Raw genomic sequence first — 57,671 nt, 5'->3', positions numbered from 1 at the left:
AAACCTGAAACAATCAACTGGTCAAAAATGTAAATAATTATTACAAAGAAAGCTGTGTATTCCATGATAGAACGAAAATCTCTCCAGCTTTCCTTGCGAGTTGGCCATGTTGTGTCTTTAAGAAGTCTAAAAATATCTCCAATAAAACGCATCGCTCTCTCCTATCTCGTTTCTCTGTGTGTAGTGTACTTGCCACAATGCTTACAAAATTTATTTACTTCTAGTCGTGTAGGCTTGGGGTTTCCACTGATCTTGATTGAATAGTTTCTCGAACCACAAACCGCACAAGCTAGGCTTGCTTTTTTTAGTGCCATAACGCCTCCATCTTATCTATTATAACAAGAAAGCTAGACTTTGACAAGCATCTTAGCGGAATAGATTGACTACCGAATCCCATATTGTTTGAGCCTTTTCTTTAATCTTGGCATCCGAGATAGCCCGACTAGCCTCATCTACTAGACTTTGCGCACGTCCTCGAATATCAGACAAATTATCATCTGTCTGGCTATTATCATTGGTTTGTACTTGTCTTTTTGTGTTAGCTGGTGCGATTCCATTTTTCTTATATGCATTTTCAACTGTAAAGGTACTTCCTGGGGTATAAGGTAAAATGGTATTTGCAATATTTCTGAAGACATGAGCTGCACCGTTTGAAGTAGATCCTGCTAGATAGTGATTTTCATCAGTGGTCGGAAAACCAAGCCAGTGACTAATCACTACATCTGGAGTATAACCAATTACCCACTGGTCACTTGTGTATTCTGGATTGAAAACTGCTTCGGTTGTACCAGTTTTCCCTGCCATGACATAGTCTGCAGGCGATGAACTAATTCCCGTTCCGTTGGTGAATGTACCCAACATCATACTGGTCATCTTGTCAGCTACAGACTTATCAATCACCCGTTTTTGTGAATTTTTATGGCTTGCAATAACTTGTCCACTAGCATTTTCAATTCTACTAATAAAATGAGCTTCCGGCATTAACCCTTCATTTGCAAAAGCAGCATATGCTTGAGCCATTTGAAGAGGGTTGGTTTCAACACCGCTTCCCAAGGCGACGCCAAGAACACGATCGACCTTTTCCATGTTGAGTCCGAATTTTTCGCCTGCTTCAAAAGCCTTGTCAACGCCCAAATCATTAACAGTGGCAACAGCAGGTAGATTAAGCGATTCTGCCAAGGCTTGATACATAGGAACTTCTCGACTCGTTTTGATTCCTGCATAGTTATCAACCTTATAGCTATCGTACTGCATGGTATGGTTATCCAACTGCTTATTCAAAGCCCAGCCTGCTTCAACTGCTGGCGTATAAACAACTAAAGGCTTAATTGTAGAACCAGGACTACGTTTTGATTGAGTTGCATAGTTGAAATTTCGGAATCCAGTTTTATCATTGTCAGCAACTTGACCGACAACTCCACGAACTCCCCCTGTTTTCGGTTCGAGAGCGACACTTCCTGATTGAGCAAATGTTCCATCCTCTGCCCTCGGAAATAGCGCTTTATTTTCATAGACAACCTGCATATTTGCTTGGTAGTTTTGGTCCAGCTCTGTGTAAATGCGGTAACCATTATTGACAATCTCTTCCTCTGTTAGATTATACTTGGAAACAGCTTCGTTAACCACCGCATCAAAGTAAGAAGGATAGCGGTAATCTGAGATTTTTCCTTCATACTTATCGTGCAATTGTGAAGTCATATCAACTTCAGCGGCTTCGGTTTCTTGATTTTTATCAATATATCCTGCTGCAACCATATTCTGCAAGACAGTGTCGCGCCGATTGGTAGAATCTTGTACGGAATTCAAAGGATTATACAGTTCCGGTCCTTTGAGCATCCCTGCCAGAGTCGCAGCTTGATCCAAACTCACTTCTGACGCAGAAACTCCAAAGTATTTCTTACTCGCATCTTCTACACCCCACACACCATTTCCAAAATAAGCGTTGTTAAGGTACATGGTTAAGATCTGATCCTTACTATATTTTTTTGTTAATTCTAAGGCAAGGAAAAATTCTTTCGCTTTTCTCTCAACCGTTTGATCCTGCGACAAATAGGCGTTTTTAGCTAGCTGTTGGGTAATAGTAGAACCACCACCCGAACGTCCAGCAGTGACAATAGCCAAGAAGAAACGACCATAGTTAATCCCGTCATTTTTATAGAAGGAACGGTCTTCTGTCGCAATAACGGCATTCTGCAAATTTTTACTAATATCAGTCAGTTCAACATAAGTTCCTTTTTGACCAGACAAGGCACCTGCCTCTTTTTCTTCACGGTCAAAAATGAGAGTCCGAGTTTTCAAGGCATTTTGCAAATCATTAACATTGGTTGACTTGGCTACAGCAAACAAATAGGTTCCAACTAGCAAGCTTGCACTCAAACCTAGTATAAGGACAATCTTTGTTAGATGATAGCGACGCCAGAATTTTCGAATTGGACCTACTTGGGCTAATTTTTTTCGATCACTACGAGAGCGACGTAAGCTAGTAGAATCAGAATCCTCTGATTCACTTGTTTCTTTTTTAAAAAGAGAAAGAAATTTCTCGAATAATTTATCTAATTTCATGCGTTTATTTTATCATCTTCATCATAGGAAGACAAGAATTTAGCTATTTCCTATCAAAATGGGGCTTTTTTTGTTACAATATCTGTATGAAATTCACATTTACATTACCAGACTCTCTACCTCAAATGACGGTAAAGCAATTACTTGAGGAACAACTCCTCATCCCTAGAAAAATCCGTCATTTTTTGAGAATCAAGAAACATATTTTAATTAATCAGCGAGAAGTTCGCTGGAACGAGGAGGTGAATCCTGGAGATATTTGCCAGTTAACTTTTGACAAGGAAGATTATCCCGAAAAAGAAATCCCTTGGGGCAATCCTGACCTCGTTCAAGAGGTTTATCAAGATCAACACTTAGTTATTGTAAACAAACCAGAGGGTATGAAAACCCACGGTAACCAACCAAATGAAATCGCCCTTCTTAACCATATCAGTGCCTATGTTGGCCAAACTTGCTATGTCGTTCATCGTCTGGACATGGAAACCAGTGGTTTAGTTCTCTTCGCTAAAAATCCTTTTATCCTACCTATTCTCAACCGCTTATTGGAGAAAAAAGAGATTTCTAGGGAATACTGGGCACTAGTTGATGGAAATATCAGCAACAAAGAGCTTGTTTTCAGAGACAAAATCGGACGTGATCGTCATGATCGTAGAAAAAGAATAATTGATGCAAAAAATGGGCAATATGCTGAAACGCATGTAAGCAGATTAAAGCAATTTTCAAACAAAACAGCTCTTGTCCGTTGCAAACTAAAGACAGGGCGAACCCATCAAATCCGTGTCCACCTTTCTCATCATAACTTCCCTATCCTAGGTGACCCTCTCTATAACTCTAGATTAAAAACCAGCAGGCTCATGCTCCATGCCTTTCGACTTTCCTTTACCCATCCACTTACTCTAGAGAAATTAAGCTTCACTACCCTATCAGATACTTTTGAAAGAGAAATAAAAAAGAATGGATGATTGTGTCATCCATTTTTAAATATTTAAAAAGCAAGACCAGAGGCCTTGCTTTTCTATCGACTCAAGAATTATTTAGCGATCTTTGCGAAGTATTCAAGAGTACGAACAAGTTGTGCAGTGTATGACATTTCGTTGTCGTACCATGATACAACTTTAACCAATTGTTTACCGTCAACGTCAAGAACTTTAGTTTGAGTTGCGTCAAATAATGAACCGTAAGACATACCTACGATATCTGAAGATACGATTGGATCTTCTGTGTAACCGTATGATTCGTTTGAAGCTGCTTTCATAGCTGCGTTTACTTCATCAACAGTAACGTTCTTTTCAAGAACTGCTACCAATTCAGTAACTGATCCTGTTGGAGTTGGAACGCGTTGTGCAGATCCGTCAAGTTTACCGTTCAATTCTGGGATTACAAGACCGATAGCTTTCGCAGCACCAGTTGAGTTAGGAACGATGTTTGCAGCACCAGCGCGAGCACGGCGAAGGTCACCACCACGGTGTGGTCCGTCAAGGATCATTTGGTCACCAGTGTAAGCGTGGATAGTAGTCATCAATCCTTCAACAACACCAAAGTTGTCTTGAAGAGCTTTAGCCATTGGAGCCAAGCAGTTTGTAGTACATGAAGCACCTGAGATAACTGTTTCAGTACCGTCAAGAACGTCGTGGTTAGTGTTGAATACAACTGTTTTAACGTCGTTTCCACCAGGAGCAGTGATAACAACTTTTTTAGCTCCACCTTTAAGGTGTTTTTCAGCTGCTTCTTTCTTAGCAAAGAAACCAGTAGCTTCAAGAACGATTTCTACACCGTCAGTAGCCCAGTCGATTTGTTCTGGATCACGTTCAGCAGAAACTTTAACGAATTTACCGTTAACTTCGAATCCACCTTCTTTAACTTCAACAGTACCGTCGAAACGACCTTGAGTTGTGTCGTATTTCAACAAGTGTGCAAGCATAACTGGATCTGTAAGGTCGTTGATGCGTGTAACTTCAACACCTTCTACGTTTTGGATACGACGGAAAGCAAGACGACCGATACGTCCGAAACCGTTAATACCAACTTTAACTACCATTAGTGATTTCCTCCTTATGAAAATCATGAAATTTTTATTGTGAAAAGAGTAACTTGAATCACTACAAATCACCTTTCAACAAACCTATTATATAACTATTTAAGTTTAATTGCAAGTACGGGCATTGTTTTTCTATGTTAGTTTCTTTTTGAGCGACGATAATCTAGTAACGTCCTTAACTATTCATATCGTAGCGATTCTACAGGATCCATTTTACTAATTTTACGCGCTGGGAAGTAGGCTGAGACATAACCAAGCAATAGAGCGAAAACTAGAGTTCCTAAAATAGATAAAAGATTTAATTCAAAAACCTTAGTGATGGATGGGTAAAAATGATTTACAACCACATTCGCCAAACTTCCCACCCCTTGTGCAACCAAAAATGCCAGCAACAAGGCAATGCCTACAATCCAAATAGCCTCGTAAATAAAAATTCCTTTGACATCGCGATTTTGATAACCAACTGCCTTCATGACACCTATTTCCTTAGAACGCTGCATGATATTGATGTAAATAATGATACCAATCATGACTGCTGCTACCACAATAGCTTGTGATGAAAGCACAATCAACAATCCCTGAATGACACGAATAAAAGTAATCACAATATCAAGAACCTTCTGTTGAGAAAGAACAGTATACTTCTTATTTTTCTGTAATTCTTCTGTTACCGCTTTTGTCTGTGATGGATCTTTGAGTTCCAAGATAAAATAAGATACAGCTTTTGTAAATCCAGCTTCTTTCAAAATTGTTTCCATTTGATTAGAGGGCATAAAACTGTTGCTGTTCTCCATGTCATCTTCATCATTGATCACACGCACAATCTTTGTTTGAAATTGAGCAGTCTTGCTAGCTTCGGCAGCATTTTCTACAATACTTGCTGAAACTGATTTGCCAATAACATCATTAGCTGTCAGATTTTTTCCTGTCTGTTCATTCCAACTTTTTAGTAAACTACTTGGAATCGTCAACCCCTGTTCATTTGCATCACTATAGAGGGAGCCAGCTAATACTTTGTCCGCCTCATTACTACTAACAGAAATACTTGTATCCTCATAGAGACTCACTACTTGAGCATAAGAAGGCATCGTTTGACTCAGATCCATTTCTTGCCCATCTATAGTAATATTTGACATGGTCATCCCAAAAGGACTCTCCAAATATTTAATAGCTTCTTTCCCAACTGTATCCGTGATATAGTTCTTATCATCTTGGTTCAAAAAGCCTCGTCCAGCATTTTCTGTATTTAAAGCAATCTGAACTTGAGAAGGAATTTGACCTCCATTCGTATTTTCATCAATCATCGAAATCAAAGCATTTCCTAATCCAAAAGAAATTAAGACTCCTACAAAACCGATTGAGGTTGCTAGCGCAATCAATAAGTTACGCCACTTTCTTTCCATAAAGTTATTTAAAGAAAGTTTGAATTTGTTTTTCAATGATAATCCTTTATTTTTTGACTTCTTCAACGACTTCACCATCCTTCATTTTGATAATCACATCTGCATATTCAGCAACCTCTGGATTATGGGTTACAATCAATACTGTTTTCCCTGTTTGGGCTAAATTTTTAAATACTTCCAATACCATTTCTTGGGATTGAGAATCCAGCGAACCCGTTGGCTCATCTGCTACAATCATATCAGGTTGATTTACCAAGGCACGCGCGATTGCTACACGTTGCTTTTGCCCGCCAGAAAGCTGTTTAACATTTTTAGCCACAAAAGGTTCCATGCCCAAGTTACTTAATTGCTCCTTTGCAATCATTGTCATCTCCCTGTCAGATAAATCTTTGACATAGAGAGGTAGCTTGACATTGTCCAAGACAGATTGATGAGGAATGAGGTTAAAGTTTTGAAACACAAATCCAATCTTATCTTTACGAAATTGGGTTAGTTCAATCTCTGATAAGTCACGGAGAGTTTCCCCTTTAAATTCTAAAACTCCTTCGTATTGTCTATCCAGACCACTGATGATGTTTAGTAAACTGGTTTTGCCACAGCCTGACGGCCCGTAAATCGCTGTAATTTTACCTTTTTCAATCTGCAGGTTTATATTCTTTAAAGCCTGCTCTTGATGTTTACCGTCCAAGGCGTAAAACTTTGAAATACTTTTAATGGATAAAATGGACATGATTATCTCCTTTAATTACTTTTGACAACATATGTCGATATAAACTACAATAAATAATACTGATATAAACTATATTTAACAATATCAAGCCCCATAAACCAAATAGTTTAATTTGATTGAATAATAAGCAAACCATAACTGGTACGAAGCGAATAATGTACAACGTTATCCTTGTATTTATAGGAATTGAAAAAGAATCTAATTCTTTCGCATTCTTGAAATGATACTTTCTAAATATAATTATCTCTAACATTTGTATCCCTTGGCATAAAAAATATGCTAGAGAAACTCCGAAAAGAAATAGGGAAATATCTATAAAACCGTACCCCAGATAATTTAAAAAGAAATATAGTGAGATCGACGGAACTAAGATACTAATAAAATTTAAAGACCAAATTCTTTTTTTTATAAATTTATTAAGATTGACCCCCACAGCCTTCAGATAAGGGAAGTCCTTATTTAAAGTAAGAAAATAAAAATTTATCCCTTTATTGCTAAAAAATACTGTCCCTGAAAATAAAGCTGTATTCAATATCATCGCTTTATTCGAGATATCAATTCCTAAAAAATCTGGTAAAACCAACCACATGAACATAAACATAAAAGTTGAAAATACAGGTATAGTCATCGCTTTAAACACCGTCAAACCATCAACTACAGATAATAAATAGGCCATACTGAACGATTTTTTAAACCTTGGCCTAACATACCTGATTTTCGGTATAAAAAATATACTATTAAGTAAAAAAACAAGTAGGCATGCAAATATTCCTAAAGAAATATCATAGAAAAAAATAACTACTAAGATGGGGGAAACTAGAATTAAATTCTTTAAAAATACTATATTCCAAAATTCTCTCCCTGTGACATTGAAAAATATCCTCATTGTACTCTCTGTTTTAGTTTTTAAAACATAAATATTTTCATAAATTATTCCTAATAACAAAATTGCAGGAACAAGTATTTTTACTAATTCAAAGTATGATAGGATACCCCAAATTTGATTTTCACTTAATAGCTTATAAACTTCTTGTTTAGCAAAACAAAATATAAAAATCAAACTAACAGATGAAAAAAAATATTTGTAGGTCGATTGAAGCAACGATAATTCCTTGACATTATTCGAATCATTCCAGTATCCCTGTCGAGATAGGAATAATAGAGTAATAGAATAATAAAACTTTTCCATATAACTTTCCTCTACAAAGAAATAATCTGATCAACTGTCGGTAAAATTTCTTGCCTCTCGTGACTTACAATAATGAAGTGTTTGCCTAGATTTATCTTTTGCTCCATCAATTGAAGCAGATTTTCAACCGAAATTTGATCTAAACCTGATAAAGGTTCATCCATAACATACAAGTCCGAATCCAATAAAAACGCTGCTATAAGCATTACTTTTTTCTTTTCTCCTAATGACAATGATTGAATTGTTTGTGTCATTAATTTCTCATTCAAATAAAATTGTTCTCGTAATTCTCTTAACCGTTCTTCGAACAAATTTGTTTCAATAAAAAATTGTTTCTGTAAAAATCCGAATAATAAATTAGGAGATAAACCAATGAAATAGTTGTCCGAAGAATCTGGAACATAGCTAACTTTTTCTTCAGAAATCAATGAGCCAGAATATGGTTGAACAATTCCTAGTAATACTTTCAATAATGTTGACTTTCCTGAGCCATTTTTTCCAGTAATCAGTGTAAGACCTGAATTTGAAGTATCAAAAGAAATATTGTTAAACAGTATCCTACTATTTATTCTATACGAAATGTTCTCTACTTTCATTTTTTCTCCTTTTATATTATAATTAAAATAGTTGATAGTTATGTCTATAATCTTTTTGAGAATGCCCATTTTCAAACTGAGACATAACTATCAATTATTTTTTTATATTAATTTCTAATTTTACTAATATTTTATGTAAAAATCAACTCTGTTCTATTAATTTCTAAACTAGAACCACTGTTTAACCCAGCCCCAAATTGCTGTTAAAACCCAATCAATAAGAACCCATTTGATAATTTTTAATACCCAACGCCACATAATACTCCCTCCTATTTACTAAACCATTGTTGAACCCAGCTCCAAATAGCTGTCCACATTAAATTAATCAAAATCCATTTTACTATTTTCCATACCCAACGCCACATATTTTATTTCTCCTTTTTAAATTTCTATTTTAATTTTCTAAAAAAATCAAAATCTCTAAATGTTCTATTACACTCCAACGTCATATCAAGTCCCTCATTTACTTCTCGTACAATAATAAGTGCATTATTTGCTATACCGACTAATGGATAGACTTTTAATATCTGGGGTTTTATTGTAATCAAATCCAATAAATAGCCGTTAACTCTTATTTCCACTTGAAGAAGAGTTGATAGCGTTTGTCGAATGAGCAGTACATCTCCAACTTCTGACATGCTAGGCAATAAAACATTATTTATTCGTTCAAATTCTAGCATATCAAACCTCTAAACTCAGCCCCACCACCCACCAATGATAAGTAACAAAAACAACATCTTAACCATAGCAAATCCCTTTCTTATTTATTTACAAATTCATTTTAACAAAAAAGTGACATTTCTCCAATGACAGAAATGTCACTCCTATAAAGCATTTAACAATACCTTTCTAAGTCTTCGCTCCATTCATTATCTAAACTAACGATTAACTTCTCATTGCCAAACATCCTCGCCATCATTTTTGCTTCTTCATACTTTTGTTTGGCTGTATCATAATCCATCTGAATATAATATTTCCATTCTACCATCAAGACAATCGGTTGCTTTTGAAAATCTCGTGTTTTCTGCCCTATTTTATTTAAGGTCTCAACTGCTCTCTTAAAATAATGAAACAGCCCCATAATTTCTATACAAGCTAAAGAAGCTAACAAGGAATCTCTAAGCAAATCCAAACAATCGAACTCTATCTTATCAACCTGAGAACTTAGTTTGTCATGAAAACAAAGAATGGTTTCATGCTCAGATTCTTTTATCTCACCCACATTTAAACCATCCATTAACTGACAGTTGAAATACAGTCTCAATTTCAACAAGTCCTCGGCTTTATATACATCTCTGGATAGTAAGTCTTGAAGACCGTCCTCAATCACACCGCTTCCGTATAAGGAATTACTAGTCGCCCTCACTTCATCTATTGCTTGAAGACAATCCACTATCATCTTCTCATCACGTGGCAAATCATCATAAAAATTCTCAAAAATCTCATCAAAATATTCTTCCTTTTGTTCCTGCAACTCCTTGTCTCCGTAGTCAGGGTGATGTAAAAGAAAGTACTTTAATTCTTGGTAACGCTTCGGTAATTCCTTATAATCTGGCATCAAGACGTAGGACGGAATTTCTAATCGTTCTGCAATATATTCTAGTGTTTTTATTGTCGGGCGAAACTCTCCTTTTTCGATTCTCACCAACTGACGCACTGATAATTCAGACTCATCCCCACAAAAAACTGGACGACTAAGTCCTTTCTCCTCTCTTAAAAGTCGCACTTTATCCCCTAAGTCATTCATCTTGTTCATTTGCCCCTCGCATGATTATAAAAGATTTGATTTTCAAACAAATATATGCGATGATTATACCATTTTTCAAATAGAATTACAAAAAAAGAGACAGGAAATTCCTGCCTCTAGGCTGATAAACGATTATTTACGACGTCCTGGACGTTCTGCATAGCCATAGTAAGCATCTGCCATGATTTCTTCCATGTCAGCTACCATTGGCAAGCGTGGATTTGCAGGAGAACATTGGTCTTCATAAGCAAGCAAGGCAATTTCATGCAAGCTGTCTTTCCAAGCTTTTTCATCAATTCCTTGATCCTTGAAGTTCATCTTGATACCTACTGCAACACCAAGTTCGTAAACAGCTTTAGCGTATGCTTCAACTGCTTCTTCTGGAGTTGAGTGAGGCAAGCCAAGCATTTTCGCGATGTCTTGGAATTTCTCATCAGCTTTCCAATAGTTGTACTTAGGCCATGTAGTTGTCTTAGATGGACGAGTTCCGTTGTAACGGATAACGTATGGAAGCAAGATAGCATTTGTACGTCCGTGAACAGTGTGGTGAACACCACCAATCTTGTGGGCCATTGAGTGGCTCATACCAAGGAAGGCATTGGCGAAGGCCATACCAGCCATTGTAGACGCGTTGTGCATTTTCTCACGAGCTTCTGGGTCAGCTGTCTTAACAGATTTTTCCAACCATTCAAAGACAAGTTTAATTGTTTGAAGCGCAATACCATCTGTATAGTCGTTAGCAAAGTTTGAAGTGTAGGCTTCAGTCGCGTGTGTCAAGACGTCCATACCTGTATCAGCAGCGATAAAGTCTGGAACTGATTCAACCAAAGCAGGGTCAACAATCGCAATAGTTGGTGTCAATGAGTAGTCAGCCAATGGGTATTTGCGGTTGTTTTTCTTGTCAGAGATAACGGCAAATGGTGTTACTTCTGAACCAGTACCTGAAGTTGTTGGGATACCAATGTACTTCGCTTTCTTACCAAGTGATGGGAAGCGGAAGGCGCGTTTACGGATATCCATAAATTTTTGAACCAAGTCACGGAAGTCGATTTCTGGTTGTTCGTAGAAGAGCCACATTACTTTCGCCGCGTCCATTGGAGAACCACCACCAAGAGCAATGATTGTGTCTGGTTCAAATGCTTTCATCACTTCAGCACCACGTTCTACAGTTGTGATGTCTGGATCTGGTTCAACATCTGAGAAGACTTGGATAGTTACACGGTTGCTACGTGCGTTCAATTGGTCGATAACACGTTGAACGAAACCGAGTTTTTCAATAGATTTGTCTGTAACAATCAGAACACGTTCAATATCTTCACATGTTTGAAGGTATTGGATAGAATTGCGTTCGAAGTAAATTTTTGAAGGAACTTTAAACCATTGCATATTATTTCTACGTTTCCCTACTTTCTTGATGTTTAGGAGGTTAATAGCGCTCACGTTATCACCAACAGAGTTACGTCCGTATGAACCACATCCAAGTGTCAATGATGGGATGAAGGCATTGTAAACGTCACCGATACCACCGAAAGTAGATGGAGAGTTCCAGATAATACGCATAGCTTTGATTTCTGTACCAAAGCGTTTAGCAAGCTCTTCGTCTTTTGTATGGATAGCTGCTGAGTGACCAAGTCCGTTAAACTCAACCATTTGACGAGCTTTTGTAAGACCATCTTCTGTGTCTTCAGCTTTCAATACAGCGATTACTGGTGACAATTTTTCACGAGTCAATGGTTCTTTTGGTCCTACTTCTTCACATTCTGCAGCTAAGATGTTTGTTCCTTCTGGAACACTGAATCCTGCTTGTTCTGCAATCCATGCTGCTGGTTTACCAACAATGTTTGCATTTAGTTTAGCACCAGCACAGTTTTTGCTGTTTGCTTTCACACCAAAACAGAATTCTTCAAGAAGTGCTTTTTCTTTTTTGTTTACAAAGTAAGTGTGGTATGATTTGAATTCTTCTACAAATTCATCATACACTTCTTTATCAATGATAACCGCTTGCTCTGATGCACAGACCATACCATTATCAAATGATTTAGACATCACAATGTCATGGGCAGCTTGACGAAGGTCAGCTGATTTTTCTACATAAGCAGGAACGTTTCCGGCACCTACCCCAAGAGCTGGTTTCCCACATGAGTAAGCTGCTTTAACCATGGCGTTACCACCAGTTGCAAGGATAGTCGCAATACCTTCGTGGTTCATAAGCGCTCCAGTTGCTTCCATAGATGGCTCTGTAATCCATTGAACACAGTTTTCAGGCGCTCCAGCTGCGACAGCGGCATCACGAACGATTTGTGCTGCGTGAGCTGATGATTCTTGAGCTGATGGGTGGAAAGCAAACACGATTGGATTACGTGTTTTCAAAGCAATCAATGATTTGAAAATTGCTGTTGATGTTGGGTTTGTTGTTGGAGTGACACCACACACAACACCGACAGGTTCTGCAATCTTCGTCAAGCCTGTAACGGGATCATCTTCGATAACTCCGACAGTTTTAACTCCGCGCATGTTATTCACAACATGTTCACAGGCAAAAAGATTTTTTGTCGCTTTGTCTTCAAATACACCACGACCAGTTTCTTCAATTGCATGTTGTGCTAGGATACCGTGCGCATCAAGAGCTGCAACTGAAGCTTTCGCTACGATGTAGTCAACTTGTTCTTGGTTCAACTTGCGCATTTCATCAAGCGCAACCAAAGCTTTTTGTACTAGTCCGTCTACATGCTTTTCAGCAGCGAGTTGTTTTTGCTCAGGTGTTACAGTTTTTTTATCAGCCATATTTTCCTCCATAGCCTTTAAGGATTTTATCCTTTGTTAATTTTTTCACAAGTTTATTATAACTCTTTTTTTATGTTTTGTAAACAGTTTCATAAACATTTCACAAAGAATTTTTGCGATATTGTGAAATTACTCTCAAATACGTTATAGTATCAGCTTTTAACTAGATGATTGTGAAATAACAACAAAAAAATTTTTATTTCACAAACCTAACAAACGAGAGGAAAGCGCTTTCTTGTTTCTTGTAAAAAAACCTCCATGTCAGGAGGTCTTATTTTTGTTGAAAGATACCTTGTTTGAATGTTCCTTCATAAACGACTTCTTGTTCTGTTGTTAGTTTTCCTTTTCCTTCAGCCTGACCATTTACAAAATCACCTTCGTAGGTCCATCCTTCTTTAGATTGAAAGGTACCTTTTCCGTTGAAGGCTCCATTGCTGAAACCACCAGTATACTGGTCTCCATTTTGGAAGGTGATGGTGCCTTGACCATTCATTTTACCACGAACAAGACTGCCGTCATAAACAATCGTTCCATTATCCAGTTTTAAGACACCTTTTCCAGGAATATTTAGAAAAAAGACGAGTAGAGCACAGAAAATAATGGTAACTACTGCTAAAATCTCTAAACGTGGACGAGTCAGATAGACACGATACTTGTCGTAAAAATTCTTAAAATTTTCCACCTTCACTCTCCTTTTCTAAACGTTCTAGCCAAGCTTGACAACCCTCTTGAACACGCCGATAAGTTTCTTCAAAATCTCCTGTATACCAAGGATCTGGAACACTTTCAGATGCAAATGAGTGTATCTTATCTTGACAATCTACTGAACACATCTGACGTAAGTCAGAAACATTTGAAGCGTCCATTCCGATAACATAATCAAAGTCTTCAAAATCTTCCCTACTAATCTGAAGTGATGTCTTGTTCGTGTCATAAGGAATCTGATACTGTTGAAAAATCCCTTGAGTTCCCTTATGAATCGGATTACCATGTTCCCAAGAGGAAGTCGCTCGACTTTGGATTTCATAGTTATCTGTCATTGATTTCATAACAAACTCAGCCATAGGACTGCGGCAAATATTTCCCAAACAGACAAAGACTAGTTTTTTCATCCCATTTCCTTTCTTTTATAGAAAAACGGGAGTTAGTGATCCCGCCTTATTTTTCAATTGCGCCTTCGAGTGAAGCTGTTTCTTTCAGCGGCAATACGGTCTTGATAGCAGCTAGTTCAAAAGTCAAGTAGACTCCATCTACATCAAGAACAATTGTTCTCTTCTCCGTGTCTACTTCATCGACTGTTCCATAAAGTCCACCGATTGTAATTACTTCATAGCCTTTTTGCAGTTTATTTAAACTTTCCATACGTTTTTGTGCTTGTTTCTTTTGAGAACGTTGCGTAAAGAACATCAAGCCCATCATAAGGACTAGTATGATTAAAAATGTATAATTTGGATTCATTAGTTTCTCCTTTGTCTTTTACATAGGACTACTATATCAAATTTCAGCTACTTTTACAAGATTGTACCTTGCTTTTATGCCAATAAAAAACTTTGCATGTGACATTCATGATATTCAAAAACAATTAGAATTCCACATCTATCCCTCCATTGAACCCCCCTTCATCGCTTGTGATACAATAAATATGATAACAGCGCAACGATTATTGTATGCTATCGCATTGCAGATAAAAAACGGCAAAGCAGAAACTGCCTCACCGTTCTCGGGTAACATCTTATTTCTTTTTCAAATATTTAGAAAGTTCATTTATTACCCACACAAAAATAGCTATCCATTGAGCAATAGAAAAAAAGATAAAAAACATGAAAAATAATGCATCTGTGGTTAAAGTTAATACACTCAAATTTCTACACAGTATTAAAGAGATAAATGGAACTAAAATGGCCCATGTCATCTGTAAAATCATTTTTTTCATCTTTTGTCTTTCTAATAATATCTATCTCCATGATAGTACAAAGATCTCTTGTAATTTGAGGTTTGAGAAACTTGTATGTTTACACTACCTGCTTCCCCTATACCAATACTTCCTCCTGTAGAAACAGTAGTTGTGGTTGTGCTATATAGTCCCCCACTAAGAGTATAGTGAATACGATTTGCATCAGGCAATGCGTATTGGAAATTACCACTAAATACTAAATCGCCTGCATTGTATTCAGCATAAATGATTCTTTTTATTCCTCTAAACCAACCACTTTTACTTACTTCGCAATAAAAATAGACTTGCCCTGCATCTCCAGGGACATGAGCATATAATGTGTCATCTTGAAAAGAACTTGCTAGACGTACGTAAGAAACACTATCTACTCCAGCAGTATTAACTGATCTCATCCTGCTGCTAGGAAATAACAATCGAGATGCCTCTTCATAGCTTACTCCAGTATTTTTTATATAATCGTTTATTATGTCATTTTTACTCACCTCGGTTGAAGAAGAGTCATTTAAAGAAATAGCGTAGTTTTTTTGTTCGTCAGCTTGAACAGTACTATGAAAATTAATACTTATAACAAATAAACTGATGAGAAAAAGTATAGCAATATTTAAACGTTTCATAATCATTACCTCCTCATTACGAAACCAAATATAGAACACTAGCGACCGATAATCTCTACTTTAAACCTCCTTATATTATATTTAGTGCAGTTAGCTACTGCCAAAGCCCAAGTGGTATACTTGGAATAAGCCACTGTGGATTAGTTCATTTCCTCCAATCGCTTGACGATCTCTGAAAGGCTCTAACCACATTTTTTTGTTTCAATTGGTAATGAGTTTGATGACGCATAGACGTTTTATCTCCTAAAAAACGAACTACCCTTTGACGAACAAAAAGTGATGTGGCTTCTGAAATTGACACCAGATTACCTTTGAAAAATGGACTTTTTCAAAGGCTTTTTGCCGTGCTCTAAAATCATCAAATTGAATTAAGAAATATTTTAGATAAAACTATTGACTTTTCTTATAGTTTATCTTTCAGGTTATCTTCGCTTATATTTTACTACAAAACATTGTTAAAGTCAAAGAAAATGAATACGCTTTCTTTATTTCAGTTCTTAGGTTTCGGTTCTTAGCTGATATTCCTAAACTAGTATCATCGGTCATAAAAAACCAGAGCTTGCGCCCTGATTTTTAGGATTATTTCAAGTTTTGAACAACTTTTACAAGATTTTCTACAGTAAAGCCATATTCTGCCAATACTTTTGGTGCTGGGGCAGAGGCTCCGAAGGTATCAATACCTAGAACGGCACCATCAAGACCAACATATTTGTACCAGTTTTGAGTTGCACCCATTTCGACTGCAACACGACGGCGGACTGCATTTGGAAGAATTTCTTCCTTGTATGCTGCATCTTGTTTATCAAAGACATCTGTAGATGGCATGCTGACTACGCGGACTTTTGCACCTTGACTAGCCAATTCTTTGGCAGCTGAGACAGCAAGATTGACCTCTGAACCTGTTGCAATCAAGATGGTATCAAAGTCTGCTGCATTTTCATAGACAACATAGGCACCTTTTGCAACCTTGTCAAAGTCTGTTCCCTCTTCGACAGTCAAGTTTTGACGTGTCAAGACAAGGGCAGTTGGTGTTTTCTCACTTGTCACTGCAAGGTACCAAGCTGCTTGCGTTTCACGCGCATCTGCTGGACGGAAAACATTTAGATTTGGCATAGCACGAAGACCTGCTAAGTGCTCAACGGGTTCGTGCGTTGGGCCATCTTCCCCAACTGCAATAGAATCGTGGGTAAAGACATAAGTCACAGGAAGTCCTTGCAAGGCTGACAAGCGGACAGCTGCCTTCACATAGTCAGAGAAGACGAAGAAAGTTCCACCGTATACACGAAGTCCACCGTGAAGAGCCATCCCGTTTAAGATCGTTCCCATTGCAAATTCACGAACACCAAACTGAATGTTACGGTTCAAGCGATTGGCATCGTCTTGAAGTCCATCAGTCTTGATATAAGTCATGTTTGAGTGAGCAAGGTCAGCTGATCCACCTAGGAAGGTTGGCAATTTAGCAGCTACAACGTTCAAGGCATCTTGGCTTGAATTACGAGTTGCTTGAGAGAAGCCATTTTCTAAGGCTGGGAAGTCTGCTGGAGTCACTTCAACTGGATCACGCCCATCGATGATTGCTTCTACTTCTGCTGCCAGTTCTGGATGAGCTTCTTTATAATCTGCAACAAGTTTTGTCCAAGCTTGATAAGCTGATGCGCCACGGTCTGCAACATTTTCTTTGAAATCAGCATAAACTTGCTCTGGGATTTCAAATGGTTCGTAGTCCCAACCGAGTGCTTGGCGAGTTGCTGCAGTTTCATCTGCTCCAAGAGGGGCACCGTGTACAGCATTAGTTCCCTGTTTGTTTGGAGAACCGTATCCAATCACGGTCTTCACTTCAATCAAAGATGGTTTGCCTGAAGCTTTAGCTGCTTCGATAGCAGCATGGATTGCTTCCAAGTCTGTTCCATCTTCAACCAAGGCTGTATGCCAACCATAAGCATTGTAACGGTCACGAACACTTTCTGTAAAGGAATCCTTTGTCTCACCATCCAAGTTGATGTCATTTGAATCATAAAGAACAACCAACTTGTCTAGTTTTTGCAAGCCTGCGTATGAAGCTGCCTCGCTTGAGACACCTTCCATCAAGTCTCCGTCTCCACAGATAACGTATGTATAGTGATCAAAGATATTGTAGCCTTCACGGTTATATTTGGCTGCTAGGAAACGTTCTGCTTGGGCAAAACCAGTAGCAGTTGAAATCCCTTGACCTAGAGGACCTGTCGTAGCATCAATCCCTGCTGTATGGCCAAATTCTGGGTGACCAGGTGTTTTTGAACCCCATTGACGGAAGCTCTTGATCTCATCCATACTGACATCTTCAAAACCAGAAAGGTGAAGAAGGGCATAAAGGAGCATTGAACCATGACCAGCTGACAGAATAAAGCGGTCGCGGTTGATCCAGTTTGGTTGTGCTGGATTGATACGAAGTTGTTTTGTAAAGAGACTGTAAGCCATCGGAGCTGCTCCCATAACCACACCTGGGTGACCTGAGTTGGCTTTGTTGATGGCGTCAATACCTAGGAAACGAATTGCATTAACAGATAGATTTGACATAGAATTTCCTTTCTATTTTAAGGTGATTATTGAATCACACATTCTATTTTACTATTATATGAAAAAATACATAGAATAGCAATTAAACAATTCGACGCTAGATAAGTCTCCTATTTTCTACTCTCTGGTCGCCTGATAGTAGGGAAATAAGCGTTCATAAGCATCTTCTAATTTTTCTAAAATCACTTCTAATGATTGATTTTCTATAAAAGAAACATCTGCTTTAACTAACACTTTTCGGATTTCTTGACTGCCTATCTTCTCAACTAAGACCTGACGAGTTTCTTCGTTCGCCTCCCACCGTTGACTTTGACCATCAGAGTAGATTAGATAATAAACACCTTCAACAGTTGGAATTTCTAAAACTTTAGCCTGCTTGCCTAGAGTTTGCTTATCTTTCTTGCGCTCGATAAAACTAACTTCCAAAGAAATTCCAAAATCAGTAGATGTCCCGTATAAACGAAGAGCCAACATAGGTTCTGTTACTTGTCCATCTCTCTGTAGATAAACCCAAAAATGTGGTCGCAAACGCTGCGCTTGGTTCATCCACTGGCTAGTCTGTTGGAGCTGCCATTCTGGATGGCTTGCTTGAAAGACTTTGGCCAGTTCTGTAAAAGCCTTTCGTGCCTCTTGACCTTTGTGGCGGAATTCCAGCATTTTTTCTCGCTCTTCTCCCGCTTTATCAGGATTACGGTACTGGAAACCTGCAAAATCTAAATAGTCTCTTATCTTATTCAACATTAGTTTAATCTCCTCTAGCTAGCAAAAAATCAGGAGAACCCTGATTTTACTTATTCTGTATCTACGACAACATAACGATTTGGCTCATCACCTTCAGAGTAACTGGTCACACCATCCATACGTGAAATAATACGATGGATAATCTTGCGTTCACTATTTGACATAGGATCTGTCTGATGACTGCGTCCTTCTTCTAAAACACGAGTCGCCAATTTTTGCGCATAGGTCTGCAAGACTTCTGCACGGTGTTCAACATAATCATTGACATTAATAGTAATGTAGAAGGTTCTTGAATAGCGGTTGTAAAGATAATTTTGAGCCAACAGTTGCAAGGCCTTCAAAACTTTACCATGATAACCGATAATACGACCTGGTTCGTTGGTGTCAATTTGTAGATTGATGCTACGACGGTTATAATCATTTGAAAGTGTGGCCTCAACATCCATGTCATCAATAATCGTTTGAACATAAGTCGTTACTTCCGTAGCTACTTGTTCAATATCAAAGCTCGGTTCCACCTTTAAGCCCATCTCTGTCAAGTCTTGATTTTCAGTTTCTTCAGCTTGAGTCTCAACAATAGGAGTTTCTATTTCTTCTCCTAGGTCAGCTTCTTCAAGCTGTAATTCACTTAAAATATCAATATGCCCTGTTTCCTCTAAGATGGTGCTAGCATGTTTATCATTTTTCAAGATTTCAGCCTTAACTTCATCAGAAACTCCTTGGCCTTCTTCTTCAATCTTTTTAATTGCTTCTACAACATGCCCCAAATCAACGGTCGCTTCACTGACTGTTTTAACTGGTTCATTTTGTTCATTAATTTCTTTAGGAACTCCCTTTACCGCCTGTTGATTTGCTTTAATGACAGTTGTTTCACTAATAGCTTCAATGTCAACCTGGGCTGGCTTTTTACCAAATAAACCAAGAAATCCATTTTTTTCACGAGAAATGACTTTAATATGAGCCTTCATTCTTGTAATATCTAACTCTTTCAATCCTTTCTGGATTGCTTCTTCAACAGTTGAACCTGTAAATACTACCATTACCAGATCCCTCCTTATTATTTCGTTTTCTGAGCCTTTTTCTTGGCTTTTCTTTTTCTATTTTCCAAATCTTTCTGTGCCTGTACTACGGCCTCGCGTTCTGCGATAATCTTGAATGGATTGTTCAAGAAATAGGTTTGCAAGACTTGATAAGCATTGGACACTGCCCAGTAGAGCGCTACTCCGCTCGGAGCATAAACCCCAAAGACAAAGATCAAGACTGGAATCCCGTACATCATTGCAGTCGTAGCTCCATTTCGCTCAGACAAGGCTTTATTGGACAACCAAGTACTTAAAAAGGTGAATACTGCTGCTAAAATCGGAAAAACAAGGGTTGTATCCACACCACCAAGGTTAATCCATAAAAAATGACCAGTCTTCAAAAAATCAACTCTTGATAAGGCTTGGAACAAGGCCAAGATAAGCGGCATCTGAATTAAAATCGGCCAAAGAGAATCTGAATGTCTGACACCCATTTCTTTAAAGACTTTACGCATTTCCTGCTCTAGCTTGGTTCTGCTTTCCATATCTCTGCCTGGATATTGTTCTCGTAGCGCCTTAATGCGTGGTTGAGCTTCCTGTATTTTTCTAGAAGCCACTATTTGCACCTGAAAGACTGGCAAAAGCAGTGTACGAATCAAGACCGTAAAGAGAATAATCCCCACTCCGATACTGATATCAAACGATAAAAAGCGAATGATTTCCGCAAAGAAGTAAACAAATTTACTCCAAAAATCAGCCGAATCGGCTGTAATATCGCTAGTTGTCCCATTTGTTGCACAGGCTGTCATGATCAATAGAGACAGTCCTAGCAAACTAGTCAACTGTAGTTTCTTTTTCACTCCCATTTCCTTCCTGGTAAATCTTTGATAATTTTAATACGTGGAGTAGATTTTTCTCCATCTCTGCGTATCCCAAGGTTTCAACCCCTTTTCGAGCAATGACAACAAAGTCGACATCTTCTACCAGACTCCCTTTTGCATTCTGGATAATATGTCGAATTCGTCGCTTGATTTGATTTCTAGTGACGGCATTCCCCAGTTTTTTGCTGACTGATAGACCTACTCGAAAATGTTTTTTCTGGTTTTCCAATTGGTAGACAACAAATTTGCGGTTAGCAAAACTTGTTCCCTCCTTGAAAATCGCCTTAAAATCTTTCTCTCTTTTTACACGAAAGTTTTTCTTCAAAACTCAACTCCATCTATTAAATTACTACTATTATACCATATTTTTCAAAAAAGCCAATCATAGCAAGGTTTTGCACAATTCTACCAATATTTTCTTTTTTATTTTTAATCCTTTTCGTCGTTCTTTCATTCTCTTTCTTATTGTCACAATGTCTGCTGTTCCCGTAACAGTCTATACTTAAAACTTTAAAAATTTGAAGTTATTTTCCCTGTAAACACTAAGAACGACAAAGTGGTTAGAAATTTATTTTCCAACCACTTTATCACATTCATTAAAGACAGAACTATCATTTTAACATTCTTAATTACAAGTATTTAAGCATAACTAACCCCAAATAGCACATTTTCCAGCAGAGATTCCTAATTGTGCAACGATTCCTGCAACGTTGCTCTTCATGCCAAATTTAGCAAGTTTCATTGCTATATATGAAGCAGCTTTGCCCCACATTTGACCTTGAATATAACTGATAATGTCCCCTCTCATTAAATCAACAAGTTCCATACCTGGAATCATACCAATCAACTCATCACGCATACATGAAACAAAATCTCTATCTTATAAAGATGCTTGCAAATTTTGAACCAAATTAGGCTCTGTATAAACACGTTCAATGCCCATTGCAATATACGGTGCTAAAGTGCCGTAGCGTTCTGTCAATAATTCTTTATTAACATAAAAAACGTCATTCTCATAACTCGTCGCTTCTGTAAATAAGAATTTCAAATCCTTCTCTACTTCGGCAACATCAATATACTCTACAGTTGTATTTGGAACCTTTGTTTCGTTAGCTTATGCAATCCCTATAAAACTCGGTACCATAATAAGCAAAGTTGTAGCAATAACAATACATTTTGTAATTATATTTTTCATGTCATTCACTCTTTCTGAAAGAAATCGTGTTGTGCTAAATAGTCATAATGTTGTTTGTTAAATTGATACTGTCCTAAATGTTGACTGATATTACCTACATCTACTGAAAAGATGTACTGTTCACTTTGATAGTGCCATTTAATTCTGACTGTGTTCAAGACTGTGTTATAACTAAAATCTTCAACTTGACTCCAGGACATTTCAATGACTTGATTAGGACGATTTTCAGTTACATCACTAATGTCCATCAAGTAAATCCCCTTAGATGTGAATGACATAATCTTTGGCTTCACACTCGACTGAACATAGTAGGCTCCTCCTATAATGAAAAAATCAATAAAGGATTTCAGCCATGTCTTTTTCTTAAAAGCCATCAGAAAATTCCTTTGTCCCTCGATATGACAAGTTGAAAGAAATGATTCAATCTGTTTTTCTGTTGCAAATTCCATAATAGTACCCATGATGTTACCTCCATAACTATAAACCAAGAACGATACAACAGCTCTTATAACTTATTACAGTACTATTATAGCATAAATTGTAAGCGGATACAAGAAAAAAATGACATAATATAAAATATTAATCGATGACACCTGTCATTCTAAGCGAAAATTATAAATAAGTTATCTTTTATCACTTTTAACTCTTCTCAAAAGCAGCAACAGCTATCCTTTCAAAGCTAGTTAAGTTAAAAAAGAAGCTGGAAAAATCTCTTTCCCAACTCCTTGTACTAAATATTTTTTCTAGTTTTACTTATTTTTTCAAGCGTTCAACGTCACGGGCAATGACTAATTCTTCATCTGTTGGAATAACCAAGACACGGATTTTAGCTGCCTCTGTTGAAATGTCTCCTGTAACACCGAAGACATTCTTTTCATCATCAACATCACAACCAAACCAAGAAATTCCTGAGATAACATCCTTACGTACATCGGTTGCATTTTCACCTACACCAGCTGTGAAGATAATAGCATCTGCTCCATTTAGGACTGCAAGGTACTGCCCAATATGTTTTTGGATACGGTCAATATAGATTTCATATGCTAAGGTAGCATCATGGTCTCCTTCTTTTTTAGCAGCAATCACATCACGCATATCACTAGACTTGCCTGAAACTCCCATGAGTCCTGACTCACGATTGAGAATATGGCTAATAGCTTCTGGAGTATTAAAGTCCTCTGTATATTGCATTAAATAAGGAATGATAGCTGGGTCAATATCCCCTGTACGAGTTCCCATCATCACACCGCCAAGTGGAGTGAAGCCCATTGAAGTATCGACAGATTGACCACCCTTAACAGCTGTAATAGAAGCACCATTACCGATATGGCAAGTAATTAACTTCAAGTCTTCTAATGGACGTCCCAAGAGTTTTGCAGCTTCTCCTGCTACAAACTGGTGGCTTGTACCATGAGCACCGTATTTACGAACCTTGTTCTCTGTGTAATATTTTGTTGGTAGAGGGTAGCGGTAAGCTTTCTCTGGCATACTTGTGTGGAATGAAGTATCAAAAACAACTACACTGGTAATGTCTGGCAACAATTCCTTAAAGGCACGAACACCTGCTGCATTGGCTGGATTGTGGAGAGGAGCCAACAAACTCAACTCTTCAATTTTTTCTAAAACATCACCCTCAACAACTGTTGATTCTTTGAAATATTCTCCACCTGCAACAACACGGTGTCCAACACCAGTAATCTCATCATAAGCCTTGATAATATCGAAACGAATCAAGTCATCCAATAAAATTTTAACGGCTTGTGTATGATTTTCGATATCCAAAATTTGTTGTTCAGAACGGCCGTCAAATTTTACAGTTGAAATTGAATCTTTCAAACCGATACGTTCAATCAAGCCTTTGGCTAACACTTTTTCCTCTGGCATTAAGTATAATTGCCATTTCAAACTTGAACTTCCTGCGTTGATTGCAATTGTTTTTGTCATAACAAGACTCCTCTTTTAAGCGTTTTCATCTATTATAACAAAATCTATTTTATATTTCAGTACCTTGAGTCCATTTTTGAAAATTTTCTTTAAATTTCATTAAAACACTTGCATCTTGCAAGCTAGCAAGTGAATAAATAAAAGGCTCCACTGCTATTTCACTTTTCTTCTGTAGGATAAAAATAGTCTTAGATTGTTTGGCATTAGCAAAGAGATTTTCAGGTAAACTAATCATAGCAACCAGACTTGCTTCTTCTTTCAACCAGCCTTTCAACAAGTCACTTTGAGGACTGGTCAACAAATCATTCGGAGCGAGAAAAATAGCATATCCATCTGAATTGAGGTACTTAAGCCCTTGTTCCATGAGCAAGTGATGGGCGTAAGTATGTTCTTGACTAGAAGCAACTTGATGGCGCGAGGCAACAGCATCATCAGGATAATAGCCGACAGGCAAGTCGCTGATGACCACATCGCTTTCTTTGAGCATTTGTGGACGAACGGCATCTCCTTGGACAAAGCCAGCCTGCAAACCAATCACATCTGCCATGCTAGCTGCCAAATCAATCAGCAAATCATCTACTTCCATTCCCAAGTAATCCACTTTTTTAGCCAGCGAAGTCAAGAAAGTAGCACCCAGAATTCCCATCCCAGAACCCATTTCGAGGATGGTAATTTCCTCCTCTTTAAACAACTCTTCCACAATAAACACCAAAAGTAAAGCAATGGCATCTGGTGTAAACTGGTGATTGGCCTGTAGGGGCTCTGTCTGCCCAGCCTTCATCAAGAGAAACTGGTAGGTCTTGAGCCATTCTTCCTTGCGAAGTGCTAAGCGTTTAAGAGCCTGATTGTTCTCTTTGACCTGATTTAGCTCAGTCTCACCATCCAAATAGATGCTGTTTTGCTCCACCAAAGCGTCATAAAAGTTGGTCGCCAAATCACTTTGGATGACTTGGACATTCTCTAGTAAATAGGTATAAGCTTGTTCAATTTTTTCAAAATCCATATTCCTATCTTATCAAATTTCCCTTCTTTTTTCCATCCTTATAAAAAATCACTCCCTGACTAGGCGAGTGATTTTTGGGCTACTGTTAAAAAGAGGTCTGAGTAATTTCCTTGAAACAGGTCTGCAGCGCTATAGAGGACCTGACTATGCACAGATGAAAAACCGTGCTGAATTAGCTTGTTTTCCAGTTCAGCCAATTCAAATCCATGATGGTTAGCTTCTGTCTTGGTAAAATCAGCAAGTAGGAGTTGTCCATCTTCCCTCAAATGTTGATGAAACAGTGAGAGAGCCGCATCCAAATCAGGCATATGGTGAAGAACCCGACAAACAACAATGAGATCAAACTCTTTCTCCAAGGGTTTTTCCAGTAAATCTTGCTCCAAAAACTGGATATTCTTGATGTCTTGCTGCTCCGCTTTCAAGCGAGCTTGCTCCAGCATTTTCTCCGAAATGTCTACCAGAGTGACGAACTTGGCTTGTTTTGCCAGAGGCAAGGTTAACAGACCTGTTCCTCCACCGAAATCCAGAATTTCTTTGTCTGATAGACGATCAATTTCTTTCTCGACTGCTTGACATACCAAGTTTGCAAGAAAGATATTTTTAGGGGAATCGAAAGTTTCCGCTTTGTGGTTAAAATTATGTCTCATATTTTTAGTTTAGCACAAAGTAGCTGAATTGACTAGGACTTCTCTTTCTTTTCAAGCTTCTCTTCTGATTTTTTCTTCTCCGCTTTTTCACTTGAATCAGTCACTACCTTTTCCTTTTTCTCTTCTTTGATTTTGACTGAAGGGAAGATGAACTCATATTGACTCTTAGATGTACGAACCGTCGTCACCAAGCTTGCTTTATTGTTTTGATAACTCACCTGACCCAGATTAAAGGTCTGTTCCCCACTTCCTTTCTCAACCTTTTATTAAGTCCGAAAAACTCCAATTTTTCGGAAAGATGTATTCCTTTAGGAAAGTATCTGAAAAATTCCCAAAAGCCTTGGCGCTCTAGGCGTTTCAAGTGATAGATACATCACAAAAGTATCTGAAAAAGCTCCAGGATCATCATCTCAGCACCGAAAATGCGTGATTTTTGTATGATTAAAACATTTTTCGCCCTTTTTTCTTTACAACAATAATATGATATGATATAATGTAAGCGTATACAGAAGAGGCCGATTCAGTAAAGAAATTATCATGTAGTTTTCAATTTTAATTTGTTTATAGAAAGGAGAATTCTTATGAATAAACAAATAAAAACTTCAGCCCTTTTAGGGGTATGTATTGTTTCTTTAGGGGTTATTGCTCCTGTTTTAGGAGCGAATCCAGTTGTTGCTGATTCCGTCACAGAGACAACAGTGCAAGGAAATCTTAATAAGATTGATGTTGTTGAAACTCTCTCTGATAATGGCTATCTAGACGTGGATCCTGATGCTAAAAAAGTTACCATTACTGAAAAATATAAGCAGGAGGTATTAGCTAACACTGACACTGACTTATATAATGTTATTTTTACCGAAAACTCAATTACAATAGCTCCTAAATATTCTTTCAGAGACTTCTCAGGATATACTAAAATCGTTTATACTTGGAAAGGATATGATATTTATTTAGATAGCACTACTGCCAATAGAATAGCTGCTGGACTTGGTGGAGGAGCTGCTCTTGCTGCTTTAATTCCTGAACCAGGCGCATCCAAAATTGTAGCTGCTAGTTTAGGGTCTGTTGCCTCTTTAATTCTTTATAATAATGCTGCCGGACGAGGGGTTATCGTTGCTTTTGTAGGACTGTATCCAAATGGAACTCCACACTGGATAACTTCTCAATGATATATACAAAATTGGTGTTGTTTATTACCTTTCTTGTAATAAGCTTGTTACCTGATAAGATTTTTGGAAAAAATAAAAAATTTGGAAAATAGTTCTTGCAATATTGATGGCGGCGACAGCATTATCATTTATGTACTAAGTTATTTTAAGAATGTAGGGAAATAAACCCTACATTCTTTTTAGTTTTATCTGGTATCTTTATAAAGATTTATCCCGTAAGCTAACGTCCACAGATGAGCTATAACCATACTATAAAGCACATCTGTTTTATATAGACTAATGAAGAGTAACGCTATAAAACTAGTAAAGATTGCAGTTCCTGCTATCTTGAAAAACATTGTTTTGTTCATTCAGATTCCTCTTCTGTTTAAAGTTTGTTCACACGTTCTTGAAGCGATTTAGATTGGCTTTCTAACATAGCTTGCTTTTCGAGTTCTTCAGCAAGTTCTGCTTTCCCTTCAGGTGTTTTATAAATCTTTAGAATTTTTTGAGTTTCAATCAGTTTTTCAATATATTCTGGGCTTGCTTCGTTCACATAGTCAGGATTGCTCCACTTTGGCACGTTAGATTTGCTTTCTTTTGATTTTGTTTTAGCAGTGCTTGGCGCTTTTTCTGGAATATCGTTATAGTTTACTTTATAAAATTCTTCTGCTTCTTTCAAAGTCTTAACGCCATTGTCTGCCCATTCTCGTAACGTAGTAACGATAAAACCAAAAGTCTTGCCGTTCTCCCAAACCTTGATATTATCAGCTAGTTCAAGCATTCCTGAAGCTTCTGCAGGTTCGAAAGATTGAGTAATTTCCATGATTAAAGCACGATTTTTCTTGCTTAGTTTGTTGTGCTTTTTAAAGTGGTCAGCCAAAGGTGTTTCTTCTTCTGATTCATTATTGTTGGTTTCAAGAAAATCAATAAGTTCAGCAGGTTTAGTATTTTGTGATAAAACAGCCTTCTTCTCAGCTTCTTTAATTTGCTTGGTTTCGATAGCCTTTTGTAGCTTCTTGTCATTCTCTTTCAAGTCATCTTCATAAGCTTTTTTATATGCTAGTGCTTCTTCAATTAGTTTAGAAGCATTGTAGCAAGTCATTTTGCTAACTTCTCTCAACAAATCAAGTAACTCTACATTTTTAGAGCCAAGCAGAGTGATTTCAGCAATCAATTCATTAGCTATTGCAATTTGTGCTTCTGTTGCTGGTATGCAGACTTTTTCCCTTGTCCATTTAATTTTTACACCGACAATTTTTCTAGATTGTTTAATAGTTTCGAAAACTGCACCAATTCCTGATTCTTCATTGATTTTTTGAACGCCAGGTGTTAAGTGTTTGCGATTAAGTGCATCAAAACGCTCCATAGACTTTCCTTCAGCTCCAAAAATGCCACGTAACCCCTCCAGATCATAGACTAGCTCACGTTTTCCATTGTTGGTAGCCAAAAGAATTTGCTCATATAACACTTGTCCCCCAAAGCTAAGTTTTGCAAACGTAGATAGGTTGTAAACAATAGGATTGACTTCATTTCTTTTCAATACGTCTAAAATAGGTGTTATCCTTGTACCTCCCCATTTTGTTTTTGTTGTATTGAAAGAAAAGTAGTATTTTCCGTTGTCGTAGCTATAATCAGCAAAAATAAGGAACCCTTTCATTTTTCCGCTATCAGGATTGGTTAAAATCTTTTCGTCATACATTAAAATACTGTTGGTTCCTACAGCCTGAACATCTTTTAAAATTCTTGTTGCATCGCCATTTGAAAACTTCGCTTTTTCCAAAAAACGCTCTACATCATCTTTATAAAAAGTTGCGTCTGCATAATCTTCTTCAACGTTTGCATGTAGCAAAGCCAAAGAAAATAAGACGTTTTGAGTAGCAGTCATTTTTCACCTAAATTGGTAAAAAGTAGGTTTTTATTTTTCACAAGCTGACCGCTATCAATGTTAGAGCGTAGAAAGTCTGTTTTTTGAACTTCTAGTTCAAGTTTTTGTGGGTCTTTTTCTTCCATTTCCTTATCTTTGGTTCGTTTGGCCATAGCAAAAGCAAGCAACTTTTCTTTATTTAAAGCATAGTCTCGATGGTGGGCTACTTGTCGGTTCAAGTAAAATTGTAACAAAAGACTAAAGATGGCTGCTATAGTGACCGCATAGAGGAGAACACCTGCCTTAACTTTTTTCTTTTTCCACACGATAGATAAACTCTCTTTCTAAGCCTTTTTGAAACTGGAAACGAAAGCGAACCAGTTGATTGTCCTCTGTAATCTGCGCAGATTTGAGTCCATAAACCATAGGCTGATAACCCCGTCCACTGGCATCAGTTTTTCGAAAATCGTCCGATTTTGACTTACCAATAGCGATTTCCTTGCCATCCTGCTTCATATAGAGGCGATTCCCCTCCACTTTTTCGAACTGTGAACGGTCTAATTCTGCCTCCAGCTGGTCCACAAATAAGAGCCACTCTTTTTGCTCGCTTTGTTGCTGGTAGCGAACTTCTGAAATGAGGAGCTGGCTCATGGCTTGAAAGAGGAGTAAACTCCCACTGATGACAATAAGAGCAACCAGGGATTCTAACAGGGTAAAAGCCTTGATCTTATGGCTCTTTGATAGCCAACAACTGTTCTGAACCATGGTAGACCTCCAATCCCTTTTCACTAGAAAACACCTGAATCTCAACTCCGTTGATGTTTACCTGATTTTGACCTGTCTGCAGGGCCATCTTAGCTACACGCAAGACTTCTTCCTTTTGCAAGATTCTTGCCTCTTCCTGCCTATTTTTCTGAATTTGTCCCAAAAGAAGGGTCGCAATGCTGGCAAAGATAGCTAAAGCGACTACTGCTTCTAGTAAAATTACTGCCCTAATTTTTTGTTTCCTTAATGCGTTTAATTTTTCCATTTCCTAGATATAATTGATAACGAATCGCTCCTTTACTGGTCTGAAATTCAACCTTAGCCAGGGACGAATTGCCCCCAGCTCGGTCAAATGTAATACTTTGTCCTGATGGTGTCTGAATTCCTTTAGGAACTGTCAACTTTTGACTGCCATTACTAATCGTCCGCCCATCTAAGTTTAGACTAGTCTTTTGCTGACTGGCTATACTACGTTTTTGGGTTTCCCGATAGAGTTCTTCAAACTCCATAAAGAAAATTTGCTCCTCTACCGCCGCAAAAGTGGACTGTACAGAGCCTGACAAGCCCAAGGCAAGGATACTCACAAGTCCCAAAACCAAGAGGCTTTCCAGCATGGTAAAGGCCTTAATCATTGACTTTACGATTTGCTCCTCCATTTTTATCATGGTATCCTTTATAAGCTTTAGCCTGTTCTTCTGTGATGCGTCCATCGTCTTGTAACTTTCTTAGGCTAGCCTCTTCATTTTTAGCTAAGCTATAAAGCTCTGCCTGGCTTTCCACCACCTTAACAACAGCAGCTTTTCCTTTGTCATTGACCGCCTCTTTTTGCTTGGTCAAATTAGGTACAAAGAGCAAGAGAAGCACACTGATGATGAGCAAGACCACCAACATCTCCACAAGTGTGAAAGCTTTAACCTTAGCTTTTTTCAAGAATGTCATCATTTTTTTCATTTTAAAAATTTACCTCCATATTTTGATACATAGGCATTAGCATTGCCGCATAAAGTAAAACGATAATCAAAGCCACAAAGATAAAGACCAGTGGCTGCACCAGATTCATGGTGCGGTTGACTCGGGTAAAAAAGGCTTCCCAAGTTTTTTCAGCATAGATTTCCAACTCACTACCCAGCTTGGACTTGACTTCCCCATACTCGATGATGAGACTCAACTCTTTTTTAAAGAAAGGATAGGTTCCTATAGTTTGAGAAAATTCGCGGCCATTTTGTAGGGATTGAGTTAGGTTTTGACCGATTTCTTTAAAGAGCTGGGAGCCTTGTTCTTGCATGATCTGAAAAATCTGCGTCAGTTCCATCCCTTGAGAAATCATATTCCCCCATTCACGCGCATAATAGGCTGTCAGATAGGTCTGAACAAAAATTCCTAGAAAGGGAAGGCGTGCTAAAATAGAAAATATGCTCATCTTAGAACTTCTTTTATAAAAAGTGAGTGCTAAAAGGGTAAGTAAAGAAACAAACCCTACCATGCCTAGAAAGATTTGTGGCAGATTGCCAATGATTTGGGTGGCAATATTGCTACTATCCAGTTGTGGTAGCAGGTAGTTCCGTAGCCCCAGCATGATTAATAGAAGAAATCCCAGTAAAATCAAGGGATAGGTCGCTACTTCAATTAACTTTTTCTTGACCTTGGCCAGATTGTCCAGATATTCTTCTATCTTTCCCAAACTCAGGTGAAGATTCCCATGAACTTCAGCTAGGGATAACTGGGTGACAATGGCGCTTGAAAAACCTAAACTAGCCATCATTTCTGAGAATGATTTCCCCTGAGACAAGCCCATGCGCATCTGGGTCACGCACTGCTTGTCTAACAAGGCACTCCTATCCAAAAAAGAGATGGTCTCCACCAGATGAAAACCGCTGGAAAAGAGATTGTTAAACAAGGTAATGATATTTTTTTGCTTAGCTGTAGCTAATTTTTTCCGTTTCAGCCTGAAGACTTGTGATATGTCCATCTTTAAGAAGCTGGTCAATCTGTTCATTCCAGCTAGTTGGCTGGTGTTCTTGATAGTCTTTGTTTGCAAAGTCAACAATTCCTCCTCCCCCGATCAATCTCTGGTAGCAGACTCCCTGCAGAACGACTGCTAATTCCTCCTCACTCACACCCAACTCCAGCAAGCGCTCATAAACACCTCGAATACTCTTGGCATGAATGGTTGAAAAGACTGTCGCCCCTGTCAGACTGGCTCTAACCACTGCACGCGCCGTCTCGCTGTCCCGAATTTCTCCGATGATCAGGAGGTCTGGTCGATGACGCAAGGAAAGTTTGATTAGATTTTCATAGGTTAGTCCAATCGCTTCATTTAACTGCAATTGGAGCATGTCGTCCTGCTTGATTTCGACAGGATCTTCTATGGACATAACTTGCTGTCCTTTAAAGAGAGATTTAGCCAATTCATGCATCAAGGTCGTCTTACCACTTCCGACTGGACCAGCAAAGAGATAAAGACCACGTTGCCTGTACTGCTTGCCCAATTCATCAATATCCTGAAACCAAAAATGCAAATCCTGCTCCTCATCATGCAACAAACGAATAACTAAACTTTCATGCCCTCGATAATCACCTACAGTAGATAAACGTAGGGACGCCATCTTCTGGTCATATTCATAATCACAGGAACCAAGTTGACTACGTCGCTTTTCTCCAACATTCATACCAGCTACAAACTTAAAGTGACTGATGACGGCCGCAAACTTTTCAAAATCATAAGAACCGATTTTACAGCGCTCATCTCCCACCCTCATATGAAGCTCATAGGCGTCTAACTTAGGGACAAAATAAATGTCTTGCGCTCCTTTTTTCCGAGCTGAACGAATGATTTCTTGTGCAATTTCTTGAACCATACTTACCTCCTCACCTATACTATTCGCAAAGATTTGGAAAAAATAAAAAAGCAACTCCAAAAAAGTTACTTTTTCTCTATTTTAATTTCATACGGCAAGCACGGTGCCTTTCCTTACCTGTTTGTTTTTCATAGCCTGGGCGTAGTTTTTCATCTGGGATAACCTGCTCATCCTGCAAAAGAGCCAAAGAATGGTATTGTTGTAAATACTCATCACATTCATCACACCAACGTTGGTCTTCTGGATCCCAAAAAATGGTCATCAAATCACTTCTACTTTTATAAAGAGGAGATTCTTGTTCCAATCTAAACCAGCAAGTTTTGTAGTATTTGAGAGCATCATAATACTGGTCAAATTTCTTACTAGCTACAATATCTTCTTCCCAACCTTCTAAGAACCACCAGGGTTCAAAATCTCCGTACATTTCTATAACACGATACATATTCATTCATTCCTTTGTACCGTATATTATAACTAATTCCGCCAGACAAGGAAAGAAATATGCTCATCTCTTAATTTTTCGATAAAAAATCCAGCCATCTGATGGATGACTGAATTTCTATTTACTTATATGATAAAAACTTTTTATTTCTTAAGCTTCTGAGATATCGTTTTCAATAATGACCTTAATGGCATGGTGGTCTGCTGCCTTACTGAAGACTTCATAGGCTTTTTCAATTTCACTTAGTTTGAAATAATGAGTTACCAATTTTTCTGGTTCAATCTTATGAGTTTCAAGAGCTTTCAACAACTGAGGTGTTGTATTTGTAGATACTAAACCTGTAGTGATATTGATATTGCGAATCCAAAGTCTATCTAAATCGAATTCAACTGGTTTACCATGTACACCACAGTTAGCTACTGTTCCGTCTACACCGATAATCTTTTGACAGAAATCAAAGGTTGCAGGAATACCAACAGCTTCTATCGCAACATCTACACCACGACCATCTGTCAAATCATAAATTTCTTTAATGGCTTTTTCAGGGTCTGAAGAATTAACCTTATAAGTTGCACCGAATGATAAAGCAGTTTCCAAGCGGTTATCATCTAGATCCACCATAATCAATTTAGCTGGTGAGAAGAATTGAGCTGTCAAAAGGGCTGCCAATCCAACTGGTCCTGAACCAATAATCGCAACGCTACAACCTGGTTCTACTTTCCCTTTTAAAACACCAATTTCATAGCCAGTTGGTAAAATATCTGACAACATAACAAGAGCTTCATCTGATAAAGATTCTGGTGTATGATATAGAGTATTGTCCGCATGAGGAACACGTAGGTACTCAGCCTGCGTACCATCAATCAAGTGACCAAAAATCCATCCTCCCTCATCCTCACAGTGAGCATAAATCCCTTTTTTACAGTGGTAACATTTACCACAGGCACAGACACAAGAAATCAAGACCTTGTCGCCTTTTTTGAAGTTCGAAACTCCTTCTCCAACTTCTTCAACAATCCCAATCCCTTCATGACCAAGAATAGTACCACTTTGGCAAGCAGGAACATCCCCTTTAATGATATGGAGGTCTGTTCCACAAATAGTAGTTTTTACGATACGCACAATAGCATCTGTTGGCTTGCGAATAACTGGTTTGTCTACATCAACAAAAGAAGCAAGTCCTGGTTTAACATAAGTATAGGCTTTCATAAAGCATTCCTCCGTTTTTTTATTTGTACTATTTATAATATAATTGTAAACCTTTTCATTTGTTTGTTCAAGTTTTTTTGTGATTTTTTAACTTTTTATTTACTGGTAAAGCAATATAGATAAAAAAGCAGAAGCTAGTCTCTAACTCCTGCTTTCTATCTTATGCTTGATAACGTTTCACACCATCTAGATAGGTTGCTACCAATTCCAAATCTTTATCTAATACGATAAAGTCCGCATCATAACCTTCACGGATTTGACCACAGACATCATCAATGTGAACAGATTTAGCTGGGTTGAGGCTAGCCATCATGACCGCTTCGTGTGGATTTGCAATACCCCACTCGACTACATTTCTCATACCATCTTTAAGTTTGAGGATAGAACCTGCCAAATTACCAGTAGATTTGAGACGTGCAGTTCCATTTGCTACTACAACAGGGAATTCTCCCAACATATAGTCACCGTCTTCAAGCCCACCAGCTGTCATACAGTCCGTAATAAGAGCGATGTTTTCTGTCCCCTTTTGCTTAAGTAAAATCTCACAAGCTTTTGGATCTACATGATAACCATCACAAATCAATTCTGCGTAAGTATGTGGGAGCTCATACATAGCTCCTACCATACCGAGTTCGCGGTGTGTTAGACCACGCATCCCATTATAGGCATGTACCCATACACTAGCTCCAGCATCAACTGCCTTCTTAGCTTGTTCAAATGTCGCATCTGAGTGTCCAAGTGCAACTGTCACACCTTCACCTGTAATAGTACGTACAAAATCTTCCACCCCATCACGTTCTGGTGCAATAGCGATTTTATTTAGCATCCCTTTTGCAGCATCCTGCCAAGAATGAAACTCCTCAACACCCGGGTCTCTCATATAAGTTGGATTTTGTGCCCCCTTAAAAGTTTCTGTGAAATATGGACCTTCATAATAAATCCCACGAATCTTAGCACCTGTTGCTTCTTTATAATGGTTTCCAAGATTTTCAGTGACTGCAAGCAATTGCTCATAAGTGGCTGTTAAAGTTGTGGGCAAGAAACTGGTAACACCGGTACTAAGAAGTCCTTCACTCATAGTATGCAATGTACCTTCAATGTTGTTGTCCATCACATCTACACCTGCATATCCATGAATATGAGTATCCACAAGACCTGGTGCAATGCTATAACCAGTATAGTCAAGAACCTCTGCTCCTTCAGGAATTTGATCCACATGTTTCCCAAATTTGCCATCAACAAGTTCTAAGTACCCACCGCGACGAATGCCAAATGGATAGAAAAACTGATCTGCTTTAACGTAATTAGGCATAATAATGACCTCCTTAAAAGATTACTTTTGATATTTATTATGTCAATTACATTATAAACTTTTCTGATTCATTTGTAAATGGTATAGACCTATTTTCTAGAGATATTTTAAAAGAGCTGGATGTCTCCAACTCTTCTCTTTTTAAATACAAGTTATTTAGATTTGACTGGTTTGTCTTGAGCTGTTTGCAAGGCTGTAGCAATGGTATCTGCATACAATTTAGCTCCTGCTTCAATCTTACTATTGTCACTTCCAAAATGGACTTGATCTGTTCCTGCCCAGATTTCTGGATGTTCCTTAGCAGCTTGATTCCAATCTGCTATCGTGATGTAAGGAGTCTTCTCTGCCAATTCTCTCATATAGGCAGCAGCCTTCTCAACGATTGCATAGGTCTCTTTTGTCTTATCTCCTTCATAAGGAGTCACCAAAACCATATGGTGTCCCTTAGGAAGATTTTTCACGATACTATCCCAATCTTCCTTGTAATTTTCAGGATTATTTACCCCAGTTGCAATAACCACCATCTTTGGTAGAAATTTATTCTGGCTATTATTTAGCATGATTTCATTGGCAGTCTTGGTTGTTCTGCTGACTTGTGCATTAATCTGTGCCCCTGGAAGGGCTGTCTGCAGGGCTGTATTTGCCCTTAAAGCCACTGAGTCACCAATTAACATAGTGCCATCAGCAATTCCTAAACTATCAGCTTCTGCTCGTTCTGCCATCACCTTGGTCTGGCCAAGATTTGTTGCAGCTTGCTTCAAACCATTGACAGTCAGATCTGTCTCAAACGCTCCCACTTGTGGTGCCAAGAAAGTCACTAAGAAGACAATGAAGGCTAAGATTCCTGTACTTGTTGCAAGAATTGCGTGAATATAAGGCAGGGGACGAAGGGTTTGTATAATAGGTGTATTCTTTCCTGCAATCCAAGGTTCCAATACATAGAATGATAGGCTAGCAAAGCCATAAGAAAAAATCAAAGTCAGTAAGACAGCAAGAAGATTTGAGGTCAACTGTGAGAAAATGATATAGAAAGGCCAATGGAAGAGATAAACCGCATAGCTAGTATCCGCTAAAAAGCTAATCATCTTTGGCTCCTGTATATGAGGAGTCTTTTCATGCAAGACACGCGCCGCCAAAATCATAGCAAGGGCTGCAAGACTGGCAAGCAAGAAGCCTATAAGATAAGCAAAAAGATATGTGAATTTGACAAAGAAGGTCAAAATGAGTAAGAAGCCAAAACCTCCTCCAAAAACTAAAAGGGTCTTACGTAAATCCCAGATTTTATCCAACTGCTTGACTAGGGAAGTCGTCTGACGAACGCCTACAATCGTTGCTAGGATACTTCCCAAAAAGAATGGATAGACATGAGTTAAACTGGAGAAGTAAACAGAGGAATAAGAGGTTACTAGAAAACTACCAATAAACATGGAGAAGAAGCTGATCAAGAAGGCAACAGCAGATAAGAGAAAGACCATTCCTCTCAACTGACCATTTGATTTAGACTGTTTAGATAAGAACCAAACTGCCAATCCCCAGAGGATATAGTAGTGAACCTCAACAGCCAAGCTCCAATTATGAACAAACAAATGAGGAATGAACTGAGATTCATAACTCCCACCTGTTAGGAGTTCATAAAAGTTGGTCATAAAGCCTAAGACACCCGCAATCTGACCGCCAATTCCAGCCACATAATCTTGCCGAACTAGGAAGGTAAAGGGCATGGTTACCAAGACCATCAAAACCACAGGTGGCACAATCCGATAAAAACGTCTTCTAAAAAATCCAATCAAATTAATCTCATGGTTTTTAGAAAATTCTTCGATGAGTAGAGCCGTAATCAGGAAACCTGAAAATGTGAAAAAGACATCTACCCCGAAAAATCCTCCAGGAAAGATGGTCTGAAAGAAATGATACAAGAGTACCAGTAGTAAACCTGTAATTCTAATCAAGGAAAACCATTTAATGCGCATACGAGTTTATTCTCCCTTTCATTGTACACTTTATTCTATCAAAAAAAGAAGAAAAATCCCAAGAGAAAACTTAGGATTTTTAGCTTATATCAATTCCATTTTAGAAATTACGTCCTGACTTATTGTAGCCATATTTTTCCACAAAATACTCACGGAATTCCAAGAGATTGTCATCCATGATTGCTTGTCGCACTTGCTTCATCAGGTTAAGCAAGAAGTAAAGATTATGGTAGCTAGTTAAGCGGATACCGAAGGTTTCATCAGCCTTAAGTAGGTGACGAAGGTAGGCGCGTGTATAGTTCTTACATGTGTAGCAATCACACTCAGGATCCAGTGGCGTAAAGTCCTCAGCAAACTGGGCATTTTTGACAACCAAACGTCCCTGACTGGTCATACAAGTCCCGTTACGAGCGATTCGAGTCGGCAAGACACAGTCAAACATATCCACCCCACGAATCACCCCATCAATCAAACTATCTGGCGCTCCCACACCCATCAAATAGCGAGGTTTGTTTTCAGGCAGCAGTTGGGTTGTGAAGTCCAAGACTGCATTCATCTCCTCGTGGGTTTCTCCCACTGCCAAACCACCGATAGAGTAGCCTGGGAAATCCATGCTGACAAGATCATGAGCCGATTGGCGACGCAAATCTTCAAATCCTGCTCCCTGCACAATCCCAAATAATCCTTGGTCATGCGGACGACGATGAGCCTTTAAACCACGCTCAGCCCAACGGCTGGTACGCTCGATTGATTTCTTAACGTAGTCGTAAGGTTGATAAAACTGGGGACATTCGTCAAAGGACATCATGATGTCTGAACCCAGATTGTTCTGAATAGAGATGGCTTTTTCTGGAGACAGGAACATCTTAGAACCATTGAGATGGTTTTTAAAGGTTACTCCTTCTTCTGTGATATTACGGCTATCTGCTAAAGAATAAACCTGAAAACCACCACTATCTGTCAAGATAGGCTGGTCCCAATTCATGAACTTGTGGAGACCACCTGCGCGTGCGATGAGTTCGTCTCCAGGGCGAAGCCAGAGATGATAGGTGTTTGACAGGATAATCCCTGAACCCATTTCCTTCAATTCTTCAGGTGACTGAGTTTTGACGGTAGCTTGAGTCCCAACTGGCATAAACATCGGTGTCGGGAAGGTACCGTGGGGGGTAATGATTTCTCCCAGACGAGCTCCTGTATGTTTTTCTTTCTTAATCAAACGATATTTGATTGGTGAATCTGACATTTTTTACCTCCGAAGCTGGGAAAAACAGTCCCAGTTCATACTTTGTGCCCAAGGGCATACTGTATGATTTTATCAAAAAAAGCTGGAACTGTCACGAACTATGGTATAATGAGAGAATGAAATACCCAAAAATTGATTTAAAAACCATTCGTCTGCAGGCTAGGCAATTTCAAGCTGAAAATCCCCGCCTCTTTCTCGTCTATCTCTTACCGAGCATGCTGGTCATCTTGTCTGGCTTCCTCAATCCCTTAGAGCGCATCAACGAGTCTATTTTAGAGCAAACCTTTTTAAGCGTGTTTGGTCATGTATTCCAAGCCTACCTCTTTCCACTATTGGTCTCCTTTATCGGAGCTATTCTCCTGACCAGTTCAGTTTATACAATCCTGAGACTCATCAAGAATCCCGATACAGAACTATCCGTTAAAAATAGTCTCACTCTCTTTAACGAAGAGCACTTTTCACAAACCTTTTTGACTCTCCTTCTCAAACGTTTCTATCTCTTCTTATGGAGCATTCCTAGTTTACTCGGGATTTACTTCCTCTTTTACAGTAGCTTTTTAGCCAAGAAATTCGTTGTCCTTCATCCTGAGTTTCCTAATCTGGATCTCACGTCAGTTGAAACGGAAAGTTTCCTCATGACCTTTGGCCTTTACGTTCTAGCAAGTATCCTCTTGATGATTATAGGAAATAGTCTCTATATTCCACAATACTATGCCTATTCACAGGTAGAATTTCTCCTTTGTGACACCCTAGACTTAGGGCAAGCCAAACCAGGACAAATCCTTAAAACCAGCCGTTTCCTGATGAAAGGCTATAAGTTTCAGCGCTTTATCCTAGACTTACAACTCCTTCCTTGGTACTTCCTCAATTGGATTACTTTTGGGATTGCTAGTTTCTCACTCCTACCCTACATTCAAATCAATAAAATAATTTTTTACCGAGCAGTACTGGCTCGAAAACGTCCAAAAGCTTGAAGGTAACCCCTCAAGCTTTTTTCTATCAATGAGTTTCTCCGCCTACCAACTTGAGATCCTGATCTCCATGTTCTATAATAGCCCCGATTGCTGCTTCTATCCCTCGCATAATGTCCACTAAACTCATAGCTGGAGTGGTCGGTCGATTCACCACCTGTTCCATCATATAAGGAATATGCATAAACCCTGCCTTAACATGTGGAAATTTCTTTTCTACCAAATAGAGGACTTGATACATCAAATGATTGCAGACAAAAGTCCCTGCAGTATTGGAAACAGAGGCCGGCAATCCCTCTTTTTTTATAGCTTGAACCATCGCTTTAATCGGCAGACTACTAAAGTAGGCCGGAGCACCGTCTGGGCGAATGGGAAGGTCAATCGGTTGATTACCCTCATTATCAGGAATGCGTGCATCATCTTGGTTAATGGCCACTCGTTCAGGCGTCAAGCTAGTTCTTCCACCAGCTTGACCGATACAAAGGACAAAGTCAGGTTGATAACGGTTCATCTCTTCTTCCAATACATGGGCCGATTTGTGAAAGACTGTTGGCACTTCTAACCAACGGACCTCAGCACCATGGATTTCAGCTGGTAAACCTTTAATGGCCTCCAAAGCTGGATTGACCTTTTCCCCTCCAAAGGGCTCAAAACCTGTCACTAATACTTTCATTTCTAACTCCTCAAAACCAATTCAATGAGACTTTTTTCTTAAAAACAAGTATAACATATTTCCCTTATTCTGGAGTGAAAAGGACTAGAGAGGATAGGATTGATTTTTGAGCTTATTTAAAGAGGAAAATGCTAATTAAGGTCAAAATAGCTGGTCCACCTTGCTTCAAAATAATTTTCTTATCTGCTGTAAGAGAGCCATAAGTCGCTGCACCAATCACAAATAAGATAAAAATAGTCACAATTTCTAAATTCTGTGAGAAATAAATGCCATACAAGAGAAAGACTCCTAGCAGAGCGTTATAAATCCCTTGATTTTTAAACAATGAACTTACAGACGGACGAGCTAATTCTTCCTTGTCCATGTTAAATACACGACTAGTCACATCTGATTGCGTTGCAATACTTTCCAAATAAAAAATGTAAAAATGCTCCAAAGCAACGATTGTTGCTAAAATGATTGTAATAATTGACATCTATTGCTCCTTAAATTTCTATATTTTCAATCCCCAAAACCAATTTATTTAATAAACGACTGAGTTCTGTTCTTTCAGACTCTGTTAAGATACCTTCCATCTCTTCCTTAACCTTGATATGCTTCAGAGGAGGATTCACTACTAACTGCTCCTTGGTATACTTCGTAGCCTCTACCAACACTTCTCGCTGATTTTCAGGATTGCGATGACGCTCCACCAAACCTTCCTTTTCCAAAATCTTGAAATGCCGTGTCAAAGCAGCCTGATCAATCTTCAAACGCTCCTGAACCGCCATTTGATTACAGGGAGAATTCTCCAACACAAACAGTAACATCTGATACCGTGTCAAACTGATTCCAAGTCTTTTTTCAAACAATTGCGTGCTCGCTTGCTCAGACAAGCGGAGTTGATAAAGCAGATCTTGAATCTCTATCATTTCTTTCCTCTTTTCGATTGATTTATCAATAATTGACTTATCAAGTATAATATAAATTAAAATAGATTGCAAGAACTATGCTTGGATTATTACAAAATGCTAACTTCCATTTTCCATTCATATTGATACTCAATGAAAATCAAAGAGCAAACTAGGAAGCTATCCATAGGTTGCTCAAAGCTGTGCTTTGAGGTTGCAGATAAAACTGACATGGTTTGAAGAGATTTTCGAAGAGTATGACAAATAAAAAACGAACGAGACTTACTTCCTATCACGAAAGCTAAATCTCATTCGTCAAAATAATATTACAAAGTCTGGTTTATCCATTCATTGAAACGTGAACGTGGTCATAGTGGTTTTCTGTCACGCTACCACGGTCCGGCATTGGGTTCCAAGTATTAGCTGGTCCATATTTGCTATCGAATGGAGCATAGAAACGTTGTTTCCAGATGACGTAACTAATTCCACGGCTGGCCATATTTTGAATAGCGTATTCCGCAATCTTATCCCCTAGTTCTGAGCTTTCTTGTACCATAAAGTCGATAGCCAAACCTTTTCCGTGATCTCCACTGTCTCCTGGACGGTAACCACTAAAGGATGTGATGCCAAACAAGTTGGCGATTTCTTCTTTAAAGGCAGCTGTTTGTGGTTGAAGACCAGCATTTTCAGATTTTGCTACTGCCAGTCCAGCATAATCGGGCGCAGCTGGAGCTGCATAAGTTGTTGAAACTGTTTTCGCCTCTTCTGGTTGATAAGTAGAAACTACTGGTGTAGCTTCACTTGATGATGCTACTTCTTTTGCTTCTTCTGCACTTGTTGCAGTTGTTTCGATTGCTGTTTCTTCTACTGGCGTTGTAGTTGCTTCTACTGGCGTTGTAGTTGCTTCTACTGCTGATTCAGCTTGAATGCTTGCTTGTGTTTCCTGCTTCTCAGCTGACGTCGTTGCCTGAGGAGCTACTTCTTCAACTGGACTGGTTGTTTCGGCTGTTTGTCCCTCTGAGACAGAAGTCTCTGTAGATAGTGTCACTTCTTCTGAAGCAGTCACTATCTCTGCAACTTCTGAACTTAATACTACTTCTTTTGTTCTTGTAGTTTCTACCGCTTTTGGAGTTTCAGCAATCGGTTGAGAAAGGTCTGCAACTTGAACAGTTTGGTCATCAACGGTCACTTGATTGGTTGTCAAATCTGCTGTCGCAGTTGTCGCTTCTTCACTAGAATCTGCTTGAGGAGTTTGGATTTCAACTTCTGTTACTTCTTCTGCTTCATTGACAGTAGTTGTCAAAACAGTTTCTGGGAAAATCAAGTCCATATTAGTGATTTTATTCAAATTCGCAAGAACTGTGACATCTACACCCAAGGCTTCTGCAATGGTGCTCAAAGTATCGCCATACTGAACTGTATAACTTGTTTTGTTGTCCGTTTTAGTCAAATCATTTTGGATTTGCTCAACACTACGGGCAGTCCAAAGAACTTCTTCTGCTTGAGTTGCCAATACTGGGGCAAATGACAAGGCTACTGTTGACGCTAATATTATTCTTTTCTTCATTCTTTCAAATTCCTTTCAAATGAGTACCTGTCTATGATAACACAAAAAGAGCAGAAAAAAAGCCCTCTCGGGCCTATTTAACAGAACTGTCTATTCCTTGTAACAAACTCGGTTACTTGAAATAGTTTGTTAGGTCTCTGTCACAAAACTGACACAATCTTCTCGTTACTTACTCTCAAAAATACGAGGAATGTCTGTTAGCGACTGAATCCTGTGATTGCCTTCATAAGAAGACTCTAAAAAGTTGATACTTTGAATCCCACTATTCTGAGCAAATTCCACATCCAGAGTCCGATCCCCTATATAATAGGTCTTCTCAGGATCCAACTGATACTTATCTAACAGATAGGTAGCCGCTTCTGGACTTGGCTTGCGCGCAAAGCCACTCTGACTGGTTAAAATCTCTGTAAAATAGGATTCCAACCCCAAGTCTCTTAAAATAGTAAGAGCATTGTCCCCCTTATGAGTATAGACAAACTGCTGAATCCCTGCTTGGTCTGCCCAAGCTAGCACCTCACGCGCACCTGGCATTAAGACTACCTGGGCATTCTTTTCAGCCAAACTCTGGGCACGCACCTGATTTAGCACCTCGACATCCAGATCTCTCTCTTCCGCCACCTGCACAAGCAAATCCTGAACAGAATACTTGAGGATAAACTCTCTTACTTTCTCCTTATCATAAGGAATAGAAAATTGAGCATAGGTCTCCTCAATCCCTGATAAAATCGCTTCATAAGAGTCCAATAAAGTCCCGTCTAAATCCCAAATAAAAGCTGTTTTTTGCATTTCCTATCCTTTCAAGTTCATATAGCGCTGGTAACGGTAACGTAGAAATAACCAACGAAAACCATTATCCAAAAGGGTTCCAGCCCAAATACCAGGCAAGCCCCAACCAAGCACAATTCCCATCAGATATCCTATTCCAATGCGGATACACCACATTCCTATACTTGTCGCATAAAAGGGAAGCCGAGCATTGCCCAAACCCTGCCAGACTGCTGTATAGATGACTGTTCCTGTCGTCATAGGAGTTCCAAGTAGTGAAAAAAGTGTCACTAGAACACTAGCCTCCACCGCTAGAGGATCAGTCGTATAGAGATGAGTCAGTGATATTCCTAAAGCATAGACACTAAGCGTCAAAGGCAACATGAGAATCAGAGAAAGCCAAAAGGTTTGTTTGCTCAAACTAGCGACTCTTTCCCAATTATCCTCTCCAACTGCTCGAGCTATCAGCATGACCGTTGCCGTAGCAACGCCAAAGACAGGCATGTAGTTAAACTGGGTCAAGACTTCTCCGATTGCATTTCCAGCCACGGCCTCTGTCCCAAAAGAAACGACCAAGGCAATGATAACGACATCACCAGCCCGCATCATAAGCCGCTCTCCAGCTGCTGGTAAAGCCAAGGTCAATAGTTCCTTATCTACACCAAAAGTCGGTTTCTCAAAAGGTAGCTTTAATTGCGACCACAAAATCACAAGACCAATCAAACGAGACAGAATAGTCCCCCAAGCAACACCAGCAATCCCCATATCCAGGATAAAAATAGCTAGACTGGAAAAAAGAATATTCAAGGCATTGGATAAGAGACTCACATAGAGGGGCAGACGTGGATTATGCGTTGCACGAATCAAGGCTCCCAAGCTAGTCATTAATCCCAAAAGAACAATCGATCCGCCTACCAAAGATAGATAGAGTCCTCCACTTTCGGCCACAGCCTGTTCAGTTCCCAAAAGTCCTATCATCTCTTGTCCAGCGAAGATGGACAAAGCTCCTAAAAGGAAACTTAATAGTAAAGTAATTTTCAAGGCCTCAGTCACATGATAGGTTAGCTTAGACTGATCCTTCTGCCCCAAACTTTTTGAAATAACACTAGAAATAGCTGCCCCAAGAGCAATGAAAATCGCCTGATAAATGGTGATGATATTGCCAGCTACTGATACACCCGAAATAGCTATTAAACCCAAGTGAGCAACCAGATAACTGTCCACCATACCCATGAGCATCTGCAAAAAGTTTTCACCCATAGCTGGCAATGCAATATTAAGAATGTCCTTATTTTTCTTAAACAATCCTTCCTCCTGATGAAAAGAAACTCAGTTGGTTTCCCAACCGAGTTCACTTCCTCTGTCTTAAAGTCCTAGATAATCCTCAACCGCTGCTTGCATGTCAGCAGCTGCTACTGTTGTTTTATGACGAACAGGAGCTGTTTCAAGTCCATCAACTGCTGGCGGCACTGCCACTCCTGAAATGTCATGTAATTGAGCCAAGGCTTCAAAATCAGTTAAGCCTGCTTTTCCTGTTACAGCCTCTACTGCAACTACTGGGAACTTGTATGGACTAGCTGTTGAAGCAATCACTGTCTTAGTCGCATCATCAGTAACCGCTTGGTATTTTCTATAAACTGCTGAGGCAACCGCCGTATGTGGATCTTCAATATAAGAATCTGACTCATAAACACGCTTGATTTCTGCCGCTGTTTCTTCCTCAGTCGCATATTCAGCTGCAAAGAGCTCCAGAATCTCTACATCAAAATCAGTCAGTTCATATTGTCCTTGTGTATTCAAGGCATTCATGAGTTCAGCTGTCTTAATCGCATCATTACCCAAAAGATGGAAAATCAAACGTTCCAAGTTTGAAGATACCAGGATATCCATAGATGGACTAGTTGTTACTTTAAACTCACGTTTCTTGTCGTAAACACGGGTCTTGAAGAAGTCTGTCAAAACATTGTTGTCATTTGAAGCACAGATTAATTTGCCAACTGGCAAACCAATTTGTTTAGCATAAAAGGCAGCCAAGATATTTCCAAAGTTTCCTGTTGGTACTGTGAAGTTGACCTTATCACCAGCCACAATTTCACCAGCCTTAACCAACTGAGCGTAAGCATAAACATAATAAACAATCTGTGGTACCAAACGACCAATGTTCATAGAGTTAGCTGATGAAAATTGCAACTTGTTGGCAGCTAATTTTTCACGAAGGGCCAGATCGTTAAACATATGCTTCACATTTGTTTGGGCATCATCAAAGTTACCATCAATCGCGATAACATGGGTATTCTCACCAGTCTGAGTGGTCATTTGCAACTCTTGTACCTTGCTGACACCATCCTTTGGATAAAAGACGATAATTTCAGTACCTGGAACATCTGCGAAGCCTGCCATAGCGGCTTTCCCAGTATCACCAGATGTAGCTGTCAAAATGACGATTTTGTTCTCCAAGCCATGTTTCTTAGCAGCAGTCGTCATAAAGTATGGCAGGATAGACAAGGCCATATCCTTGAAGGCAATCGTTGAACCATGGAACAGTTCCAAGTTGTATTGGCCGTCTAATTTCACCAAAGGCGCTATAGCTGGAGTATCAAACTTGCTATCGTAGGCATTGTTGATACAGTAGTCCAACTCCTCAGCTGTAAAGTCATCTAAAAATGCTGACAAAACAAGTTTAGCAACTTCCTGATAAGAAGCATCTTTCAATTTGTCAAAGTCCAAATCTACCTTTGGATAAGTAACTGGTGTAAACAAACCACCATCCGTCGCCAAACCTTGCAAAATTGCTTGGCTGGCAGTTACTGTATTGTTGGCATCACGCGTTGATTGATAAACTAATGTCATTACTCTCTATCCTTTATCTATAGTCTCTACCATTATATCATGATTTTTCAGAAAATTCTCCCTTTATAAGAGAAATTATAGTCCCAATTCTTCTTTCAAAGGCTCTAAATAGCTCATTTCTTGCTTATTTCTCATCTTCAGTCCTTCCTCAGCTAACAGAAGTAAGTCTTTTGAAAACTCTATAATCGCAGTTTCTTCCTGATCTGTAAGCTTTTTCTTAGAAAATTGTCGCCTTAAAAACTTATAATTTCGCCCAAATTCTTTAAAGAAAGGTGCTGTTTCTAAGTAAGCTTCTAATTTATCTAAATTAACCAACAATCCCAAGTGAAAAGCTGCTGAAGCGAAGGTTCTATCTAGAGGCTGAATACACACACTACGAAACTCAACCGTTCCTCGAGTCGTTAAGTCTTGATACTGATAACTACGATGAGTTTCAAAATCCTTCTCTTGGGGGTAAATAATAACCTCATCCCCATTAAGAGCATATGCTTGGATTTCAGGTGTAGCCAAATAGTCCCCAGCCTGAATCGGATAAAAATAATAGGTTTGCCCATCACGTTCCGCAGTAAAAATTGCAGAATGATCTAGATAATCAAAAAAATCATCCTCATCTTTAAAGAGTCTAGCATTGACCCCGACGTTTTCTGGATAGATACCATGCATGGATTCTTCCCAGAAAATATCCCTTGAAATTTTCGTATCCCAATCCGCACCCGAAAACTCAGAGTTTGCAAATAAATAAGCTTTAGCTGCTTCAATTTGGGTAAAAGCATTAATCACCCGTAAGTAATTGGATTTTGAAACATCCAACTGAACCTGACTCCCACAAATAAACGCTCCGTATTCAGGGAATTGATGTAAGTCCGATTTAGTCACATTCCTACTCAAATTCAAATAATCCATCAACATCTGATAGCGTGGATAAGCCACTGGACAATTCTCATTTTTATCCCAATTGGGATGAATACCACAGCCAACAATAGCATGATTTGATTCAGCTAACTTCTTCTGGATTGCTTCCATATAAATACTAAAACGTTCTTCAACCTCTTGTATCGTTTCAGCCTTACCAAATGCAAACTCAATCGTAGTATAGGAAACTTCAAATAAAATAGCATCCTGACTTACTGGATTCACTAACTGAATAGGGTTTCCAAAATGATCAACCTTTTCTACAGTTAAATTAAAACCAGAAACTAGGTATCGAAATAAGTGCTTGATAACTTCAATATCTGTAGCATCCCCTTTCAAGTTTACAACAGGATATTCTAGCTCAATCCCAACAAACAATTCAGGATTTTCTTTAATATTTTTTAAATACCGATGTTTTAATAAATCGATAGAACGAGACATACTTCCCTACACTTTCATAATAAAATTTGAATAACTATTATTATACCAAAAATAATATAAAAAGGAACGAAGATATACCACGTTCCTTGACTCTATACTATACCGGCGGCCGGGGTCGAACCGGCACGTCCTTGCGGACACTGGATTTTGAGTTCAAATATAGACATTTTTTCCCACTATAAATATATTTAAATTAACGTTTTTACTATTTTAGAAGATTTATATTTAGCCTATTTCCCAATTTTTGGTACGATTTAGGTTACTTTCTATATGAACAGTAAATTTAAAGTGTAAATGAAGATTGAGAAGAATAAGGCTTATATTTTTTCTTCAAATGGACTAAATAGTCGTTAAAGTCTGGATATAAATCTCTTTGAAAATAATGAAATTCATTTAATTTTTTCATCAATTCCTGACGTAAATTCTCAAAAATTTCATTTTTATTCTTTTTAATTTCTTCTTGAGTTGCACTACCTCCCTCTTCTGGAAAAAATTTATCTTTTTCTTCTTTTATTATTTTTAGTAGTTCCTCTTTTTTCTTCAATTCTTTGCTATCTAATCGTAAACTATCTAGATAAGATTTATACCCTTCTAAATCTAGTATTATTTCTACTAGAATTCTATCAATTTTACGATATCTATCACTTAAGTTCCACTCTTTTCCGTCAATCTTAATGAAGCGATTAATTTTGTCGTAATTGATAAAGGCTCCTTTTTGAGCTTTTATTCTTTTATTATTATTTTTTTTATGAGTAAAAGTTAACAGACTATCATCAGCATCTTTTTGTGGATTAAATTTATAAAATTCTATTTGTGGATTTGAAAATTCATCACTTTCGAGCATAAACAACAGGGCTATAAAAGGATTCTCCGTCACATCTAACAAACTAGTAGGTAAACCGTAGTGTTGTAGTGTAGCTAACTCATCTGCTCTCTCATCAATTAACTCATCGTGCTCAAGCTCGATATATTTAATATTATCTGGATATTCACGAGAAACTTGTTGATATAGTTTCTCAAAATCCTCGTAAAAATTGATTTCGTCTTCTATATCGCCTATTAATTTCAAGGGTCTAAATATACTTGGTCTTGTAGCCCAGTTACTTCCTTGCCCTCTGTAAAAATTATAGTTTGATGAAGACAATGCTGTTATAAGTTCTTTTAGTAAGTAGAAAACTGACCAAGTATTGGGTTCCTCACACTTATATCCTTTTGAATTATCTCCCTGTCTCTGTATGTCTAAATTGATTTCATTGATGGTATTTTCAATTTCCAGATTATCACCTTTAAATTCAAGACTAGTAATCTTTAACTTTTTCTTTTGTAAGAAAATAGGATGTATTTTTATATAGATATTTTGAGTTTGAAATAATTTTGAATTAATGTCTCGTTCAATTTTTTCATCAGAGGCTCCATCATAATAGGAACCTAAAATACTATAAAAATCGCCTTCTATTCTCAAGATCAAGCCCTCTCTGATAACATATTTAAATTACTTAATCGAAATCTTATTGCTGATTTCGACACATTCATATATTTACTCAGTAATGAAATTACAGTATTAACTGGGATTTTATTAATTTCATGTAGCTCTATCCCATAATCATCAACAATTTTTTCTAGTGTTTTTAATATCAAATTTTTAGGCATTAACAAATTTGCTGCAAAATCATTAGCTTGCTGTTCCTCTATCCCTCCAATCAGATCTGAACGGTAATTTACACCATTAATACCCTCATGGCCTAATAAATAATGCCCAATTTCATGAGCTTTTGTGAAGCGTTGCCTATTTTTACTTTCTGTTACATTAACATATATTATACCATCTTCTAATTTTCCTGAATGAATATCAATGATTAAGCCTTTAACTTGTAAATTAAGTAACTCAATAATCTTATCTACATTTATACTATATTCATCATCGTTTAATTCTAATTCTGCAATCTCATCTCTACAATGATCTTCGAATATTTCGAGAAATTGTGATTCAAAAATTTCACGATATTTTATCATATTTTCCTCCTGATACCTCTATTTATTATTATATCAAAATTAATTAGTTAGTAGATATTTTTTGTGATAATCATTTAATTGATAAACAAATCTTTTAAGGTTTGCGGTACTTCTCTACATTCAAAATTAGTTCATTTTTACGAATCATCATGAACGCTTGAATTATGACAAATAAGGATTTGTTTTATTGCCAGCATATAGTCAAACAAGTCTTTATTATCTGTTTTTTCTTCCCATAATCTCTCATCTTCCGCAAAACTAGTGTATACAATCTTGGAACACCCACATTAAAGTTACGTGCGTATAATCTGCCATAATGTGCACAAACATTCCGAATAAACCATGTGGCAGCAATCCAACTTTTGCTTGCAGATATAATGTGTTCCTTCAAGTTAGCTTCGTTTTTATAATAATCATTACTGAAAAACAATTCTTCAAGCCATAAAGTATAAAATTTATCATTCAACAGCTCAATTATTTTAGTTGTTTCTCCAAAAGTCAGTTCAGGTACAACAACCCAAAAAGGAAACTTACAATTTTTATTATTCACATGATGACTTACTGGAAGAGATTTAGTTGTTGAATTAAATAAGCTCATTCCAATTCCTTCAATGACTTCCTGATAATTCTTTTCATTTTTATAAATTGATTTATCTAAATAGCACTCGCCATTTTGTAAATTCCCATCATAATTGCTACATAAAGTATGGACAATGGAAGATTTGATTAACAGTTCTATTTTACCAGTAAATTTCATCAAATTTTCTCTCAAAAATGAATTGAATTCATAAAGTTCAATACAGTCTTGAAAAGAAAAAGTAATATCTTCTCGTTTCGGTAAACACTTTCTGTATATTGAAAAATCATAATAATTTGTCTGAAAAAGGAACTGTTCAGCGAAAGCCTCCTCAGACTCATTAATTATTACTTTAGCACCTGTTTTCTGCACGGGTCTAGCCAGTTTTTCCTTCAACTTTTCAAATTCAAGAAATTCTTTCATTGAAAATTCTTCATCAGGAACTAGTTCGTAATAATTGACAGTAATCTTTTTTTTCTTAATATTTTTATCAGTTGTATCCATCGTTTATCCTAAAAAAAAGCCTCACAAAACTATCTGATTAAATTTCAATTAAACTTAATCAAAGGGAGCTCTGGAGTTCTTGTACAACTATTATATCCGAATTTTCATCTTTTGTAAACCCCCCTCTATACCACTAAATGTAGTATAGAGAATCTATTATTAAACAAAAAATCCATATATGGTACGCTTTTATAGTTTCAAGATACGATATATAGACAGTTTTCGTTGCGGCCCCTATATATTGTTCTTTAAAAATATTTAAAAAATCTTAAAAACTCCTATATATTTTATCGTGATAATGATATTTTTTTGATTTATGATTATAAAATGGTATAGATTTTATTTTTTAGATAATTTTCTATGGATGTCATATCTCATCAATTCCATAGTTGTTTCCGAATCAGCAATCTTATACAATTCAACCAAACGATCTTTATTTTCATCAAGTTGTTCAGATAATTTAAGTTTAACTAGGTTTACTTTATCTTCAAGAGAGATTGGAACATTGGTATCAAAGGATAATTCTTTGTTTAGCTGTTCTTCTGTTATCTTATTTTCTGTTAGCTCTTGCTGAAAACGAACATACTTAAATAGTGAATTAAGATAAGCTTCTTCTTCTGCCAATCTTCTATACATAAAATTATTATTCAATCTATCCATATGTTCTGCCCAAGCAAAATCACCTTTTGATTGTCCCATTTCATTATATGGGAAAAAATCTTCAATATCCGCATTAAGGGCTAACGCTATTTCCTCAAGTCTTTCCCAAGTAGGCTCTGTTGTGCCTTTTTCATAATTTATAATTGTCTGTTTAGTTACTCCAATTATTTTTGCTAATTCTTTTTGGATTAAGCCAGCTTTTAATCTTACTGACTTTATATCTATTTGTCCAGCACGAATAATATTTGTATAGTTAAATAAAGGTTTCATAAAAATATCTCCTTGGTAAAAAAACATTTTACTTTTTTATTGAAAGGTAAAATTCTTTTTGATATTATAAAGGTGGGTAAAAAATCGTTTTACCTTACTAGTATAACATTTTTTTGAAATAATGTAACATTTTAAAATTATCGGAGGTGGTATTATTGACTATTTAGAAGTTGCAAATAAAACAGGTAAATCCATCAGTACTATTAAAAAATGGAGAAAAAAAATAGAAACTTTATCCGGCTATGAATTTACAAAAATTAAGGCTAAAGTTAGTTATCGCAGCGTACAGACATTCTTCGATTTTACCAAAGAAGAAGTTTCAAAATTTGTAGAACTATCTAAACAAGTAGAAAAAACTAACGACTTGGATAACTCAATAAAAAAAATTTGGGGAGATGTATCAGATTCAAATGAGGTTGATTTAGAGCGTCAAATCTTATACTTACATTCTCTTCAAAAGAAAAACGAAAAGGATACTAACATTGAAATACAATTTTTGAAAAATGCTAATAAATCTTTAGCTAGCCGTGTCGCTTCTCTTGAGAAACGATTTGAAGAATTTGAAAAACAACGACACACTCATTTTTTCAAATTTTTAAAATAATTAATAATAAGAGTTGAAAGCATGCAGTTCGATTGAGAGCGGTTAGGTCGTGCCTGCGAGCGAGGGGGCAAATTGCCGTAGCTCGCAATGGCACGGAGTTCCGCGGACGCACGAACTAAAGAGAACTAAATGCTTTTAACTGTTCCTCACTGCAAAGCAGTGATATAAGAAAGGATATACGAAATGAAATTAAATGATTTTTTGAAAACTGAACTACTTGGTAATAAATTTTACGCAGTTAAGGGTTATAGTGAAGAACTTAATAGGGAAACAGGAAAACCAGAAGCACTACGACTTAATGTTTCCATCCAAGACGATAGTAGCGATTTCTTTATGGAAATGATTACTGTTAAAGTTAAAACCATTACTCCCACCTTGTCAAAACAAGAAATGTCTAACAATAAAACTAGACATGTAATTTTAAAATATTTAAATATGGGACAGTATAATGGAAACTTGTGGTTTAACTGTTCTGATATTTTACCAGCAGAAAAAAATTGATAATGAAGGGACAAAGTCCCTTCTAGTTTATTTATTATATAAACAATATTTTGGCGAAATTCATCTAAGACATTCCCACTAATTTTGGATTGAATACTATGAAATATAATAAGAAAATCATACGTACTTCTTCTTATATTGAAATTTGGGAATATGAAAAAGCAATTTTTACTAATAGAAAACATAAGGAGTCTGCCAATGAAAGTGAACCAAGAAAAAGAAGAACATTTGAAGAACTGACTGAAAAAGAACAAAGGAAACGTCTTCAACGAATGAAACAAACTCGATTAAATGCAAAGTGGAAGTTACTTAGGTTAGTGGATTGTAATTTTAATGATAATACATCATTTTTGACTTTGACCACAAAAGAAAATATCCAAGATAGAAATAAATTTAAAAACTTACTAAAAACATTTATTAAGCGTTTTAACTATAACATTTTTCAAACAAAGAAAAATCAATTAAAATATATAGCAGTTTTAGAAAAACAAAAGCGTGGTGCTTGGCATGCTCATATTTTGCTTTTTGATGTTTCCTATATCCCTCATAATCAGTTACTCAAACTTTGGGGACATGGAGCAGTACGAATAAATAAAGTTGATGTTGATAGCAAAGATAATAGAGGGAGATATGTTACAAAGTATTTTGAAAAAGGAATCGGTCAAGAACTCCTTGATAATTTTGGTAAACATCCTTATTTATCTTCAAACAATCTAAAACAACCAATCATTAATACAAATTATGTCCCATTTGATTATAAATTCTCAAATGAAGAAATCGTATATGAAAGCGAATATAACAGTAAAATTTATATAGGGGGCGAATATATTGATAATAATGTGAAATACAAAAAAATTAAATTAAATATTAAGGAGTAAAACAATGATTGCAACAATAAATAAAAATGACTTAGTTGCCCTTGGATTTTCCGAAGGCACCTCTAAACGAATTATACGGCAAGGTAAGAAACTTCTTGTCACAAGAGGTTTTAATGTCTATCAAAATAAACGTATTGGTACAATCCCAGCTACTATTGCAAATGAACTACTAGGATTTGATATTTCAGTAGGTATAGAAAATGACCGTTAGGAAAGAAAAAAATGGAACTTGGACAGTTGATATATCCGATGGATTTCACCCTATAACGCAAAAAAGAATCCGAGTTGTTCGAAAAGGTTCAAAAACAAAAAAGGAAGCTTTAGAACTTGAGCAACATCTCCGAATTGTTGACTTGAAAGAAAAACGTTTTGATTTTTTAATAACAACTGATATGCTTTTTGAATTGCTTGAAGAAGAAGACAGACAAAATAATAGAAAAATTAGTTACCTAAGTACTCAAAAAAATAATTATGAAAGGCATATAAAACCATACTTTCAAAATGTAAATCTGAATAAGCTAAGTTATGAAAATATTTTTGAATTTAGAGAATACTTAAAAACTAAACCCAAAAAACAAAATGATAATCAACATCTAAGTAATAATACTATCAATAAAATAATAATACTTCTCAAAAAAATATTTGATACCGGTGTGAGAAAGTCCTTGATAGATAAAAACCCTGTTGAAAATTTGAGAAAGTTACCAATCAATAAGAAGACAATCACATTTTGGAGTGTAGAAGAATTTGCTAGATTTAGAAAACTTATTACCAAAGAAGAAAAAAGCTACAATCTTTTCTTTACACTTGCTTTCTTTACAGGTATGAGAATGGGAGAAATTCTTGCTTTAAACTGGAATGATATAAATTTATTAACTAACACTATTCACGTTACTAAAACGGCTTATTTTCTAAATAAAAGAAATCATATAAACTCAACAAAAACAAGAGCAAGCACAAGGTATATTACAATTAATAACAAATTAGCAAATATGCTGAGAGATTGGAAACAAGAACAAACTACTTTACTAAAAGAGTTTATTGATGATATTGACAATCTTCAGGTTATTCAAAGTTCACCTATATCAATTACAAAAAATATGATTGATAAGAAGTTTAAGCAAATACTATCTAGAAATAATGATATTAAAAAAATTCACATTCATGATTTAAGGCACTCTCATGCTTCGTTACTTATCAATCAAGGGGAAGACTATCTTGTAGTTAAGGAGCGTTTGGGACATGCTTCCATAACAACTACAATCGATACATACTCTCACTTATATCCCAGTAAACAGAAATCTCTTGCTAACAAATTAGATGAAATTTTCTAAAAACAAAGACAAGGTATTTAATCTTGTCTTTATTTTAATTATTTTTTATCAAAACCTGAATATGTAGAAAAACCTAGGAGATAAAATGCCATAGCAATTGGTAAGTCTTCCGATTTATCACTATATTGTTTTGATATTTCTTTAATTTCACTATATGAGGTGTTTTCTTATGCCTAAATTAGCTGTAAACTCTTAATTGTTTATGATACAATATTAAAAAAATTAATATGAAGGAGCACGTTATTATGCCAATTTATTACAACTCTGAGGAAATTACTAGTGTGGAGGAATTCATAACTCATATTTTTGATTATGCAAGGAATAACCCTCACGAACTTTGGTACAGGGGGCATAGAAGCCAAGACTGGAAACTACGGCCGAGTCTTTTTAGAGAGGAAGTTTTAGATATGACAGATGATGGATCTGTACAACCAATAAAATACAAAAATTTTATGGATTTCAACGTGGCTTTAAAACAGTTTAGAGATGAATTGAGAGAAACAATTAAAGATGACAGGCTTAATCTGTTTCATTATACTTTTCTTGCTCAACATTATGGAATGCCGACGCCAGCCTTAGATTGGTCTACTGATCCTCTGATAGCCTTGTACTTCGCGGTAGATGGCTTTGAGTACACGAACGAAGATGAATTTCCAGTTGTCTATATCTTAAATCCCACAAGATTAAATGAGAATTCAGCAATGTATTATACAGACGGGAAACGCACGATAAGTGAGGTATACTGTGTAGATAATGCTAATGATAAAATATTTGAGAACTGTTTTTCAGATATGAATGACACTCCGTTTTCTATAATTCCCTTTGCTGTAAAAAGTGATTATGATTTGAAGTCACAAAGGATATCAAGACAATCAGGAGTATTTACTCTGCATGAAGCTAGATACATAAAAGGTGTTGAGTTGATTAATTTTGACGCCGAAGATGGAGAAAAAATGGGTGTTGCTCTAAAGATTTCACCGTCTAGTGTAGAATTGATTAAAAATCAACTTAAGATTCTCAATTTAACTCCAGAAACTATATATGGTCAGGAAGTAACGATACTAGAAGAAAAAGCAAAGTCAATTTCAAAAGAAACTCCAAAAATATAATAAAATTTAACAGTTTAAATTCGCATATTAACTCTCTTAACCATGACTAACATATCAGTAAAAAACTTTTAGTTAGGGGTGTTCTCCCAACTAGAGTAACAACTTCTATATAAGACTCCCCTTCTTTCTTCCTCGATTAGATGACTGCTTTCGATTATCAAATATTTACCTTTTGTAATACAATTTATTTGCATCTCTGTTGCTTTCTTGTGTTTGTGGTTGAAATACAAGTATAACACAGAGGTGTTTTCTTATGTCTAAATTACGCATTCATTTGACAAAAAAGCCCCTTTATAACTGTTAAACAAGTTTTTAACCAGTTTAAGAATCTAACTTTTAAAAATGTTAGTTGTCTAACTTCATTATATAACTTTCAAACAAAATAACTTTATCAGATAGATAAAGAAAAAAGAAATTGGTATAAAATGGTAATTAATTATAGCGTTAGACATAAAAAAACAAGGCTCGAAAACCTTGTCTTTAATACTATACCGGCGGCCGGGGTCGAACCGGCACGTCCTTGCGGACACTGGATTTTGAGTCCAGCGCGTCTGCCAATTCCGCCACGCCGGCAAATAGTAACTGGGGTAGCTGGATTCGAACCAACGCATGAGGGAGTCAAAGTCCCTTGCCTTACCGCTTGGCTATACCCCAATAATATAAAATAGGCGAGTGATGGGGATCGAACCCACGCATGCCAGAGCCACAATCTGGTGTGTTAACCACTTCACCACACCCGCCATAATTCTATTAACACGGGCAGTAGGAATTGAACCCACACTGAAGGTTTTGGAGACCTTAGTTCTACCTTTAAACTATGCCCGTAAAATGGAAGGGGAGGGATTCGAACCCCCGAACCCGAAGGAGCGGATTTACAGTCCGCCGCGTTTAGCCTCTTCGCTACCCTTCCAAAATATATAAATGGCGCGAGACGGAATCGAACCGCCGACACATGGAGCTTCAATCCATTGCTCTACCAACTGAGCTACCGAGCCTTATTGCGGGAGCAGGATTTGAACCTACGACCTTCGGGTTATGAGCCCGACGAGCTACCGAGCTGCTCCATCCCGCGTTAATACAAAAGGAGGATGTGGGATTCGAACCCACGCACGCTTTTACACGCCTGACGGTTTTCAAGACCGTTCCCTTCAGCCGGACTTGGGTAATCCTCCATAATAGTCCGTACGGGATTCGAACCCGTGTTACCGCCGTGAAAAGGCGGTGTCTTAACCCCTTGACCAACGGACCAAACTCTATGGGCACGAGTGGACTCGAACCACCGACCTCACGCTTATCAGGCGTGCGCTCTAACCACCTGAGCTACGCGCCCAAGTTAAAAACTTGGTAATTTGAACAAAGTTCAAAGCGGGTGACGAGAATCGAACTCGCGACAACAGCTTGGAAGGCTGTAGTTTTACCACTAAACTACACCCGCTTAAATGGGAGTTAACGGGATCGAACCGCTGACCCTCTGCTTGTAAGGCAGATGCTCTCCCAGCTGAGCTAAACTCCCTAGAGCTAAGCGACTTCCATATCTCACAGGGGGCAACCCCCAACTACTTCCGGCGTTCTAGGGCTTAACTTCTGTGTTCGGCATGGGTACAGGTGTATCTCCTAGGCTATCGTCACTTAACTCTGAGTAATACCTACTCAAAATTGAATATCTATTCAAATCAAGAAAACCAATACGCTTCCATATTCTCAGTTACTTTGGATAAGTCCTCGAGCTATT

At 37.6% G+C, this 57,671-nt stretch carries 60 protein-coding genes, 12 tRNA genes, 1 rRNA gene and 2 pseudogenes (1 of these 75 running past the window's edge); 9 read left to right on the top strand and 66 right to left on the bottom strand.

The window, feature by feature from the left end; translation table 11 throughout:
• The 3 genes in view from secE to pbp2a are tightly spaced (at most 52 nt apart) and all read right to left on the bottom strand, a layout consistent with a single transcriptional unit that may run on beyond the window.
• Positions 1–152, bottom strand: the 5' portion of a protein-coding gene (gene secE / locus SK629_RS01285) for a preprotein translocase subunit SecE (RefSeq protein WP_042900249.1). 25 nt of this gene lie to the left of the window's left edge; the window shows 152 of its 177 coding nt (coding positions 1–152); its start codon is at positions 150–152; the stop codon falls past the left edge of the window.
• Between the two features lie 9 nt (positions 153–161).
• Positions 162–314, bottom strand: coding sequence for a 50S ribosomal protein L33 (gene rpmG / locus SK629_RS01280; protein ID WP_001809375.1), 153 nt, complete (start codon positions 312–314; stop codon positions 162–164).
• 52 nt (positions 315–366) lie between these two features.
• A complete protein-coding gene (gene pbp2a / locus SK629_RS01275; protein ID WP_042900248.1) occupies positions 367–2,562 on the bottom strand; it encodes a penicillin-binding protein PBP2A in 2,196 nt (731 codons plus the stop codon).
• A gap of 86 nt (positions 2,563–2,648) precedes the next feature.
• Between pbp2a and SK629_RS01270 the strand changes: the two genes are divergently transcribed.
• Entirely contained in the window at positions 2,649–3,524 is an 876-nt protein-coding gene (locus SK629_RS01270; RefSeq protein WP_080710156.1) for an RluA family pseudouridine synthase, read from the top strand.
• 68 nt (positions 3,525–3,592) lie between these two features.
• Here SK629_RS01270 and gap read toward each other — a convergent pair whose 3' ends face one another.
• The 25 genes and pseudogenes from gap to SK629_RS01150 form a co-directional block, all read right to left on the bottom strand.
• Complete coding sequence (gene gap / locus SK629_RS01265; protein WP_000260685.1) at positions 3,593–4,600, bottom strand: type I glyceraldehyde-3-phosphate dehydrogenase; 1,008 nt, start codon at positions 4,598–4,600, stop codon at positions 3,593–3,595.
• A gap of 179 nt (positions 4,601–4,779) precedes the next feature.
• Entirely contained in the window at positions 4,780–6,081 is a 1,302-nt protein-coding gene (locus SK629_RS01260; protein ID WP_200872329.1) for an ABC transporter permease, read from the bottom strand.
• The gene (locus SK629_RS01255) at positions 6,050–6,733 is read right to left on the bottom strand and encodes an ABC transporter ATP-binding protein (protein ID WP_042900247.1); all 684 of its coding nucleotides are present in this window, start codon (positions 6,731–6,733) and stop codon (positions 6,050–6,052) included. Before SK629_RS01255 ends, SK629_RS01260 begins: the two co-directional genes overlap by 32 nt.
• Positions 6,714–7,922, bottom strand: coding sequence for a hypothetical protein (locus SK629_RS01250; protein ID WP_042900246.1), 1,209 nt, complete (start codon positions 7,920–7,922; stop codon positions 6,714–6,716). The genes SK629_RS01255 and SK629_RS01250 overlap by 20 nt, the downstream gene beginning before the upstream one ends.
• Before the next feature lie 11 nt (positions 7,923–7,933).
• Complete coding sequence (locus tag SK629_RS11115) at positions 7,934–8,518, bottom strand: ABC transporter ATP-binding protein (RefSeq protein ID WP_000861995.1); 585 nt, start codon at positions 8,516–8,518, stop codon at positions 7,934–7,936.
• Between the two features lie 389 nt (positions 8,519–8,907).
• Positions 8,908–9,198, bottom strand: coding sequence for a hypothetical protein (locus SK629_RS01240; RefSeq protein ID WP_050492331.1), 291 nt, complete (start codon positions 9,196–9,198; stop codon positions 8,908–8,910).
• A gap of 155 nt (positions 9,199–9,353) precedes the next feature.
• Positions 9,354–10,274 carry a helix-turn-helix domain-containing protein gene (locus SK629_RS01235; RefSeq protein WP_042900245.1) on the bottom strand — a complete coding sequence of 307 codons (921 nt, stop codon included), beginning with the start codon at positions 10,272–10,274 and terminating at the stop codon, positions 9,354–9,356.
• 123 nt (positions 10,275–10,397) lie between these two features.
• On the bottom strand, positions 10,398–13,049 hold the full coding sequence (gene adhE, locus SK629_RS01230; protein WP_042900244.1) for a bifunctional acetaldehyde-CoA/alcohol dehydrogenase: 2,652 nt from the start codon (positions 13,047–13,049) through the stop codon (positions 10,398–10,400).
• A 271-nt stretch (positions 13,050–13,320) separates the two neighbouring features.
• On the bottom strand, positions 13,321–13,731 hold the full coding sequence (locus SK629_RS01225) for an MORN repeat-containing protein (protein WP_042900243.1): 411 nt from the start codon (positions 13,729–13,731) through the stop codon (positions 13,321–13,323).
• Entirely contained in the window at positions 13,718–14,161 is a 444-nt protein-coding gene (locus SK629_RS01220; RefSeq protein WP_042900242.1) for a low molecular weight protein-tyrosine-phosphatase, read from the bottom strand. The genes SK629_RS01225 and SK629_RS01220 overlap by 14 nt, the downstream gene beginning before the upstream one ends.
• A gap of 46 nt (positions 14,162–14,207) precedes the next feature.
• A complete protein-coding gene (gene yajC, locus SK629_RS01215; protein WP_042900241.1) occupies positions 14,208–14,507 on the bottom strand; it encodes a preprotein translocase subunit YajC in 300 nt (99 codons plus the stop codon).
• 274 nt (positions 14,508–14,781) lie between these two features.
• A complete protein-coding gene (locus tag SK629_RS01210) occupies positions 14,782–14,982 on the bottom strand; it encodes a hypothetical protein (RefSeq protein WP_042900240.1) in 201 nt (66 codons plus the stop codon).
• An 11-nt stretch (positions 14,983–14,993) separates the two neighbouring features.
• A complete protein-coding gene (locus SK629_RS01205; protein ID WP_042900239.1) occupies positions 14,994–15,617 on the bottom strand; it encodes a hypothetical protein in 624 nt (207 codons plus the stop codon).
• Between the two features lie 579 nt (positions 15,618–16,196).
• Positions 16,197–18,173, bottom strand: a complete 1,977-nt coding sequence (tkt, locus tag SK629_RS01200; protein ID WP_042900238.1) for a transketolase — start codon at positions 18,171–18,173, stop codon at positions 16,197–16,199.
• A gap of 117 nt (positions 18,174–18,290) precedes the next feature.
• Complete coding sequence (locus tag SK629_RS01195; RefSeq protein WP_042900237.1) at positions 18,291–18,914, bottom strand: hypothetical protein; 624 nt, start codon at positions 18,912–18,914, stop codon at positions 18,291–18,293.
• A 50-nt stretch (positions 18,915–18,964) separates the two neighbouring features.
• The gene (gene jag, locus SK629_RS01190) at positions 18,965–19,954 is read right to left on the bottom strand and encodes an RNA-binding cell elongation regulator Jag/EloR (RefSeq protein ID WP_042900236.1); all 990 of its coding nucleotides are present in this window, start codon (positions 19,952–19,954) and stop codon (positions 18,965–18,967) included.
• Between the two features lie 17 nt (positions 19,955–19,971).
• Complete coding sequence (locus tag SK629_RS01185; RefSeq protein ID WP_200872328.1) at positions 19,972–20,796, bottom strand: membrane protein insertase YidC; 825 nt, start codon at positions 20,794–20,796, stop codon at positions 19,972–19,974.
• A complete protein-coding gene (rnpA, locus tag SK629_RS01180; RefSeq protein ID WP_042900234.1) occupies positions 20,771–21,142 on the bottom strand; it encodes a ribonuclease P protein component in 372 nt (123 codons plus the stop codon). Before rnpA ends, SK629_RS01185 begins: the two co-directional genes overlap by 26 nt.
• 324 nt (positions 21,143–21,466) lie before the next feature.
• Positions 21,467–21,676, bottom strand: a complete 210-nt coding sequence (locus SK629_RS12325; protein WP_050492330.1) for a hypothetical protein — start codon at positions 21,674–21,676, stop codon at positions 21,467–21,469.
• Between the two features lie 21 nt (positions 21,677–21,697).
• Complete coding sequence (locus tag SK629_RS12320; RefSeq protein WP_160165278.1) at positions 21,698–21,865, bottom strand: hypothetical protein; 168 nt, start codon at positions 21,863–21,865, stop codon at positions 21,698–21,700.
• Positions 21,866–22,017: 152 nt separating this feature from the next.
• Positions 22,018–22,473 (bottom strand): hypothetical protein, encoded by a 456-nt coding sequence (locus SK629_RS01170; RefSeq protein ID WP_042900233.1) that lies wholly within the window; start codon positions 22,471–22,473, stop codon positions 22,018–22,020.
• Positions 22,474–22,765: 292 nt separating this feature from the next.
• Positions 22,766–23,956: an acetate kinase gene (locus SK629_RS01165; RefSeq protein ID WP_042900232.1), complete on the bottom strand. Its 1,191-nt coding sequence runs from the start codon at positions 23,954–23,956 to the stop codon at positions 22,766–22,768.
• 49 nt (positions 23,957–24,005) lie between these two features.
• Complete coding sequence (locus SK629_RS01160) at positions 24,006–24,959, bottom strand: class I SAM-dependent methyltransferase (protein WP_042900231.1); 954 nt, start codon at positions 24,957–24,959, stop codon at positions 24,006–24,008.
• A gap of 59 nt (positions 24,960–25,018) precedes the next feature.
• Complete coding sequence (locus tag SK629_RS01155; RefSeq protein WP_042900230.1) at positions 25,019–25,606, bottom strand: class I SAM-dependent methyltransferase; 588 nt, start codon at positions 25,604–25,606, stop codon at positions 25,019–25,021.
• 32 nt (positions 25,607–25,638) lie between these two features.
• Positions 25,639–25,869, bottom strand: a pseudogene (locus tag SK629_RS01150) (type IV pilus minor pilin ComGF family protein); the annotation flags it as partial.
• A gap of 318 nt (positions 25,870–26,187) precedes the next feature.
• Here SK629_RS01150 and SK629_RS01145 point away from each other — a divergent pair.
• A complete protein-coding gene (locus SK629_RS01145; RefSeq protein ID WP_042900229.1) occupies positions 26,188–26,775 on the top strand; it encodes a hypothetical protein in 588 nt (195 codons plus the stop codon).
• A gap of 367 nt (positions 26,776–27,142) precedes the next feature.
• On the opposite strand, the gene SK629_RS10895 is transcribed toward SK629_RS01145, so the two are convergent.
• The 13 genes and pseudogenes from SK629_RS10895 to tgt all read right to left on the bottom strand — a co-directional run bounded on the left by SK629_RS10895 (position 27,143) and on the right by tgt (position 38,420).
• Positions 27,143–28,642 (bottom strand): replication initiation protein, encoded by a 1,500-nt coding sequence (locus SK629_RS10895; protein WP_050492329.1) that lies wholly within the window; start codon positions 28,640–28,642, stop codon positions 27,143–27,145.
• A 92-nt stretch (positions 28,643–28,734) separates the two neighbouring features.
• A pseudogene (gene comGG, locus SK629_RS10890) lies at positions 28,735–28,947 on the bottom strand (competence type IV pilus minor pilin ComGG); the annotation flags it as partial.
• On the bottom strand, positions 28,925–29,386 hold the full coding sequence (gene comGF / locus SK629_RS01130) for a competence type IV pilus minor pilin ComGF (protein WP_042900228.1): 462 nt from the start codon (positions 29,384–29,386) through the stop codon (positions 28,925–28,927). The pseudogene comGG and the gene comGF, both read right to left, overlap by 23 nt.
• Positions 29,349–29,651, bottom strand: coding sequence for a competence type IV pilus minor pilin ComGE (gene comGE / locus SK629_RS01125; protein WP_050492328.1), 303 nt, complete (start codon positions 29,649–29,651; stop codon positions 29,349–29,351). The genes comGF and comGE overlap by 38 nt, the downstream gene beginning before the upstream one ends.
• The gene (gene comGD / locus SK629_RS01120) at positions 29,614–30,018 is read right to left on the bottom strand and encodes a competence type IV pilus minor pilin ComGD (RefSeq protein ID WP_042900227.1); all 405 of its coding nucleotides are present in this window, start codon (positions 30,016–30,018) and stop codon (positions 29,614–29,616) included. The genes comGE and comGD overlap by 38 nt, the downstream gene beginning before the upstream one ends.
• Positions 30,011–30,337, bottom strand: a complete 327-nt coding sequence (gene comGC / locus SK629_RS01115) for a comG operon protein ComGC (RefSeq protein ID WP_042900226.1) — start codon at positions 30,335–30,337, stop codon at positions 30,011–30,013. The genes comGD and comGC overlap by 8 nt, the downstream gene beginning before the upstream one ends.
• A 1-nt stretch (position 30,338) precedes the next feature.
• Complete coding sequence (gene comGB / locus SK629_RS01110) at positions 30,339–31,355, bottom strand: competence type IV pilus assembly protein ComGB (RefSeq protein ID WP_080710154.1); 1,017 nt, start codon at positions 31,353–31,355, stop codon at positions 30,339–30,341.
• The gene (gene comGA / locus SK629_RS01105) at positions 31,303–32,244 is read right to left on the bottom strand and encodes a competence type IV pilus ATPase ComGA (RefSeq protein WP_042900223.1); all 942 of its coding nucleotides are present in this window, start codon (positions 32,242–32,244) and stop codon (positions 31,303–31,305) included. The genes comGB and comGA overlap by 53 nt, the downstream gene beginning before the upstream one ends.
• Before the next feature lie 76 nt (positions 32,245–32,320).
• Positions 32,321–32,686, bottom strand: coding sequence for a DUF1033 family protein (locus SK629_RS01100; protein WP_042900221.1), 366 nt, complete (start codon positions 32,684–32,686; stop codon positions 32,321–32,323).
• A 150-nt stretch (positions 32,687–32,836) separates the two neighbouring features.
• Positions 32,837–33,895, bottom strand: coding sequence for a zinc-dependent alcohol dehydrogenase family protein (locus SK629_RS01095; RefSeq protein ID WP_042900220.1), 1,059 nt, complete (start codon positions 33,893–33,895; stop codon positions 32,837–32,839).
• A gap of 160 nt (positions 33,896–34,055) precedes the next feature.
• Positions 34,056–35,207, bottom strand: coding sequence for an N-acetylglucosamine-6-phosphate deacetylase (nagA, locus tag SK629_RS01090; RefSeq protein WP_001134549.1), 1,152 nt, complete (start codon positions 35,205–35,207; stop codon positions 34,056–34,058).
• Between the two features lie 152 nt (positions 35,208–35,359).
• Positions 35,360–37,177: an acyltransferase family protein gene (locus SK629_RS01085; protein ID WP_042900219.1), complete on the bottom strand. Its 1,818-nt coding sequence runs from the start codon at positions 37,175–37,177 to the stop codon at positions 35,360–35,362.
• A 100-nt stretch (positions 37,178–37,277) separates the two neighbouring features.
• Positions 37,278–38,420: a tRNA guanosine(34) transglycosylase Tgt gene (tgt, locus tag SK629_RS01080; protein ID WP_001285237.1), complete on the bottom strand. Its 1,143-nt coding sequence runs from the start codon at positions 38,418–38,420 to the stop codon at positions 37,278–37,280.
• Between the two features lie 116 nt (positions 38,421–38,536).
• Between tgt and SK629_RS01075 the strand changes: the two genes are divergently transcribed.
• Positions 38,537–39,394 (top strand): DUF975 family protein, encoded by an 858-nt coding sequence (locus SK629_RS01075; protein WP_042900218.1) that lies wholly within the window; start codon positions 38,537–38,539, stop codon positions 39,392–39,394.
• A gap of 25 nt (positions 39,395–39,419) precedes the next feature.
• Here SK629_RS01075 and pcp read toward each other — a convergent pair whose 3' ends face one another.
• The 12 genes from pcp to SK629_RS01015 form a co-directional block, all read right to left on the bottom strand.
• On the bottom strand, positions 39,420–40,064 hold the full coding sequence (pcp, locus tag SK629_RS01070; RefSeq protein WP_042900217.1) for a pyroglutamyl-peptidase I: 645 nt from the start codon (positions 40,062–40,064) through the stop codon (positions 39,420–39,422).
• Between the two features lie 112 nt (positions 40,065–40,176).
• Positions 40,177–40,539, bottom strand: a complete 363-nt coding sequence (locus SK629_RS01065) for a DUF1304 domain-containing protein (RefSeq protein WP_042900216.1) — start codon at positions 40,537–40,539, stop codon at positions 40,177–40,179.
• A 10-nt stretch (positions 40,540–40,549) separates the two neighbouring features.
• Positions 40,550–40,975: a MarR family winged helix-turn-helix transcriptional regulator gene (locus SK629_RS01060; RefSeq protein ID WP_042900214.1), complete on the bottom strand. Its 426-nt coding sequence runs from the start codon at positions 40,973–40,975 to the stop codon at positions 40,550–40,552.
• 319 nt (positions 40,976–41,294) lie between these two features.
• Positions 41,295–42,521, bottom strand: a complete 1,227-nt coding sequence (locus SK629_RS01055) for a LysM peptidoglycan-binding domain-containing protein (RefSeq protein ID WP_042900213.1) — start codon at positions 42,519–42,521, stop codon at positions 41,295–41,297.
• A gap of 165 nt (positions 42,522–42,686) precedes the next feature.
• On the bottom strand, positions 42,687–43,307 hold the full coding sequence (locus SK629_RS01050; RefSeq protein WP_042900212.1) for an HAD family hydrolase: 621 nt from the start codon (positions 43,305–43,307) through the stop codon (positions 42,687–42,689).
• A gap of 3 nt (positions 43,308–43,310) precedes the next feature.
• Positions 43,311–44,591 (bottom strand): MATE family efflux transporter, encoded by a 1,281-nt coding sequence (locus SK629_RS01045; protein WP_042900210.1) that lies wholly within the window; start codon positions 44,589–44,591, stop codon positions 43,311–43,313.
• Between the two features lie 60 nt (positions 44,592–44,651).
• A complete protein-coding gene (gene thrC / locus SK629_RS01040; RefSeq protein ID WP_042900209.1) occupies positions 44,652–46,136 on the bottom strand; it encodes a threonine synthase in 1,485 nt (494 codons plus the stop codon).
• 75 nt (positions 46,137–46,211) lie between these two features.
• The gene (locus SK629_RS01035; RefSeq protein ID WP_042900208.1) at positions 46,212–47,489 is read right to left on the bottom strand and encodes a glutamyl-tRNA synthetase; all 1,278 of its coding nucleotides are present in this window, start codon (positions 47,487–47,489) and stop codon (positions 46,212–46,214) included.
• Positions 47,490–47,772: 283 nt separating this feature from the next.
• Positions 47,773–48,951, bottom strand: a complete 1,179-nt coding sequence (locus SK629_RS01030) for an FRG domain-containing protein (protein ID WP_050492327.1) — start codon at positions 48,949–48,951, stop codon at positions 47,773–47,775.
• Between the two features lie 2 nt (positions 48,952–48,953).
• Positions 48,954–49,502 (bottom strand): ImmA/IrrE family metallo-endopeptidase, encoded by a 549-nt coding sequence (locus tag SK629_RS01025; protein ID WP_050492326.1) that lies wholly within the window; start codon positions 49,500–49,502, stop codon positions 48,954–48,956.
• A gap of 184 nt (positions 49,503–49,686) precedes the next feature.
• Complete coding sequence (locus SK629_RS01020; protein WP_050492325.1) at positions 49,687–50,583, bottom strand: Abi family protein; 897 nt, start codon at positions 50,581–50,583, stop codon at positions 49,687–49,689.
• 339 nt (positions 50,584–50,922) lie between these two features.
• On the bottom strand, positions 50,923–51,513 hold the full coding sequence (locus SK629_RS01015; protein ID WP_042900207.1) for a helix-turn-helix transcriptional regulator: 591 nt from the start codon (positions 51,511–51,513) through the stop codon (positions 50,923–50,925).
• Between the two features lie 364 nt (positions 51,514–51,877).
• Here SK629_RS01015 and SK629_RS12565 point away from each other — a divergent pair, with 364 nt between their 5' ends.
• The 6 genes from SK629_RS12565 to SK629_RS00985 all read left to right on the top strand — a co-directional run bounded on the left by SK629_RS12565 (position 51,878) and on the right by SK629_RS00985 (position 55,939).
• On the top strand, positions 51,878–52,117 hold the full coding sequence (locus SK629_RS12565; protein ID WP_235219599.1) for a hypothetical protein: 240 nt from the start codon (positions 51,878–51,880) through the stop codon (positions 52,115–52,117).
• Positions 52,118–52,300: 183 nt separating this feature from the next.
• Positions 52,301–52,618, top strand: a complete 318-nt coding sequence (locus SK629_RS01005; RefSeq protein WP_042900205.1) for a hypothetical protein — start codon at positions 52,301–52,303, stop codon at positions 52,616–52,618.
• A gap of 98 nt (positions 52,619–52,716) precedes the next feature.
• Positions 52,717–53,496, top strand: a complete 780-nt coding sequence (locus SK629_RS01000; RefSeq protein WP_042900204.1) for a rolling circle replication-associated protein — start codon at positions 52,717–52,719, stop codon at positions 53,494–53,496.
• Positions 53,497–53,500: 4 nt separating this feature from the next.
• Complete coding sequence (locus SK629_RS00995; protein ID WP_042900203.1) at positions 53,501–53,707, top strand: DUF3173 domain-containing protein; 207 nt, start codon at positions 53,501–53,503, stop codon at positions 53,705–53,707.
• Positions 53,697–54,830, top strand: coding sequence for a tyrosine-type recombinase/integrase (locus SK629_RS00990; RefSeq protein WP_042900202.1), 1,134 nt, complete (start codon positions 53,697–53,699; stop codon positions 54,828–54,830). The genes SK629_RS00995 and SK629_RS00990 overlap by 11 nt, the downstream gene beginning before the upstream one ends.
• A 245-nt stretch (positions 54,831–55,075) precedes the next feature.
• Complete coding sequence (locus tag SK629_RS00985; RefSeq protein WP_042900201.1) at positions 55,076–55,939, top strand: FRG domain-containing protein; 864 nt, start codon at positions 55,076–55,078, stop codon at positions 55,937–55,939.
• 489 nt (positions 55,940–56,428) lie between these two features.
• Here the strand turns inward: SK629_RS00985 and SK629_RS00980 are convergent.
• The 13 genes from SK629_RS00980 to rrf form a co-directional block, all read right to left on the bottom strand.
• Positions 56,429–56,512, bottom strand: a tRNA-Leu gene (locus SK629_RS00980).
• Between the two features lie 9 nt (positions 56,513–56,521).
• Positions 56,522–56,593 (bottom strand) — tRNA-Gln (locus tag SK629_RS00975).
• 13 nt (positions 56,594–56,606) lie between these two features.
• Positions 56,607–56,679, bottom strand: a tRNA-His gene (locus tag SK629_RS00970).
• Between the two features lie 14 nt (positions 56,680–56,693).
• Positions 56,694–56,764, bottom strand: a tRNA-Trp gene (locus tag SK629_RS00965).
• 4 nt (positions 56,765–56,768) lie between these two features.
• Positions 56,769–56,849, bottom strand: a tRNA-Tyr gene (locus SK629_RS00960).
• A gap of 12 nt (positions 56,850–56,861) precedes the next feature.
• Positions 56,862–56,934 (bottom strand) — tRNA-Phe (locus SK629_RS00955).
• Positions 56,935–56,937: 3 nt separating this feature from the next.
• Positions 56,938–57,011, bottom strand: a tRNA-Met gene (locus tag SK629_RS00950).
• 10 nt (positions 57,012–57,021) lie between these two features.
• A tRNA-Ser gene (locus SK629_RS00945) sits at positions 57,022–57,111 on the bottom strand.
• A gap of 4 nt (positions 57,112–57,115) precedes the next feature.
• A tRNA-Glu gene (locus tag SK629_RS00940) sits at positions 57,116–57,187 on the bottom strand.
• An 8-nt stretch (positions 57,188–57,195) separates the two neighbouring features.
• Positions 57,196–57,269: transfer RNA gene (locus SK629_RS00935), tRNA-Ile, on the bottom strand.
• 34 nt (positions 57,270–57,303) lie between these two features.
• A tRNA-Gly gene (locus SK629_RS00930) sits at positions 57,304–57,374 on the bottom strand.
• Between the two features lie 5 nt (positions 57,375–57,379).
• A tRNA-Val gene (locus SK629_RS00925) sits at positions 57,380–57,452 on the bottom strand.
• A gap of 4 nt (positions 57,453–57,456) precedes the next feature.
• Positions 57,457–57,572: ribosomal RNA gene (gene rrf, locus SK629_RS00920) — 5S ribosomal RNA — on the bottom strand.
• Between the last annotated feature and the right edge of the window lie 99 nt (positions 57,573–57,671).

The organism is Streptococcus mitis (genome assembly GCF_000722695.1).
GTDB classification, from domain to species: Bacteria; Bacillota; Bacilli; order Lactobacillales; family Streptococcaceae; genus Streptococcus; species Streptococcus mitis_O.
The sequence above is the reverse complement of the archived record's forward strand: the minus strand, read 5'-3'. Positions and strand labels throughout refer to the sequence as shown.

Excerpts from the sequence above, each read along its gene's own strand:
- SK629_RS01195 (WP_042900237.1), bottom strand. The coding sequence starts at position 18,914 with ATGTTGAATAAGATAAGAGACTATTTAGATTTTGCAGGTTTCCAGTAC.
- pcp (WP_042900217.1), bottom strand. The coding sequence starts at position 40,064 with ATGAAAGTATTAGTGACAGGTTTTGAGCCCTTTGGAGGGGAAAAGGTC.
- SK629_RS01155 (WP_042900230.1), bottom strand. The coding sequence starts at position 25,606 with ATGAGACATAATTTTAACCACAAAGCGGAAACTTTCGATTCCCCTAAA.
- comGA (WP_042900223.1), bottom strand. The coding sequence starts at position 32,244 with ATGGTTCAAGAAATTGCACAAGAAATCATTCGTTCAGCTCGGAAAAAA.
- SK629_RS01250 (WP_042900246.1), bottom strand. The coding sequence starts at position 7,922 with ATGGAAAAGTTTTATTATTCTATTACTCTATTATTCCTATCTCGACAG.
- gap (WP_000260685.1), bottom strand. The coding sequence starts at position 4,600 with ATGGTAGTTAAAGTTGGTATTAACGGTTTCGGACGTATCGGTCGTCTT.
- yajC (WP_042900241.1), bottom strand. The coding sequence starts at position 14,507 with ATGAATCCAAATTATACATTTTTAATCATACTAGTCCTTATGATGGGC.
- thrC (WP_042900209.1), bottom strand. The coding sequence starts at position 46,136 with ATGACATTAGTTTATCAATCAACGCGTGATGCCAACAATACAGTAACT.
- comGC (WP_042900226.1), bottom strand. The coding sequence starts at position 30,337 with ATGAAAAAAATGATGACATTCTTGAAAAAAGCTAAGGTTAAAGCTTTC.
- SK629_RS01205 (WP_042900239.1), bottom strand. The coding sequence starts at position 15,617 with ATGAAACGTTTAAATATTGCTATACTTTTTCTCATCAGTTTATTTGTT.
- nagA (WP_001134549.1), bottom strand. The coding sequence starts at position 35,207 with ATGCCTAATTACGTTAAAGCAGATCAGTTTTTCTATCCATTTGGCATT.
- SK629_RS01255 (WP_042900247.1), bottom strand. The coding sequence starts at position 6,733 with ATGTCCATTTTATCCATTAAAAGTATTTCAAAGTTTTACGCCTTGGAC.
- SK629_RS01020 (WP_050492325.1), bottom strand. The coding sequence starts at position 50,583 with ATGGATACAACTGATAAAAATATTAAGAAAAAAAAGATTACTGTCAAT.
- comGD (WP_042900227.1), bottom strand. The coding sequence starts at position 30,018 with ATGATTAAGGCCTTTACCATGCTGGAAAGCCTCTTGGTTTTGGGACTT.
- jag (WP_042900236.1), bottom strand. The coding sequence starts at position 19,954 with ATGGTAGTATTTACAGGTTCAACTGTTGAAGAAGCAATCCAGAAAGGA.
- SK629_RS01050 (WP_042900212.1), bottom strand. The coding sequence starts at position 43,307 with ATGCAAAAAACAGCTTTTATTTGGGATTTAGACGGGACTTTATTGGAC.
- pbp2a (WP_042900248.1), bottom strand. The coding sequence starts at position 2,562 with ATGAAATTAGATAAATTATTCGAGAAATTTCTTTCTCTTTTTAAAAAA.
- SK629_RS01065 (WP_042900216.1), bottom strand. The coding sequence starts at position 40,539 with ATGTCAATTATTACAATCATTTTAGCAACAATCGTTGCTTTGGAGCAT.
- SK629_RS11115 (WP_000861995.1), bottom strand. The coding sequence starts at position 8,518 with ATGAAAGTAGAGAACATTTCGTATAGAATAAATAGTAGGATACTGTTT.
- SK629_RS01235 (WP_042900245.1), bottom strand. The coding sequence starts at position 10,274 with ATGAACAAGATGAATGACTTAGGGGATAAAGTGCGACTTTTAAGAGAG.
- SK629_RS01015 (WP_042900207.1), bottom strand. The coding sequence starts at position 51,513 with ATGAAACCTTTATTTAACTATACAAATATTATTCGTGCTGGACAAATA.
- SK629_RS01005 (WP_042900205.1), top strand. The coding sequence starts at position 52,301 with ATGAAATTAAATGATTTTTTGAAAACTGAACTACTTGGTAATAAATTT.
- SK629_RS01165 (WP_042900232.1), bottom strand. The coding sequence starts at position 23,956 with ATGACAAAAACAATTGCAATCAACGCAGGAAGTTCAAGTTTGAAATGG.
- tkt (WP_042900238.1), bottom strand. The coding sequence starts at position 18,173 with ATGTCAAATCTATCTGTTAATGCAATTCGTTTCCTAGGTATTGACGCC.
- SK629_RS00995 (WP_042900203.1), top strand. The coding sequence starts at position 53,501 with ATGATTGCAACAATAAATAAAAATGACTTAGTTGCCCTTGGATTTTCC.
- SK629_RS00985 (WP_042900201.1), top strand. The coding sequence starts at position 55,076 with ATGCCAATTTATTACAACTCTGAGGAAATTACTAGTGTGGAGGAATTC.
- tgt (WP_001285237.1), bottom strand. The coding sequence starts at position 38,420 with ATGTCAGATTCACCAATCAAATATCGTTTGATTAAGAAAGAAAAACAT.
- SK629_RS01000 (WP_042900204.1), top strand. The coding sequence starts at position 52,717 with ATGAAATATAATAAGAAAATCATACGTACTTCTTCTTATATTGAAATT.
- SK629_RS01060 (WP_042900214.1), bottom strand. The coding sequence starts at position 40,975 with ATGATAGAGATTCAAGATCTGCTTTATCAACTCCGCTTGTCTGAGCAA.
- SK629_RS01085 (WP_042900219.1), bottom strand. The coding sequence starts at position 37,177 with ATGCGCATTAAATGGTTTTCCTTGATTAGAATTACAGGTTTACTACTG.
- SK629_RS01260 (WP_200872329.1), bottom strand. The coding sequence starts at position 6,081 with ATGGTGAAGTCGTTGAAGAAGTCAAAAAATAAAGGATTATCATTGAAA.
- SK629_RS01025 (WP_050492326.1), bottom strand. The coding sequence starts at position 49,502 with ATGATAAAATATCGTGAAATTTTTGAATCACAATTTCTCGAAATATTC.
- adhE (WP_042900244.1), bottom strand. The coding sequence starts at position 13,049 with ATGGCTGATAAAAAAACTGTAACACCTGAGCAAAAACAACTCGCTGCT.
- SK629_RS01210 (WP_042900240.1), bottom strand. The coding sequence starts at position 14,982 with ATGAAAAAAATGATTTTACAGATGACATGGGCCATTTTAGTTCCATTT.
- SK629_RS01095 (WP_042900220.1), bottom strand. The coding sequence starts at position 33,895 with ATGAAAGCCTATACTTATGTTAAACCAGGACTTGCTTCTTTTGTTGAT.
- SK629_RS01075 (WP_042900218.1), top strand. The coding sequence starts at position 38,537 with ATGAAATACCCAAAAATTGATTTAAAAACCATTCGTCTGCAGGCTAGG.
- SK629_RS12325 (WP_050492330.1), bottom strand. The coding sequence starts at position 21,676 with ATGCGTGATGAGTTGATTGGTATGATTCCAGGTATGGAACTTGTTGAT.
- SK629_RS01240 (WP_050492331.1), bottom strand. The coding sequence starts at position 9,198 with ATGCTAGAATTTGAACGAATAAATAATGTTTTATTGCCTAGCATGTCA.
- SK629_RS01220 (WP_042900242.1), bottom strand. The coding sequence starts at position 14,161 with ATGAAAAAACTAGTCTTTGTCTGTTTGGGAAATATTTGCCGCAGTCCT.
- rpmG (WP_001809375.1), bottom strand. The coding sequence starts at position 314 with ATGGCACTAAAAAAAGCAAGCCTAGCTTGTGCGGTTTGTGGTTCGAGA.
- comGF (WP_042900228.1), bottom strand. The coding sequence starts at position 29,386 with ATGGTTCAGAACAGTTGTTGGCTATCAAAGAGCCATAAGATCAAGGCT.
- SK629_RS01035 (WP_042900208.1), bottom strand. The coding sequence starts at position 47,489 with ATGTCTCGTTCTATCGATTTATTAAAACATCGGTATTTAAAAAATATT.
- SK629_RS10895 (WP_050492329.1), bottom strand. The coding sequence starts at position 28,642 with ATGACTGCTACTCAAAACGTCTTATTTTCTTTGGCTTTGCTACATGCA.
- SK629_RS00990 (WP_042900202.1), top strand. The coding sequence starts at position 53,697 with ATGACCGTTAGGAAAGAAAAAAATGGAACTTGGACAGTTGATATATCC.
- SK629_RS01145 (WP_042900229.1), top strand. The coding sequence starts at position 26,188 with ATGAATAAACAAATAAAAACTTCAGCCCTTTTAGGGGTATGTATTGTT.
- SK629_RS01160 (WP_042900231.1), bottom strand. The coding sequence starts at position 24,959 with ATGGATTTTGAAAAAATTGAACAAGCTTATACCTATTTACTAGAGAAT.
- SK629_RS01170 (WP_042900233.1), bottom strand. The coding sequence starts at position 22,473 with ATGGGTACTATTATGGAATTTGCAACAGAAAAACAGATTGAATCATTT.
- SK629_RS01100 (WP_042900221.1), bottom strand. The coding sequence starts at position 32,686 with ATGTATCGTGTTATAGAAATGTACGGAGATTTTGAACCCTGGTGGTTC.
- SK629_RS01270 (WP_080710156.1), top strand. The coding sequence starts at position 2,649 with ATGAAATTCACATTTACATTACCAGACTCTCTACCTCAAATGACGGTA.
- comGE (WP_050492328.1), bottom strand. The coding sequence starts at position 29,651 with ATGGAAAAATTAAACGCATTAAGGAAACAAAAAATTAGGGCAGTAATT.
- comGB (WP_080710154.1), bottom strand. The coding sequence starts at position 31,355 with ATGGACATATCACAAGTCTTCAGGCTGAAACGGAAAAAATTAGCTACA.
- SK629_RS01055 (WP_042900213.1), bottom strand. The coding sequence starts at position 42,521 with ATGAAGAAAAGAATAATATTAGCGTCAACAGTAGCCTTGTCATTTGCC.